Below are 56,949 nucleotides of genomic sequence, written 5' to 3' on the forward strand. Positions count from 1 at the left end.
GGGCTCGGTGGGGTCGTCATTAAGGCCAACGGCGTCGCCGAAGCGGGTGATGATGTCGCGGGCGGCGCGGTCGCTCAGGCGGCCGCCGCGGTGGTTGAGGAACACCGCGGCGTGGGCGCCGGCCGCCTTCCAATCGGCGCGGGCTTCCAGCCAGTCGGTCAGGGCCTGGCGCAGGTCCGCATGGACGGGCAGGAGGCGGATCTTGCCGCCGTCGCGGCCCTTGCCGCGGATGCGTAGTTCGCCCTTGCGGGCTGATAGGCGGACGTCGGCCAACTCGAGGCCGACGACTTCGGAGATGCGCAGGCCGGCGTAGTAGGGCAGCAGGGCGATGGCCTTGTCGCGCGGGGATGCGGTGAGTTGGACGTGGCGGATGTAGCGGCGGGTGCGCCGGGCCTCCAGGGCGCGGGGGGCGGTGCGGCGCGAGTCGCGTTCCCGCTGAACTGTGGGCTTGCCGAGGCCGCGGCGGGCGTAGAAGTCGTCGATGGCCGACAGGTAGGTGTCGATGGTGTTGGGGGCGCGGCGGCCGTTCTTCAGATGCCGGCGGAAGTCGCGCACGGCGCCGGTGGCGGCGATGGGGTCGGTGAGCGGGTCGCCGTCCAGGGCGCCGGCGTCGGCTTGGTCGGCCAGCCAGGCCAGGTAGCCGCGCAGCCGGGAGACGTACTTGGTCTTGGTGGAGCCGGCCAGCGGGGCGTGCGCGAGCGCGTCGGTGTAGTCGGCCAGGACAGTGGCATGGGGGGCGGGGAGCGGCACGGTCCGCGACCGGCTTGTGTTTCCGGAAGCTGATCCGGCCGGTTGCATGATCTCTGAGGGCGTGTTTCCGGAAGTCACCCGCTCAGTCTACTTCCGGAATTGGGCAATTCCGGAAGTCATGCCGTACACTGAAGGTACCGAGGCCTTTTCGAGCGTTGGCATTCAGGTCTGCGTCGCCCCCGGCGAACCACCACCGGCCTCTTCGGGGGCCTGGACAGGTCAGGCGACCATGACGCCGACGCTTCTTTCTCAACCCGCACCGCTCAGCTCCGCCTCGTCCGCGATCCCGCGGGTCGATTCCGGGCTACGGCTCAGCCTCCGCCCGGTGCCGAATCGGCGAGCGGTGGTGGACGGGGCCTGGTGGCCCTCCTCCCGTGACGCGGCCGTCGAACTGCCCGGCCTCATCGCCGCCGTGGACCGGCTGCTGGATCGGGTCACGCTCCGCATCGGCCTGCATGGCGATGCGTGGCAGAACATTCCGCGCCGCATCTCGGCACGCGGGCGTCAGGTCCGCGTCGGCTGGTTCCGCTACACCGACCCGCGTGTGATCACTCTCAGCTTCGCCGCCGGCGAGCCGGTCGTCCTGCTGATCATCCCTTCGGGTACCGCCGCCGGCGCCGCCGGGGCCACGCTCAAGCTCACCGCCCAGGACATCGCCGGCTTGAGCATCGAGGCCATCCTCACCCTCGCGCATCTGCCGGCCGGCCCCGCTCCGCGTGCCACGGCCGACGGCTCGGCCCGCTGGGAGGACGAGGGAGGGTCGGTCATCGGGCAGGTGGCGCAGCCGTCCATGTGACGGCCGACAACGCCCCGTGTGCCGCTTGCCGGCCGGATCGAGCGGTCCTGGCACCGCCCGTACTGGCGGCGGGCCGATCTTCGGCCGGCAGGCATCTCATCACCTTTCAGCTTCTCCCGTGAGGAGGACTTCCATGACCGTCATCGACGCCGCCCCGCTCGCCGGGGTGAGCGCCTCGGCGCCGACCCTGGTGCATCTGTCGGGGGACATCGACATCTTCACCACAGCTCGGCTGCGCCAGAGGTTGATCAACACCCTCGACCACAGCACCGATTTGCTCATCCTGGATCTGTCCCAGGTCACCTTCTGTGGGGCAGGCGGGTTGGGCGTGCTGATCGGCGTGCAAGGCCGTGCCCGGACACGCGGCATCACGCTGGCCCTGACCGGCGTTCCGCCGCGCGTGGCCCGGCTGCTGCGCATCACCGGCCTGGACCGCCGCTTCCCGGTCATGGCGTGAGCGGCATGCCGACCGCCACCCGCACCGCCGCCGGGGCGGGCTATGACGGCAATGCGCCGTTCCCCCGGCCCGCTGCGCCCGCGCGGGCCGGTATCGTCCCGCTGACGCTGACCGCGGCGATCGTCATCGCGCCGTTCCTCGCGCTGGGTGCCGGCATCTGGCTGGCGTGGGGAAGCGGGATCTCCCTCACCGACCTGCTGCTGGCCGCCGTCTTCTACGTGGTGACCGGGCTGGGGGTGACGGTCGGCTTCCACCGGCTGCTGACCCACCGCTCCGACCCGCACTCCCCCCACAAATAAGGCGAAAGAGCTATAAAGCCCGCCTTAGAACTCCCTGAGAAACGGTCCTGGTTGGACACCCGGCGTCTTGGATACTTGGCGCATGTCCATGATTTCCAAGGTCTTATTAGGGGTGACGGTCCTCGGCGGCCTGCTCACAGGCTGCAGTGCTGGCAGCCCTGCCGCCCCCTCAGGGTCCTCCACGCCGGCCACATCGAGCGCGCCGCCCACCTTGACCGCGACGACCGCACTGGCGCGGCCGTTCGCTCTGCCGAAGAGCTGCGACGATCCCCGGATGGTCGCGGCCATGGGCGCGTTGATCAAGGGGAAGAAGTTCAGCAAGCGGTACGACGCCAGCGGTGCGCTGACCTGCTCGTGGGGGAAGAAGATTCCCGCGGCCTCGGTGACGGTCGCCCTTCCGTCGGCGCCGCCCAAGTACAAGGACTTCCCTCAGGTCGAGGTCCCCGAACTGACCACGCTCGGCGTCGAAGCGCAGTCCGGCGGCACCGAGATCGCCCTTGGCAGCCGGTCCCTGTACAACCAGGTGTTCGTGGTCACGGCCCCGCAGTTCCGGCTCACCGTCGACCAGTTGAGCGAGAAGCGCCGCGACGACGACCTACGCGAGGCGGCCGTCGCCCTCACCACGTGGCTGATGTCGTAGCTACTGTTCGTTTGAGGCGTACCCTCCTGTCGGTCGCCCAGACGGCCAGCGCGCAGGCCGCGAACCCGGCCCCGAGGAGACTGGAGCCCGCCCAGCCATGGGCGGTGAAGATGGCGGTGGTCGCGGCCGCACCGAGGGCGGAGCCGAGCGAGTAGAAGACCATGTAGCCGCCGATGACGCTGCTGGTGCGCTCCGGATGCGCGGCGGCGAGCAGGTGCTGGTTGCTCACATGTACGGCCTGGACCGCGAAGTCGAGAACCACGATTCCGACGATGAGGAGCCACAACGACCACGGCAGCCGCGCGATCGCCGCCCACGAGAGGATGAGCAGGGTCAGCGCGAGACCAGTGACCGGGGCCGCCCGTCCTGCGTCCGCCCACCGTCCCGCGCGTGCCGCACCGAGTGCGCCGGCGAGTCCGGCGATGCCGAACAGTCCGATCTGGCTCTCACTCAGCTGCCATGGCGGGTCCGCCAGCGGCAGGGACAGTCCGCTCCACAGGGTTCCGAACGATGTGAACAAGAAGAACGCGATGAGCCCGCGCGTCAGGAAGACCCGCTGCCCGAACAGCCCGCCGAGTGAGACGACGGCCCGTCCGTACCCCGTAGGTCGGTTGGGGCGCTCCTCTGACGGCAGTACGGCGAGGACGACGGCCGCCAGCCCGAGTGACAGCACCGCGAGCAGGGCATAGACACTCCGCCAGCCCCACACCTCGGCGAGCGTGCCGGTGACGACCCGCGCGCCCAGGATGCCGACCACAACGCCCAAGGTCACGACGCCGATGTTCCGTCCGCGTTCGGCAGGCGGCGAGACCGAAGCGGCGTAGGCCACCGTGGTCTGCACCACGACCGCGAACACCCCAGCCATCGCCAGCCCCAGGAACGCCACCCATGCGGCTGACGCCGAGGCCGTCAGGATCATGCCCACTGCGGTGAGCGCCAGGTGCGCGGCGATGAGTCGGCGTCTGTCGACCACATCGCCAAGCGGCACCAGCAGCACCAGCCCTGCCAGATAACCGAACTGGCCGACCGCGACGATCCACCCAGTGAGCTCCGCCGACACACCGAGATCGCGTCCCATCGGCTCCAGAACCGGCTGCGCGGCATAGATGCTCGCCACCGCGACACCACACACCACCGCGAGCAGCAACCGCCGCCACATGTCCATCGCACCCCAAACCCAATCAGTAGCAGATTGCAACCAATTTGACCGTACGGCATAATGGTTTCAATTCGCAACCGATTGGGAGATGCCGTGCCGAACACGGACTGGACCGACCCCGAGTGCCCCGTCGCCCGCACGCTCGACCTCGTCGGCGACAGGTGGAGCCTGCTCGTCATCCGCGACGCGATGGACGGGGCACGATCGTTCACCGAGTTCCAGCGGCGGACCGGCATCGCCCGCAATATCCTCACCGACCGCCTCCGCAAGCTCATCGCTCACGGGCTCCTCGCCCAGCGCACCGCGCCATCGGGCCGCCGCCAGGAATACGTGCTCACCGACGTCGGCCGCGACCTCTTCCCGGTCATCCTCACCCTGCGGCAGTGGGGAGAACGCCACGCCTTCGCCCCCGGCGAGACCCGCTCCACCCTTGTCGACCAGCACGGCGTCCCTGTGCCGGAGATCGCGCCGACCAGCGCCGACGGCACCCTCCTCGGCACCGACACCACTTACGTTCATAAGCCCCGCTAAAAGCAACGGCTCAGGACGCGCCAAGCTCCCGGCTGCTCTCGACCCGGAAAGAGCTGCCGTCGGGGACCAGGTTGAGCCTGGACACGGTCCCGTCCGTGCCGAGGCGGAACACCCGTGCGCCTGCCGCGGTGAGCGCTTCCAGGGCGATGGCGCGCGTACCGTTGCCCGACGGGGCCGAAAGCAGCGTCGTCGTCCGGCCGGACGGCCACTCCCCCGTCGTCATCTCGGCCGAATCCGGCTGCGGACTCGGCGGCCAGACGTGGTCCAGTTTCCACACCGTTCCGACGCTGCGCATCTCCATGACCACGCCGCCGAGATGGTAGTCGGAGGTGGAACCCTTGGTCGTGTTGATCTGGCCCCAGACCAGTACGACAACCCGGTCAGCCCGCGCGGCGACGATTCCGCTCTCAGATGCCACCGCCCGCTGCACGATCTTCTCGTCGCGGATCTGTCGCGCCTGGTCCTGGAGGCGGCCGGTGTACTCCACGCCCGCACGTCCCGTGGTCGCGTCATCCACTGCCCGGAGGTCCTTGTCGAGCGTCTTGTAGTCGAAGCTGTTGATGATCGTGTAGGCGGTCCGGGCCGTTGCCCCGGCCTCCAGGGCGTAGAGCGGTGGCGGTGCAAGGACACCATCGCTCTTCCCCAGGCTCGCCGGTCTGCCAACGTCGGCGGGCAATCCTCTCCATATCGCCGCACCGAGTCCACCAGCGAGCAGTACGGCTGCCGCCACAGCGACGATCCATCCCCGCCTCCAGCCACGCGCCCGGACCGGCGCCGGTACCTGGGCAGGCTTCAGTGGGGTGCGGTCGACAAGGTGATAGAGGAGGTCCTGGGCTGACGGGCGGAGGGCTGGGTCCTTGGCCAGGCACGTCTGGAGGATCGCGCGCAGGAAGCCGTCCAGTTCCGTGTCCGGGCCCAGGTCGGGTTCCTGGTGGAGTACGCGGTAGACGACGGTCGGCACCGCGTCGTCACCGAAAGGAGGACGGCCTGTCGCGGCGTAGGCGAGCGTCGCGGCCCATGAGAAGACGTCGGCGCTGGAAGCCGGTGGATGTCCGGCCAGCTGCTCGGGCGCGATGAACGCGGGGGTGCCGGTGATGAGGGCGTTCGTGGTGGGGCCGCCGACGGCGCGGGCTAGGCCGAAGTCGACGACGCGGGGGCCGTCCGGGCCGATGATCACGTTGCGGGGGGACAAGTCGAGGTGGGCGACGCCCGCGCGATGGATCGCGGTCAGCGCGGTGGCGGTGGCGACGGCCAGTCGTTCCAGTGCTCCGCCGCGCAGGGGGCCCTCTTGCCGGACGAGTTCGGCCAGAGATGGGCCGGGGACGTACTCGGTGACGATGTGCGGCGGGTCGGCGGTCAGATCGGCGTCGAGCACCTGGGCCGTACAGAACCCGGAGACCCTGCGCAGCAGGTCCAGCTCGGCCGCCATGCAATGCCGGGCGGCCTCGTCGGAGATCCGGGGCAGCGCTTTCACGGCGACCTGCCGTCCGTCGGCCCCCGTGGCGAGGAGGACGACGCCCTGGCCGCCCGCGCCGAGTCGGCCGAGCACCCGGTAGCGTCCGATGCGTTCCGGGTCGCCTGGGCGGAGGGGCAGGCTCATTTGGTACGCCGCTCGAACATGGATCGATTGTCCTTCGGCGAAGTGACGTCCTCCAGCTTCCATCGCCCGTCGACCCGGCGCAGGTACAGCCGGTACGCCACCACCTCGTGGTCAGGGGCCTTGGCCGAGTCGCCGAGGTGGATCAAGGTCGCGACGTCGGGCCCGTCGAAGCGTTCGAAGGCCGTACCGATCTCCCGGTATTGCCAGGTCCACCAGGCGGGAACCTGAGCGTCGGGGACCGCGGCCAGCTCTCGCCACCACTGCTCGGCCCGTCCCGTGGTGCAACGATCGAAGAAGTCCGGACGCTCTTCCAGGCGGGGCCCATTGATGAACGCCTCGGTCTGGCAGTGGGCGGCGTCGGTGACCATCTGCCGTACCTGCGCGGTGGGCCAAGCGGCGTCGGCCGGAGCCGGGGAGCCGGACGGTGTGGTTCGCGCGTAGTCCATCTTCCAGCCCGCGCCTGAGGGGACCATCTCGGCGAACAGCAGCGGATCCTCCGACTTCGTCGGGGTTCCGTTGCGGGTGATGGCGCTGAGTCCGGTGACGATGACCGACACCCGCTGCGGCGACGCCCACACGATGCCCACGGCGGTCGCCCGCGCCGTCTGCTTCGCCTTCGCGGCCACCACCGCGTTCTTGGAGTTGGCGACCAGATGCTGGTAGTCCTGCGCCGCCGTCCCGGAGAGCAGTGCCAGCGTACGGCGCTCGCCGGCGTCGTAGTCGGTGTAGTCGAGGCTGTACCAGGCCTCGAAGGCCGTTCGTGCCGCCCCTGCCGCGGCTTGGGAGTATCCCGGAGGCTCGTTGGTCGTCGCGGACTTCGTGACCGTCGCGGGCTCCGTGACCGTCGTCGTTGTCTCGTTTGTTCTCGCCCACCAGAGCGCGCCGCCCGCCAGGATGAGGGCCGTGGCGATCGCGCTCGACGCTAATATCGTGCGCCGCGCCCGTCTCGTTGGTTTTCGTACGGCAGGACGCGGCTCGGCTGGGGAGCCAACGCCGAGATCCATGATGGACAGCGGGAGTTCGGCTGCCGTGGGACGGTCGGTGGGCTCCTTGGAGAGGCAGCGTCCTACCAGGGGGCGGAGATGACCTGGCAGGGAGCCGAGGTCGGGCGGCTCGTTGAGCACGCGATACAGGACGGCGGGCAGCGAGCCGGCCTCGAACGGGGAGCGGCCGGTGGCGGCGTACACCATGGTTGCGCCCCAGGCGAAGATGTCGGCGGCCGGGCCGAACTCCTCGCCCCGGATCTGCTCGGGGGCCATGTAGCGGGGAGTGCCCACTTGGGCGCTGGCGAGGGCGGCACCGTCCTGGAGTACGCGGGCGATGCCGAAGTCGATGACGCGTGGACCGTCGCGCCCCAGGAGGACGTTCTGCGGTTTGAAGTCGCGATGGACGATGCCCGCCCGGTGAATCGCGATGAGGGCCGTGGCCGTCGCCACCGCGAGCCGGTCGAGCTCGGCTCCGGCGAGAGGCCCGTGTTCGGCGACGAAGGCGTGCAGGGATTGACCGGCGACGTACTCGCTGACGATGTACGGCGGGTCGGCCGTCACATCGGCGTCGAGGACCTGCGCCGTACAGAAGCTGGAGACGCGCCGCAGAATGGCGAACTCGCGCTCGAACAGGCGGCGGGCATCGGAACCCACCTCGGCGTTGATCACCTTCAACGCCACCTGGGCGCCGTCCGGCGCGCTGGCCAGGTAGACGATGCCTTGGCCGCCGGCCCCGAGCCGTCCCGTCAACGCGTAGCGTCCGACGTGCTTCGGGTCGCCTGCGAGCAGCCCTTCAACGCTCATCACCGCACAGGCTAATGGTCGTTCAACCTACCGGCCAGAGTGGCGCCGTCATGCGGACAAAGGCCCAGCTCACCCCCTGGCGCTCATGGCGCCCGCAGGCTCCAGAACCGCGAGCGCGTTTGTCAGCGGGGGCCGACGAGCGCCGAGCCGAAGACCCATGAGGACGTCTGGTCGATGAAGTCCCCCGGGAATCCCAGCGCGAAGCCGGTGGCCTGTTCCAGACTGCCGATGCTTTCGGGCGGCAGGGTGAGGTCGGCGGCGGCGAGGTTGTCGCGGAGTTGGTCGGTGCTGCGCGCCCCGACGATGGGGTGGACGGCGTGGGAGCGGCTCGCCGTCCAGGCGATGGCCACCTGCGAGGGCGTGGCACCGAGGTCGTCGGCGACGTCCTGCACCACGCGGGCGACGGCGTGGTCACGAGCCGAGAGCGATTCGGCGCTGAGCCGGCCACCGGTCGCGGGTCCATCGGGGCGGGTGTACTTGCCGGACAGCACGCCGCCGCCCAGCGGGCTCCACGCGGTGACGCCCAGTCCGAGCGACTCGGCCATGGGCAGCAGCTCGCGTTCGATGTCACGCTGGAGCAGGTTGTACGGCACCTGGAGACCGATGAACGGACTCCAGCCGTGCCACTGCGCCAGAGTGTTCGCCCGGGACACGATCCAGGCGGGGGCGTCGGAGATCCCCACGTACAGCACTTTGCCCGCCCGGACCGCGTCGTCCAGCGCACGCATGGTCTCCTCGATCGGCGTGGCGCGGTCCCACATGTGCACCCAGAAGACGTCCACATAGTCCGTGCGCAGCCGGCGCAGGCTGGTCTCCAGCGATGCCCGCAGGTTCTTGCGATGGTTCCCGGCCGCGTTGGGGTCGGCGCGGTCGCGTGAGACGGTGTACTTCGTGCCGAGCACGAACGACTCGCGCCGGCCCTCCAGCAGCTCGCCGAGTATCTGCTCGCTCGCCCCGTCGCGGTAGTTGACGGCGGTGTCGATCATGTTGCCGCCGGCTTCGGCGTACAGGTCGAGCATTCGCCGGCACTCCGACAAAGGCGCGCCGACGCCTCCCTGCTCGCCGAAGGTCATGGCGCCCAGGATCAGCTCGGAGACCCGCAGACCGCTCGCGCCCAGCGTGCGGTACCTCACGCCGTCGCCGATCCGCTGAACAGCTCCGCGGCACGGGAGGTGATCTCGTCGTGCGGCACGTCCCGGATGTGCTGGTCCAGCGCCCAGCGATGCCCGAACGGGTCGAGCACCTGGCCGGTGCGCTCACCCCAGAAGGCGTCGTGCACCGGCTCGAAGACCGTGGCTCCCGCCTTCAGCGCTCGTGCCCAGGCCGCGTCGACATCCGAGACAGGAAGGTGAAAGGCGGCGGAGGTGCCACCGAGGGCGGCCGGGGAACGCATGCCCAGCGCGGGCATCTCCGCGGCTACCGCGAGGACGGTGTCGCCGATCAGGAGGTCGACGGTCAGCGTGCGGCCGCCGGGAAGAGTGATGCGATTGGTCTCGCGCGCGCCCAGAGCCTCGGCGTACCAGGCTGCGGCGTGGTCGGGGTCGGTGACGACCAGGTGGATTGCTATGTGTGCCATAACCGGGACCATACACAGTGTCTGGACATGCCGTCTAGACGCATCGTCCGTACAAGGCGGTCATAAGCTGGGTCGCATGTCCGCCAAGCGCACCGCACACTCCGCCCGCCGATCTGGAGCCGCGCCGGCCGCCGCGGAGCTTCGGGAGCGCATCATGTCGGCGACGCGCGAGCTGCTGAGCGAGCGGCGCTTCGACGCCCTGAGCGTGGCCGACATCCTGACCGCCGCCGAGGTCTCCCGGGCCAGCTTCTACTTCTACTTCCCGAGCAAGCAGGCCGTACTCGGCGAGCTGGTGCGCGCAGCCGTGACGCAGGGGCAGCAGGCGGCGCAGCCCTGGATCGACGGGCAGCAGGACCCGGCGGCCGCGCTCCGGGCCGGGGTGAGCGACGGCGCCCGGCTGTGGCGCGCCAACGCGGGCGTCCTCATGGCGATCGTGGAGAGCTGGGGCTCCGACGAGGGCCTGCGGGCCCTGTGGCTTGAACAGATGGACCTGTTCACCGAGGCCGCCGCAGCCCGCATCCGATCCGACCCGGAGGCGCTCCGGCAGCTCGGCGACGCCGATGTACGCGCCGTGGCCGCCTCACTGACCTGGCTGGGAGAACGCCTCTACTACCTCGCCGCGGCCGGGGTGCCGCCCTTCGACAACGAGGAGGTTCTCATCGACGTCCTCACCAATGCCTGGACCGCGATGCTCTACGGCCGGTCGGCCCCGGAGCGGTGAGCGCCCAGGGAACCGACGTCGGCTGCTGAGCGGCTTGACGTCACACTGACCACGATCTGGAGATCGTCATCGGCCGCCAGTGAAAACCGGGTGACATTTCGCATCACTCACCGGAATGCTGGGGCGGGGGCGATGAGTTTTGTCGGTGGTGCCGGTCAGTCTTTGCGTGACCACAACATCGTGTGAGCCCGATGACCACATCATGTCCGACAACCCAGATAGAGGTGCCGTGTTCAGCCCAGAGCTCGACTCACCCGCCAAAACCGCGACCGCCGTTTCGGGTCGCACCCCGGCCGTGATCCGGCTGCTGGTGCTCGCCACCTTCGTGGTGATTCTCAACGAGACGATCATGATCAATGCGATCCCTCGGTTGATCGACGCGCTGCACATCACCGAGCAGACCGCGCAGTGGCTCTCGACCGCCTTCATGCTGACCATGGCCGCGGTGATCCCGATCACCGGATGGTTCCTGCAGCGGGTGTCCACACGCAGTGCGTACACCACCGCTATGGGCCTGTTTCTGGCCGGCACGGCGTTGGCCGCCGTCGCGCCGTCGTTCGAGGTGCTGCTCGGCGCCCGCATCATCCAGGCGTCCGGGACCGCGGTGATGATGCCGCTGCTGATGACCACGTTGATGCAGGTGGTGCCCGAGGAGGAGCGGGGCCGGGTCATGGGGAACGTCACCCTGGCCATCTCCGTCGCGCCGGCGATGGGTCCGGCGGTCTCTGGGGTGATCCTGCAATTCGGGTCCTGGCGGCTGCTGTTCGCCGTGGTGCTGCCCATCGCCGCCTTGATCACTTGGGGTGGCCTGAAGCAGCTCAAGAACGTCGGAGAGACCGAGTTCAGCACCATCGACTGGTTGAGCGTCGTGACCGCGGCGGCCGGCTTCGGCGGGCTTGTCTTCGGGCTCAGTCGGTTCGAGGGTGGTGACGTCGGCGTCGCCGCCGCGATCGTGGCGGCCGGCCTGCTCGCCATCGCCGTCTTCGTCGTGCGCCAGCTGTCGTTGCAGAAGCGCGGCACGCCGCTGCTGGACCTGCGTACCCTGCGCCACCGCACCTACACGGTCGCGCTGATCATGATGTCCGTGGCCTTCATGGCGATGCTCGGCTCGATGATCCTGCTGCCGCTGTACCTGCAGAACATCCGCTTGCTCACCCCCCTGCAGACCGGGCTCCTCGTGATGCCGGGCGGCCTCGCGATGGGGCTGCTCGGTCCGATCGTCGGCCGGCTGTTCGACAAGTACGGCGGCCGGGTTCTGGTCGTCCCCGGCGCGATCGGCATCACGCTCGCGCTCGCCGGCTTCACCCAGATCACGATGACCATGCCGTTCTGGCAGCTCCTCGGCCTGCACGCGCTGCTGATGGTGGGTCTGGCCGCGACCTTCACCCCGGTGTTCACCATCGGGCTCGGCGCGGTTCCCCCGCCGCTCTACTCCCACGCCAGCTCCATCCTGAGCACGCTGCAGCAGGTCTCCGCGGCCATCGGCACCGCGCTCGTGGTCACCGTGATGAGCGCGCGAGCCGAAAGCCTGAGATCCGAGGGAGTCACGCAGGTGCTCGCCACCCTCGACGGCATGCGGCTGGCCTTCATCATCGGCGCGGTGCTGTCCGTGGCCGTGATTGTCACCGCTGTGCTTCTCCCGGCCCGCGCGGACGGCGCCGGTGAGCACGGGGAGCGGCCGATGCACGCGTGACGGCGGTAGCGAACTCAAGGACGGGGGTCAGAGCAGGCGCCTGATCTCGCCGTACGCTCGGTAAAAGCCGCCCTGCCCGGCCGAGCGTACGCCGTCGACCAGGTAACGGGCCCCCGACGAATGCGGCCAGGTGGCGAGCTCCTCGCTGGACGGTCACGCGTCACTCGCCTTCGACGCCGTCAGGCTCTACGTCAACGCCGTCAAACAGCTGCGGGAGGAGGCTCCTGGCATGCCCCTGACCTCGGCGGCTGTCTGGCACGCCATCAGCGACGTGCACGGCGACAAGGCGCTCGACGGGGAGAGCGGCATGATCGACTTTGGCGGCGACGTCGATCGTCAGGTTCCGCTGGACAAGCTCATCTCCGTCCAGCACGTGGATGGGCTCGGCCAGCCGTCGCAGGTGGGGTTCTGCGGCCGGGTCGGCGCCCGGGAACAGGCGCTGTGGTGCCCCGCCCTGGAGGTCGGCCGCGGTTAGGAGTGGCAGCATCGTCTGAGCGAATCGGCGGGGGTTGTGGGTAATTTTGCGCAGACACCCGCGGCGTGTAAGGGTGAGGCTGTTGGCTACATGCGAACGCCCAAGGCGGGGAAGCGGGCCGGGCAACGCGATCGGACGACGAGCAGGCCCGCCGCCTGATCATGAACAGATCCATCGCACGGCGACTTACGACCAGCCGACCACGTCTCACAGTGAGATGGCCGGCGGCGTCAGGAAATCTCTCGCCTGTCGGTGATCGGCCGTCGCGGATGGGTAGATCGACGACTTCGCGAGACCGGCGGGCCGCCGAAAGGCGTTGACCGTTCCGACGCGCTCGCCGAGCGGTCCCGAACCGCTTCGCAGGAGATCACAGGGTACGGGCGTGATCATTTCCGGTATCGGCACATTGATCGCCATCGCCCGCCGCATGGAGGCGCGCGACCCGAAGACGGCGTGGACCACCAGGCTCCACCGTGCCCACGGCCGCCCTTGGCCGCACACCCGCTGATCTACATCAAGAGCGTCCTCGAACTCGCCAGGTCGCTCGATGCTCCATGGAATCGACGAAAGGACCATCTCCATGCGCCGCACCATCGGCGTGACCGCAGCCGTGACCATCACCGCGGGCCTCATCGCGACGCCATCCGCCGCCGCCTCGGCCTCGGACTCGGCTATTACCGCCCCACCCACGAACGCGTCCGCGCTGGGCATTCACCGGAAGTCCCGCAAGTGCGCCAAGCCGACGGGAAACACGTTCAACATCTCCTGGCGTGACGGGCCCTCGTCCACCACCTTCTACTTCAACAACCACTGCAAGGAAAAGAACCGCATCAGGGTGTGGTACGCCTCGCTCGGCATGAAATGTAAGGCCATCACCGTCAATCCTGGAACCAAGGGGAGGAAGAAGCTGCACAGAATCTACTACCAGAACCTCATGAAGGTGGACTTCGGCAAGTGCCCGTACTGGCCGTGAGTCTCTCAACGCCCCACGAATGACTGAGAATACGAAAGGAATATCGCCTATGCGCCGCGTCACCGGTGTGACAGCCGCCGTGACAGTCGCCGCGGGCCTCATCACGACGAGCCCCGCCAGCGCCTCCTCCTCGGCTCCGAGCGAGACGACCACCGCCACGAACGCGTCTCAGGTGGCCGCTCGCGAGAAGTCCCACAAGTGCGACAAGCCCAAGGGGAAGAGGTTCAACATCTCCTGGTCTCCTGGAATGGAGTCCACCACGTTCTACTTCAACAATCATTGCAGGGAAAAGAACCGCATCAAGGTGTGGACGACGGACTCCGTCACACACGTCACTTCGTGCACGAATATCGGAGTCAAGCCCGGGGTGAAAGGCAAGAAGAAGGTCTGGGGCGCCATAAAGGGCAACATCGACATGGTCACCTTCGGCACCTGTCCCTGGTAGCAGCGGTATGAACACCGCGCTGTCGTGGGCCATGCCGACGGATCTGCCATCGCGATCGTCTGGCTTCACGGATTGCCGGTGCGGCCCGCGCCCAGGTCATCCTGTGCTGCCCACACCGTCATAGTTCGGGCGGGTCCGCCGATGCGGCGCCAGGCGCCGGTGTCGCGGGACCAGCGGAGGATCTCCGAGCGGTCTTGGGTCAGGACGTACACCTCCTGCCGGCCGACCCGCACCTCCGCGCCCGCTGGGCCGATGTCCTGCCAGTTCTGGTTCTTGGCGTCGGTCCCCGGCTCAGTGAGGACCCGCAGCCGCTCGCGCGACGGATCGGTGGAGAAGAGGCCGGCGGCGCCTCCGTACAGGTCGTCGGCCGGGCCCGCCGCGTAGGCCCAGAGTGGTCGCGCTCCCGCGAGCCGGCGGTTGACCGTGGTCCGTTCCGGGGTGAGGCCGTACAGGTGCCGGTCGGTGAGTGCGAACGCCGCGCCCGCCGTCCCGACGAAATCCCATTGGCCGGGGCGGCCCAGGTAGGTGAAGATCCGGCCGTCGTTCGGGTCGGTCGCGAACAGGCCCGGCTCACCGCCGTACAACCGCGCCGCCGGGCCGCCTATCTGGGTCCATGACGTGCCGTGTCCGTCCCAGATGTGTACGGCCTGACGGTCCGCGGCCAGCCGGTAGACATGTGTGCCGCTGACCGCGAGGTCGCCGCCTGGTTCGCCGATGGGGAACCAGAAACCGGGACGCCCGCCGTACGCGTAGAGCAGGTTGTCCATCCCGGTCGCGAACAGGCCCGCGGGCCCGGACCAGAGCTGCTTCGCGGCGGCGCCGATCCTGGTCCACCGGGTCGCGTCCCATTGGAAGATGCCACGGCCACCTGGTCCGATGGCGAACACGCCGGTGCCTGTGAGCGGAGCGGCCGTTGGGGCATCGCCGACTTCGGCGGTGCCCGGCGCGCTCGCGGCGGTGTCCATGCTGCTCGCCGGGGCTAATCCGAGCAGCAGCATGAGCACCGCGAGGACCACGATTCCGGCTCCACCGCTGTTGAGCATGTTGCGTGTCAGGGGGCGTGAGCGCTCTGGGGCCTTTATGGGCTCCGGGGCGTTTGCGGGCTCTGGCGCCGCCGAGGGTCCGGTGATCGACGGCGAGGCCGCTGGAGCGGGCGTCTGGAGTGGTCCCTCAAGGGCCGCCTGGTGCAGCCGCGCGGCCGTCTCCATGCGTGCCTGGCGGGTGCGTTCGTCCGGTGTGCGGTCCTCTACCAGCCGGCGCAGCAGTTCCAGCGGGATGATCTTCTGGCCAGAGCGGTACTCGCCCCAGAGCGTCTTGCCCACGTGGTAGCGCCCGGCGAGCTCGCGGACGGTCATCCCGCTGGTCAGCGTCAGCAGGAACTGCGCCAGCGCGTTCGCCTGCTCCGTGCTCCCTCTCGGCCTGCCCTGGGGCCTGCCCACCCGGCCGCTCATCGCGGTCGCCTCCCTCCCGCTTCCCTCCCTCTCTGATGATCAGTTGAACAGAACGATTGTCCGCGGACAACTCATTGTCCGGACTTCACCAGCGATTTCACGCCGAACCGGTTCCGGACAACTGCCGCGTCCGCCAGCCTCCGAAATACCGCACCTTTTGCCAAGGATTCCGGCCGACCGTACCCAAGGAGATACTGAGCATGAGCTTCATCGACAACGAGCAGATGAGCAGGCTCACGGCACGATTCGCCGCAGCGGCCCTGCTCGCGACCGCCCTCAGCGCGTTGCCGGCCTCTGCCTCCACCGCGGAGAGCGGGTACACGCCTGAGCGGGTGTGCGGCAGCGGCTTCGGGAAGGTGGTGGGCGGCACCCAGACGGTGACCGACCAGGGGCGCATCGTCCGGGGCTATGTCTACCTGCTCTACAACGCGCGTACCGGGGAGAACTGCGTCGTCACCATCAAGTCGAGTTTCGTGGGGCAGCCCACCCTGACCAGGGCGACCCTGTTCGTCAAGGTCCCCGGCAGCAGCGCCGCAGACAAGTTCGAGGAAGAGGACGCCTACAAGTACTACGCGGGTCCGGTGAAAGCGCAGGCCAAGGATGTCTGCGTCGCCTTCAATGGGTATGTCAGCAACCTACGCGTCAACGAAAAGTCGTCAGCTTCCAGTGTCCAGGCCACCGGCGGTTCGACGAGCTTCGGCAACTGCGGCACACAACGTATGCGTCAAAGGGGGATCCGCTAGGTCAAGCCGCTGTCGGCCCGAACAGGCGGTCCAAGTGGTAGCCGATGATCTCGATGGCGGCCTCGCGGCTGCGCTGCCCGCTGAGGACGCTGGAGGTCAAGCCGTTGACGAGGGCCAGCAGGCCGGCGACTTCGGTACGCGGGTCACGATCGGGGGTGATCTCCCCTGCCTGCTGCGCGGCGGTCAACCGTACGGTGAGGAAGTTCTCCAGTGCGTTGGGCAGGGTGACCCCGACCGCGGCGAGCGCCGGGTCAGTGAGGGCGGCCGTGTAATACGCGGTCCAGGCCATGGAGTCCAGGCGGCTCTGCTCGTCGGAGGGCAGAGCCGCGCCGAGGACCGCGTCGAAAACGCCTCGCGGTGTCAGCTCGCCCGCGGCAGCGGTGGCCCGCTGCTTGACCCGGCGGTCCATGCGGGCACCCAACTCGGTGAGGCCGGACTCGAGCAGGGCCTGCTTGTTGGTGAAGTAGTACTGGACGACGCGCAGCGAAACCCCGGCTTCGGCGGCGATCTCACGCATCGACACTGCCTGCAAGCCACGGGTGCCGGCGATGCGCAGCAGCGCCTCGGTCAACTGGCGCCGTCGCGCATCATGGTCTACCTGTTTGGGCATGTCGATTTCCTAGCTGTGCTTCGATGTCGCGATGCCGAGCCGTACCTGGCCGGGAAAAGCAAGAATCCGCTCGACGACCAGGTCCGGAGCTTCGACGGGCAGCGCGTGTCCGGTGCCGGGCACGATCTCCACCCGCCACGACGGCGCGACCTCGGCCAGCCGCGCGGCCATCGCCTGCGCGTCGTGCATCGCGCTGCGGGCGCCCAGCAGCACCTGTATGGGCACGGACAGCTCGCGCACCTGCTCATCGGTGTAGACGGGCGGGATGGGCAGGCGCCGGCGGAAAGACCGGCCGGCCGCCACCAGCTTCATCAGCGCGTCCTCGCGTAGCGTGCCGTTGCCCACCGCGTCAGCGACACGATGTCGCGGCGCACGAGGAAGCAGGGCGGCCATACCGCCGACGATGAGCCACCGGAGAAACCGCCCGGTCATCGGCGCGAAGCCGGCCGGGTCCACCAGGGTCAGCGCCGCGACCCGGCCGCCCCCGCCGAGCTGCTGTTCCACCGCGATCCAGCCACCGTAAGAGGCACCCACCACATGTGCGCGCTCAGCACCGGTCGCGACCAGAACGTCGGTGAGCCAGCCGCCGACCTCGGCACCGGTCGCGAGCGGGTGCCTCTGGACCGAGCGGCCGGGCTCGCCGAGCGGGTCGACGGCAAAGACCGGACGCATGCGTGCCAGCGGTTCTATGTAGCGGTACCAGGCCAGTGCGTTCCCGCCGGAGCCGGCCACGAGGACGATGGGGTTTCCCGTGGCGGGCCCGGCCCGGTGGATCCGCACGCTGCCGGCACGGGTCTCCACATCGATGGCGTCTACCGGCACCGGCCACAGCTCGCCGAGCATCCGGTCGTAAGCGGCGTAGTACTTGTCACGGGCAGAGTCGCTGGCAAAGGCGGATGGCCGGTCTGGAATGCGCATGGTGACCTCATCTCCCGAATGGATACAGTCGTATCCTAAACGGCCCCCGCGAGGCGGCGCCGCGTCGTTAGAAGTCGTCGTTCAGCAGTTTGAAGAACGTGTCGCCGCGGACGATCTCAAAGGGGTCGGTGAGCAGGGTGCCGAGCTCGGCGACGTCGGCCGGCGCCCAGTTCCAGGCGTTGATCGCGCCCGCGATGAACAGCGGTGATTTCCCGTCCCAGCCCTCGATGTGCTTCAGCAGCGTGTCGCGATATTCCTGGGCCTTTCCCTGGGGGGAGAAATTGCCGATCAGCGGGATGCCGGCCGGGCGGATCCGCAGGTCGCCGCTTTCCCAGGATTGGATGATGCCGCGCACCGGGGTGTTCTTTCGGTACGAGCCGGCGATGCGCTCGTCGAACGCCACCCAGCCGGTGTTCTCCGGGTTGCGATAGTTGTAGGCGTAGACCAGGTCCATGCCGGTGTCGCGCAGGAAGCGGCCGCTGAGTTCGGTGTAGGCGTCCAGGTCCTTGGCCGGCCAGGATCCCGGGTATGTGTAGCCGGCACCTGAGGGGCCCGAGATCAGCAGGTCGTTGGCGGTGGCCGTGCGCTGGTAGTACGCCAGGAGCGCGGGGCCGATGTCGGCCAGCAGGGGGCTGACGGTCCAGTTCACCGGCACGGCGCCGCGTTTCGGGTCGTCCCAGAGTTCGCGCATTCTGCGCTGGCAGTACTGGATGTTGTCGCCCTCGCCGAATGTGAGGGTGAGGTAGACGCGGTTGCGTAACGTGGCCGCCGGTCTCGGTCGTACGCGATCGGAGACCTTCGCGGCGACGCCCGCGTGCACGGTGGCGTTCATGTAGTAGTCGGCGGGGACCACTTCGACGGCGTGCTGCGAGGTGCGGTCCACGCCGCCCCATTCGCCCGCCACGTCATTGGAGAACCAGCCCGCGTAAGGGGTGGTGGGCTTCACCTTGCTGAGAATCTCGTCGAGTAACTTGCCCGTCTCCCCCGAGGGCGGCAGCCAGAACACCATCGCGCGCATCGCCGCCGCGTAGTCGCGGAAATACGGGAAGGGCTCCACCCGGGTGGGCGCGGTGGTGGCGGCCGTGACCAGGTATTGGTTCCACAGGTCGACCTCGACCAGGAGTTGCTGGGTCCCGGCCGGTGCGACGAATCGGTAGATGAAGTAGCCGCCGCCGTCGGAGAAACGGTTGGCGTCGCCGCCGATGGAAGAATTGAGGCCGTCGAACAGGTACGGGGCCTCGGCCTCCGTACCCGGGATGAAGGACACGATCTCCTTGCCGTCGGCCTTCACTTTCACCGAGCCGACCGAGGCGCCCCAGCCGTCGTCGCCGAGGGAATCCTGGAAACGCAGATACACGCCGTCCTGGCCGGAAAGCTCCTGGCTCAGGTCGAAGGTGCGGACCGCCCTGTTGGAGGAGTCACGGACGCGCTCGCTCTCGCGGGCGATCTCGCGCCACTGAACGCCGTCCACGCGTACCGTCCTGGTCGGCGGAAGTCCGGTGAGCAGCGCGTGCGTGCAGCGGGGGAAAAGGTGGTCGAGCTGCCATCGGTACGTCCCCAGAATGTCGTCGGCTTTGAAACGGCCGCGCAGGTCGGTGATGATTCTGAGGCCGTACTGGCTCGCCTGCTCGGCGGTGGCAGCGACGGCGTTCTCCAGCCCGGCCAGCGTGGTGGCGACATTCACGGAATCGGGCACCGCGGGGTCGTGCACGATCGCTCCGCGTACCTCGTTCTTGTAGCGGGCGACGAGGTCGAGCGGCTGGTCATGGCGCGTTACGGCGGCGCCGGTGCTGGACAGCCAGCGCAGGTCGTAATTGGCGCTGTCGTAGTTGAAGTAGAGACGCGGCTGCCGCCGGTTGACGATTCCCTGGAGGGTGGTCAGCAGCAGCTGGTCGTTTCCGTGAAGTGTGCTGACGTCGGCGACATCGAGCCGGGTGGGACGGCCGAAGTTCGGCAGAAGGGGGACTCGAGTTGTGGCGGCGGCCGGGCTGGGGAGGGTGATTCCGAGGCCGCCGGCCGCGAGGACCACGCCATTGGCCCACAGGAAAGTACGTCGTGACACCATCAGCGATCGCTGCTCCTTACTGGAGGGACCGGGACTGACATCGTTGTCATCTCGCAGCGAACTTAACCGGCTGACGAAATGTTGTCCATGGTGTAAATACGGCAGGCAACGAGCAAACGCTTGGTAGAGTCGACCCGTGCTGCTGGAGGGCAAGATCGCGGTCGTCACCGGGGCGGGTCCAGGGCTGGGCCGGACGCTGGCGGGGCTGTTGAGCGAGGAGGGCGCCAGGGTCGTCGTGGCCGCCCGTACCGCCGCGACCGTGGCGAAGACGGCCGACGAAGTGCCGGGCGCGCTGGCCGTACCCGCCGACGTGACCCGGATCGACGACGTACGGCGGCTGGCCGACACGGTGATCGAGCGGTTCGGCCGAGTGGACGTGCTGGTCAACGCCGCCTTCCCCGGCTCGCACCGCAGGAACGTACTGGACATGTCCGTCGACGACCTGGAGACCTGGCGCGGGGCCGTCGAGACCGGCGGTTACGGCACGCTGCTGGCCTGCCGGTTCATCGCGCCGCACATGGTGGCCCAGGGCTCCGGCTCGATCGTGAACATCACCTCTATGTCGTCCCGTACGGGCTACGCGGGGCGCAGCGACTACGCCGCGGGCAAGGCCGCCGCGCACCTGCTGTCACACTGCCTGGCCGACGAGCTCGGGCCGCATGGCGTACGCGTGAACTGCGTCGCGCCCGGTTGGATCGCCAGCGAGCTGCTTGACGACTGGATGCGCACCCGGGCGGCGGCGGAAGGTGTCACGTTCGAGGAGATCCTCGCGCGGGACGTCTCGGCGATGGCGCTGCGCCGCATCGCCACGGAGGAGGACGTGGCCCGCGCCGTCCTCTACCTTGCCTCCGACCACGCCAAGGCCATCACGGGCGCGACCATCGATGTCAACGGCGGCCAGCTGTTCACGTGACAGCCTCCGACGATATATGGCGCTTTATCGTACTGAGATCCACTCTTTTCGCTACTGTCACATCCGCCCCTTATGAGAGGAACACCACGGATGCGACGCTTACCCGCCGTTCTCACCGCCGCGCTCGCCGCGACCTCGCTCCTTTCCGCCCCGGCCCCCGCCCTCGCGCAACCAGCGCAGGCGGCCAAGGGGCAGGCGACCTTGTATGAGCTCCAATCGGGGGGCGGCAACTGCTCGTATCCGTCACGTCCCGCCGGCGACCTCTATGTCGCGCTCTCCCCCAGTGAGTACGCCGCCGCCGCTGCCTGCGGCGGCTACCTGGACGTCACCGGTCCGAAGGGGACCGTCCGGGTCAAGGTTGTCGACCAGTGCCCGGAGTGCCAGGCGGGGCACATCGACCTGAGCCGTACGGCCTTCGCCCGCGTCGCGGACCCCGCCAAGGGCCTGGTGGGCGTCACCTACCGCCCGGTCGCCAACCCGAAGGTCGGCCGACCGCTCTCCTTCCGCGTCAAGGAGGGGTCGTCGCAGTGGTGGCTGGCGCTGCTGGTCATCGACCACGGCAACCCGCTCACCTCGGTCGAGGTGAAGTCCACCGGCGGCACCTGGCGCAAGCTGGCCCGCGCCAACTTCAACTACTGGATCGCCGAGTCCGGCGCGGGCCAGGGCCCCTTCTCCGTACGGGTCACCGACACCCGCGGCCACCGGGTCACGGCCAACGGCGTTCGCCTGTCCCCCGCCGCCGTCCAGCGCAGCACCACAAAAATGTACTGACAATTCTTTCTGGCATACAGTGAATGGTCATGCGGACCTCGGCCATGGCAGTCGCGGGATTAGTGATCGTCGCGGTCGCGGTCGCGATTTCCGCTGTCGTGCTCGTCCTGTCAGCGCCAGCCGGCAGGGCCGTCCCCTCGGCACCCACAACCTCCCAGCAGGTCGCCGAAGAGGACGAGGAAGACGGGGAACGAGTAGCTCCCGGGACCGCTTGGTCACTGCAGCTCGACGGGGAGACCCGCCAGAGTCTCGTCGACGTCACACAAAACGCGGGTGCGCGGGCAGCGCTGAGTGGATCCGTATATTACGGCGCCGTATACGGGCAGAGCGAAGCCGAGGACGATTACTACGCGATCGCCATGACCGACAGGATCCACTTCTGGAGCAAACATGGCGGCGATGCCTGGCGTTATAGGGGCGATTTCGAAAAGGCCGGCTGCATAGCCCCGGTGCCGTTCAGGCTGTACACCGCATGGGGCCTGAGCCTTTCGACGGCTCGGCCGGACGGCCAACCTCCTTGCCCTCAATAGGCAGTCATCAGAGCGTCTTGAATTCCCTGTGGTTCCCTGAAGGAATCAGGCAACTCGGACGGGCGTGGCCTGGCCCGGGCTGTTCCCGTGCTCGATGTGTATGAGCACGGGGGTGGCTTTGGCGTGGTGGAAGCCGGTCCGATGGTGAGAATTCCTGACATGCCCTGTCCGGTACGGCTGGTGCCGTCCCGGCTTGGGTGCATGGCCCGCCGGACGCTGTCACCGCCGGTGGGCGGTGGGGCGGGCACCGTGCGCCGGTCGGGCACACGGCTGGACGTCATCGAGTTGTTTCGTGAGTTGGCCGGGGTACGGGTGGGCCGTTTCGGGGTGGGGCGCCTCTTGGCTCTGTCGCGTGCTGCCGGGCGGGGGTGCAGATCGGTTCGGGTACGGCGGGCGCGGCGGGCCGCCCGGGTGAGCCTGCGCGTTCGGCGGGCGCGGGCGACATTCCTCTCCACGACGGCGTGGATGGTGCGCACCCCGGTGGAACGGTGGGTGCGGGTAGCGTGCTGGCCGAGCAGGCCACGGGAGACGATCCGCTCGGCCGCTGCCCAGTCCCGATCACACGACAGGCCGCAGGCCGGGCAGTAAGCCCACCTCCAGCCCTTGTCGGCGAGCCGGTCGGGGGCCGGGCAATGCTTGAGCACCGACGTGCCGTCCCCGCACCGGGGACAGTATCGGGAGGTGCCGCGGGCCGAGACGGTGACCACGGCGATGGCGCTCTTGGCGGCCAGATGCCGGATCGCCTCGACGATCTGCCCGCGTACCTGCCCCGTCAGGCGCGTGTTCGCGCTGCCTTGGCGTCCGCGTGCTTCCAGGGTGGCCAGGTCTTCCAGGTAGATGACCGTCGTCCCGGCGGCCACGGCCTGGTCGACTGCCCAGCGGGCGGCTGACCAGGCCAGCGCCTTGTTCAGGTTGCGGATGCGCGCGCACAGCCGCTCATGTTCGACACCGATGACCTGGCAGGCCGCGCTCAACGCGGCGTAGCGGGGATCGGCGCCAGTCATGCCGGCCAGGAGTCGTTGCTGGTGCTTTATCTTGGCGGCCAGGTGCTCACGCTCGGCCCGCAGCCGGTGCAGCTTGGCCGACACACCGCTCGCATCGTAGAGCAGCGGCCGCCCATCGCCGATCACCCGGCTGCCGGAGATCACCCGCCCATCGGCCACAAGACGGCCCACCACACCGGTCAGCAGCCCGTTGAGGCCCCAGTCGAAGCCGCACCCGATCACATGACCGGTAGCGGGTACGAAGCCGATCGGGATCTGGAACGGCAGATCGACGCGCACCCGACCCTTGGTCACCCGCAAGGTGGGGGCGCACAACCTCGCCTCCGGCGGCACGGTCGGCGGCAAGACGACAGGCAGCCCATCCAGATCGGCTGGATTCCACCGGAGCGCGACCAAGCAGCCGGTCAGATCCCGCGCCAGAGCGGTCAGCCAAGCCACCCGCCGTGCCAGCAGCGCCTGAGGGACGACCTCGCCCGTTTTCTCCACCATGGCGGCGTGGGCGGTGCACGGAGCGGTCGCGGTGAGCTTACTCACGCACCGCCCCCGTCAGGTGATGGGCTCCCAGGCGGCATCGACGCATCTGCAGTCCACCCTGCGGCCCAACCTGCACCCTGCCCACCCCATCTCTACGATGTGTGACTTTAACGCTACCAAGAGTTGGCATCTTTGGATAGAACATGTGAGCGATATGCATCCGCCGGATACCAACACCGGCCCCCTCGCTCACCGCGCCAATGTCGGCACGCGCGATCAGGCCATACGCCAAAGAAGCACCTACGGGCACCGCGCCACCATCCGCACCGAGATCCGCCGCCCCCGCCTCCGCACCCAAGGCTTGGCCGGAAACCCCACACTCGCCACCGCCTCCGAAGACGAGACCGAACCCGTGCCCCAGACCACGTCCCACCGGCACAATACGGACTACGAGCCCATAGCAGAACCTGAGGTTCTCATAGCGAATATGAGGAACGGTTCATACCCTTGAGCGTGGCCGTGCCGCCGGGGTCGCGGTCCGTGCTCACCGGCACCAGGGCGACCTCCTCCACCCCGGCCTCCGCATAGGCCGACAACCGCGCACCGACCGCGTCCACGTCGCCGAGCAGCGAAACCGAGGCGACCAGCTCGTCAGGCACCGCGGCGAACAGCTCCCGGGGATGCGGCCGGGTACGGGCGAAGGCGACAACGTCGGCGAAGCCCGCCTCGGCGAACATCTCGCCGTACCCGGGAGCGGGTAAGTACCCGACCACAGCCCGCCGGATGCGATCGATGGCCTCGCGGTCGGGGTCCACGGCGGCGGTGACCCAGGCGACCACGGACGTGGCCGGATTGACGGCACGCAACTGGGCGGCCAGCCGTCCGGCCGAGGCCGGCGTGATCAGGTTGAGCACCATGCGGTCGGCCAGGGCGGCGGTCCGGACGGCCGAGGGCCCGAAGGCCGCGACCGACAGTCGCGAGTGCGGGGCGGGCAACCGGAGGCGATAGCCGCTGCTCGACACGCACGTTCCGGTGAAGTCGGAGCGCTCGCCGGCCAGCAGCGGCCGGAGGGCCTCGACGGCTTCTCGCAGCGCGGTCGCGGATCGGGCGCGCGAACGCCCGTGCCAGCCCTCCACGACGAGCGGGCTGGAGGTGCCCACAGCGACGTCTACCTGCCGCCCGGTCATCGCGGCGACCGAGGCGGCCCCCATGGCGATCATCATCGGATCGCGTACGGCCACCGCCAGCGGGCCGATGGTGAGACCGATCCGCGTGGTGGCCAACCCGACGGCGGTGGCCAGGGCGAAGGCGTCATACGTGGCCATCTCGCCGATCCAGAGCGACGGATAGCCGAGCTCGTCAGCGGCGCGGGCCGTCAGCAGGGCCTCCTCCGCGGGCCGATCCTGCCACAACCCGAGGGAGACCGTCAGCGAAGGATTCACGGCAGCTGCTCTGCCCGTACCCAGGTGGCGTGGAAGCCGAGCGGGACCCGCCGCGGCAGCAGCACGCGGGCGATCGGGCCCTCGGAGATCTGGGCGGCGTGCAGGATCTGCACCTCGGAGCGGCCCTCCCGCTCGTCGGTGACGAAGCTGACCAGGTAACCGTCGTCCTCGCCGGTCGAGCCGTCGCGGGGGGCGAAGGGCGCCTCGCTGCCGTACCGGCCGGGGCCGTAGGAGTAGGTCTCCTTGGCGCCGGTGACGTTGTCATAGCGGACCAAGCCGTCGAAGAGGTTGGTCTCGGCGTCGGCCACGGTGACGTTGTAGGCGTAGCGCGTGGGGTGGCCGGTGGAGCGCGTGTCGATCGAGGGGAACTCGGTGTTGTGGTCGGCGTCCACGTACTCCTCCGAGGTGCGGCCGGTCCGCAGGTCGAAGCGGTAGCGGTACATCCGCGCGTCGAGCTTCAGATAGGAGATCATCCGCGCCAGCGGCGAGCCGTTCGTGGAAGGCGTCGGGCGTGAGACCCGGCAGACGTCCAGGACGATCTCGTCGCCCTCTTCCCAGGCGTTGACGACGTGGTAGATGTAGCACGGCTTGGCCTCGAACCAGCGGATCTCGTCCGCCTGACCCCGTCGCGGGAGCACGCCGAAGCGGGCGGGCAGCTCCCGGTCGAAGGTCAGCTTGTGGCGGCCCTGCCGAGCGGCGTCGAGGTCCTGGTAGAGCGGCAGATCCATGAGGATCGCGTGGTTGCGTGTGATCGCCATGTCGTGCGGCAGCCGCGCCCCAGGCAGGTCCAGCTCCACGCAATGCTCGACGCCGCCGCCGGGTCCGACCACGCCATGGCGCAGGTACGGCGGGCGCGGCCCGTAGTCGAACCAGAACAGCTCTCCGGTGCGCTCGTCCACCTTGGGATGCGCCATGAAGTCACCGTTGAGCGTGTCGAGGAAGGTGTCGACGCCGAGGGTCTCCAGCGAGAGCGGGTCCAGACTGTACGGCGCGCCGCACAGATACCACGAGGCCAGCACCCTGCCCCGATGGAAGATCACATCGGTGTTGGCCGTGTCCTTGAAGGGCAGGCCGCGCGCGTTGCCGAAGGGATTGCCCTTCGGATTCTCCATCACGCCGGTCCAGAGCGAGCGGCCGGCGGCCGACTCCGCCTCGAAGGCCCTGGTACGCACCCAGCGGTTGCGGTAGCGGGCCCGGCCGTTCTCGAAGTGCACGGCGTGCACCATGCCGTCGCCGTCGAACCAGTGGTATCGGCCCGCCACCGGAAAGCGGGCGTTGGGGCCGTTGCGGAGGTAGACGCCGTTGAGGTCAGCGGGGATCCGCCCGATCACCGTGAGCTCGTGCGCGGTGATCTCGTCCTGGACCGGGGCGTAGACGCCCAGCAGGTACGGGTTTGGCTCGCCCGATTCATCCGTCATCACGACAATGTCGGCCATGCCCTGGAAGCTATGAAAAGCGAATTCAGGCGTCAATATCCGGGCGTTGACGGCCTCATTTCCGCTTCCTAGTGTTGCGGCCACCACCCCACGGACGGGAGTCGTGATGACGCATTCCGCCGACCGGATCGCCCGCTACACCGCCAAGGGCTGGTGGACCGGTGACACGATCGACCAGCTCCTCAGGACGCGGGTGGCGGCCCGGCCCGACGACATGGCGATCGTGGACCCGCTCAACAAAATGCTTGAGGGTCCGGTGAAACGGCTGACCTGGGGACAGCTCGGCGCGGAGGTCGACCGGGTGGCCGGCATACTGCGCGCGCAGGGGGTCGGTCCCGGCCACGTGGTGGCCGTTCAGCTGCCCAACAGCGTCGAGCTGGCGGTGAGCTTCCTCGCGACGGTCCGGCTCGGCGCGACCGTCACGCCGTTCCCGGTGCAGTACCGCGCGTACGAGCTGGCTCAGCTGCTGCCCTTGTCCGGTGCCGGGCTGCTGATCACCGGCTGGGAGTCCAGAGCGCCGGAGGGCACCCCGACACTGTCGTGGCCAGGCGACCTGGAGGACGCGACCGGCACCGAGGTGCCGCGGCGGACGGCCGACCCCGCCGAGCGGGTGACGATCTGCTGGACCTCCGGCACCGAGGCCACCCCCAAGGGCGTGCCGAGGTGCCACTACGACTGGCTCGCGGTCGAGGCGATCTGTACGGCCGCGCCCGCGCTCACCGGCCAGGACGTGATCCTCAACCCCTTCCCGATGGTGAACATGGCCGGCATCGGCGGCGTCTTCCTGCCATGGCTGCGGGTCGGCGCGCTGCTCGTCCAGCACCACCCCTTCGATCTGCCTACCTTCCTGGCCCAGATCGCGGCCGAGCGGGTCACCTACACCCTGGCTCCACCCGCGCTGCTCACCCTGCTACTGCGCGAGAAAGCGATCCTGGCCAAGGCCGACATCTCCTCGCTCACCCGGATCGGCTCGGGCGCGGCCCCGTTGCCGCCGCCGATGGTGCGCGGCTGGCAGGACGAGCACGGCATCGCGATCATCAACTTCTTCGGCTCGAACGAGGGCATCGCCCTGCTGTCGGACCCCGCCCACATGCCTGACCCGGAGGTCCGCGCCCGTTTCTTCCCGCGCCCCGGAGCGCCGGGGGCACCCGAGCTGCTCGATCGCGTGCGTACCAAGCTGGTCGCGCCCGACGGGAAGGAGATCACCGAACCGGGAGTCCCCGGCGAGCTGTACCTCAGCGGTCCCACGGTCTTCGCGGGCTACCTGCCGGGCACGGCCTCGGTGGACCCGTTCGACGAGGACGGCTACCTCAAGACGGGAGACCTCTTCGAGATCGCCGGCGACCGGGGGCAATACCTGCGCTACATCGACCGCGCTAAGGACATCATCATCCGGGGAGGCATGAACATCGCCCCCGCCGAGCTCGAAGCCCTGCTCGCCGGACACCCTTCGGTAGCCGAGGCAGCGGTCGTCGGCTACCCCGACGACGTGCTCGGCGAGAAGGTCTGCGCGGTCGTGGTGCCCAAGGGCGAGATCGACCTCGAGTCGGTCGTCAACTTCCTCAGGGACCAGGGCATCGCCTCCTACAAGCTCCCCGAACGGCTGGAGATCGTCGAGGCGCTGCCGCGCAATCCCGTCGGCAAGATCCTCAAGAGGGAGCTGAAACTGTGATCCGTGTCCTGGGCGACGGAAACCGTCCCTCGGGGACGGCGAAATGCACCTCGGTACGGCTGAGCTCCCCACCGCACGACCGGCACCGCGGGCACGGGCGGAACGGCTGACCGCACGCGCGATGGGTGACGCGCACGTCGGTGTCCGGCGGGCCGGTGTACCACCGCTGCGCCCAGTCGACGACGTAGGCGAAGATGCCGAAGAAGTCCAAGCCCTTGTCGGTCAGCTGATACCCGGGCTCTTCCACCGCGAGCACGCCCAGCTCCCTGAACTGACGCAGCCGGTTGGACAGCACCGACGGGGCCACGTCGAGCTCCGACCGGAAGTCGGCGAAGCGCCGGGTGCCGAGGAAGGCGGCCGCGATTATCACCGTGCTCCAGCGGTCGCCCAGCAGGTCGAAGGTCTCGGGGAAGTACGACAGCGGGTCGGCGGCGGCCTTGCCGCGCAGGGTCCTGCGGTGATGGCGCGGCACCGCCACCTGGGCGAAGGTGGCCGCGCCCCGCACGATCTCGGTGTCATGGGCGGCGACCGGCGCCCGGCCGCAGCCCGCGCAGCCCAGCTCCACGTCGATACGGTTGCCGCAGACATCGTGCACCAGCTCCGACAGCCCCTGGCGGTCCGGCACCCACCTGCGCTCCCATGACCAGATCTCCACCAGCGTCGGCCACAGCTCGATCGCGCGCTCGGTCAGCCGGTATTCGGTGCGGGTACGCCCTTGCTCCCGGTAAGGGGCCGGACGCAGCAACTCCCCCGCGACCAGCTCCTTCAGCCGGTTCGCCAGCACCGACTCGGACATCCCCAGTTCGTCCCGCCAGTCGGCGAAGCGCCGGATGCGCAGGAGGAAGGCCCGCTGAAGGATCAGCAAGTTCCACTGATCGCTGATCGCCAGCAGCGCCTGCCCGATCGCGCTGGGCCGCTCCGCTTCCGTCACCCGCTCCGCCCCCGTTCCGTGCCGACCTGCCACTTCGGTGACGGCCGCTCTCTCTGAAAAAGCCATCCGAGCGTCTCGGCACGGCGCTCCCTGACCGGCGCCCCCGCCGGACGGTCCAGGGCCTGCGCCGAGACGCTCAACCGCAATGCACGTTGTTCAGTCGGAGGACCATATGAGGCCGCTCTTCCGCTTTTCTTCCGTTCTGATTCCGAAGCTGACGGACTGTGGAGATCGCTAGGCGTAACATGGGGTGCACAGGGGGCAGGAGTGCAGCACTATCGGATACTGGGGCCGGTCTCGGTAGACGGGCCCGGCGGTCCGATCGAGTTGGGCTCGCCGAAGCAGCGCACCGTGCTGGCCGCGCTGTTGTTGAACGCGAACCGCACGGTGTCGGACGACCGGCTGATGTTCCTGGTGTGGGGCGAACAGGCCCCGCGCACCGCCATCGGCCGATTACAGGTCTATGTCCATGAGTTGCGGGCGCTGCTGGGCAGAGGGCTGATCAGCCGCGTCGGCACCGGTTACCGCATCCACACCGGTGGCGGCGAGGTCGACCTCGAGGTGTTCGAGCAGCTCAGGGCTGCCGCCTGGGAGGATCTGGCCGGCGGTCGCCCCGAGGCCGCGGCGCGGCGGTTGCGTGCGGCGGTTGCGCTGTGGCGCGGGTCCGCGCTCGGCGGCGCCGGCGAGCTGCTGGTCGAGCAGGAACGCCCCGGACTGGAAGATCGCCGGGTCGGCGCGCTGGAGGAGCTGTTCGAGGCCGAGCTGGTGCTGGGCCGCCACAGCGAGATCGTGGCCGAACTCCGTACGGCGGCGGCCGAGCACCCCCTGCGCGAACGCCTGCAGGGGCAGCTCATGCTGGCGCTGCACCGGTGCGAACGCCGATCCGAGGCGCTGGCGGTCTTCAGGGACACCCGGAATCGGCTGGTCGACGAGCTGGGCATCGAGCCGGGTCAGACGCTGCGGGAGCTGCACCAGCAGCTCCTGACCGACCAGGCAGGACAGGACGAAGCAGGGCAGACGATCCAGACTGTACGTCCCGCGCGTCCCGCCGAGCTGCCCCGCGACATCCGTGGCTTCGCCGGGCGCGAGCGCGAGCTGGCGTGGCTGGACGACGCGTTGGACGCCAGCGGCGCAGTGTGCGTGCTCACGGGAACAGCCGGCACGGGCAAGACCGCGCTCGCCCTGCACTGGGCCCACCGCGCGAAGAGCCGTTTCCCCTCCGGCCAGCTCTATGTCGACCTGCGCGGCTACGACGCCGAACACGAACCCCTGACCACGGCCGCGGCCCTGGCCCGGCTCCTGCTCTCCCTCGGTGTCGAGCCCTCGCAGGCGCCCGGCGGCTTCGACGCCCAGCTCGGCCTCTACCGTTCGCTGCTCGCCGAGCGTACGGTCCTGCTGGTCCTGGACAATGCCCGCTCGGCGGAGCAGATCGACCCGCTGCTGCCGCCGTCGGGAGCCGCGCTGGTGACCAGCCGTCAGCACCTGGGCGAGCTGGTGGCGCAGGCGGGGGCCGAGCAGCGCTCACTCGGCGCTCTACCGGAACGGGACGCTCTCACCCTGGTCGGCGGCATGCTCGGCCCCGCGGACAGCCCGTCGGAAGCGGCGGCCCGCGCCGACCTCGTCCGGCTCTGCGGCGGCCTGCCGCTCGCGCTGCGCATCGCCGCGGCCAACGCCGCCACCCCATGGAGCGGGACCGCGGCCGTGGTGAACGAGCTGACCGCCGGAGACCCGCTGACCGGCCTCACCGTCGACGGAACCGACCACAACCCCGTCACCCTCGCCTTCTCCGTGTCCTACCGCGCGCTCTCGGCGACCGACCAGCGGGTCTTCCGCGTGCTGGGGCTCGTACCGGGGCCGGACTTCACCGTCGAGGCGGTGGCGTCGGCCGCCGGCGTGCCGCCCGCCGAGGCGCGTACGGCGGTCAAGGTCCTGGCCGCGGCCCACCTCGTCGAGCACCATCGCGCCGACCGGTTCAGGCTCCATGACCTGGTACGGCTCTACGCAGGCGTAGAAGTCGGCGGCGACCCGGATCGCGACGCCGCCTGGAGCCGGTTGTTCGATCACTATCTGCGCCTTGGCGACGCCATCGCCGCCTGGTGCGCCCCTGACGAGATCCGGCTGCCGGGGCACGCCTCACCGGTGGCCGGTTCGCCGGTACCGCCCAGCGCCGAAGAGATCTCCAACCTGGTGGCCGCGCTCGCGCAGGCGGCCCGCCGCGATCCCGATCCCGGGACCTGGCGGCTGGCGGAGCAGGTGTCGATCATCTGCAACAGCACCGGCCGCCACGGCGAATGGCTGGAGATCGCACCGACCCTGCTCGCCGCCGCCGAGCGGGGCGCGCAGCCAGATATGCCCGCTATGCGAGCCATGTTGCATTACGCGATAGGCAAGAGCCTGTTCCGTGCGGTTCGCAGCGAGGAGGCCGTCCACCATCTCGAACAAGCCGCCAATATCGCCACCGCGTGCGGCTGGCGGGAGGGTATGGCCGAGTCCTGGGCGAGCCTGAGCTGGGCCCTGGAATGGACGGGCCACCTTGAGCAGGCGATCGTCTACAACCGCCGTGCGGCTGACCTCTTCACGGAGCTCGGCTCGGTCGTCGGACGCAACCGCACCCTCAACAGGCTCGGCATGCAGTACCACCACCTGGGTCAGCTGAAGAGCGCGGAGCGCTGCCGACAAGAGGCGCTCAGCCTGAGCCGCAGGCACGGACTGGCCTACGCGGAGGCGAATGACCTGCGCGATCTAGGCTCCACCCTGGTAGACCAGGGCCGCTACGACGAAGCCGAATCCGCCCTGACGGAGGCAGCGACCCTGTCCGGCGCCTTGGGCGCGGGCAGCGTGGCCTACATACAGACCTGGCTCAGCCGGCTGTACTGGGAAACCGGGCGATGGTCGGCCGGCCGCACGGCGGCGCTTCGCGCCCTCGGCCTCGCCCGCGACCAGGGAGACCGGCTCATCGAGGCGGCGGCCCTGATCGCGCTGGCCGATACCGAGATCCCCCTCGGACTGCTCGACGAGGCGGGCGACCACCTCGACCTGGCCGACAAGTTCAGCGGCGCCGCGAATCTGCGGTGGCACCAGAGCTACGCCGCGGTCGCCCGCGCTCGTCTCCTCGCCGCCCGCGGCGACTTGGCGGGCGCCATCCGGGTCGCCCTGCTCGCTCGCGACACCGCGCACCGCAACTCCTACCGCCTGCCCGAACTCGCGGCCCTGACCGAACTCGCCACTCTCTACAGCGACCAGGGCGACCGCGCCGAGGCCGGGCAGGCGGCCGAGCAGGCTCTCCGGCTGTGCCGCACGATCGGCCACACACCCTGCGCCGACCGGCTGGAACCGTTGCTCAAGTGAGCTCCGGGAACCGGCTGCGGGGGTTGGTTCGCCGCGCGACTTCGCGATGAAGTGAGGGCGAGCTCAGCGCAGGGTGGCGGTGAAGGAGCGGCCGTGGGCGTGGCGGGTCGACGCCTGGATCAGGGTGCCGCCCGGCACCCGCCGTACCGTCACCCCTTCGTCGGCCGTGTCCATCCTGAGGGGCGCGCCGGCCAGGACGACCGTGACGCGGTCGCGTTTCATCGTCGGGTCGGACAGAGCGACGACCGTGCGCTTGCCGGACCGGACGATGACCGAGGCGGGGCCGTCGATGAGCAGGCGCTCGGCGTGGCGCGGCCCGTCGGTGAAGACGTTGGCGGCGACGAGGCCGAGGGTCTTGTGCTTGATCGCCTGCACGTGCCGGTCGTTGGCCAGGACGGTCAGCGGGCCGTTCGCGTAGCCGCGCAGGCGGGCCTCCGTCGCGTTCGGGACCAGGGCGTAGGCGAGGGCGGTGACGCCGCCGGTGGCGGGGTGGGTGACCGAGGCGGTGAAGACGTTCTTGGTCACGTTGGTGTCGGGGTTGGACGTCCGCACGACCCGGCGGCTGCGGGTCACCGTCTCCAACCCGGCCGCGACAGGCTGCCGGGTGAGGAAGGCGTAGCCGATCGCCGTACGACGGGTGCCGTTGGCGTAGCGCAGCCAGCGCGGCGGCGTGGTGTCGCCCGTCTGCCAGGGCGTGCCGTTCCAGCCCTGGCCGGTGAGCGCGACCGCGTCGCCGGGAGCGGCGATGCGGCTGTCCACGGTGGTCACCGCCGCGCGGCCACCCTGGCCGGAGATGCCCGCGGCCAGCACCACGATCTCGTCGTCGAGCAGGAACCAGGACTTGGTCGCGCGGGCGTTCTGGTAGGCGACGAAGTCGTCCGGCAGGATGCCCGCCTGCTTGGCGGTGTACGCGGCGTCGTCGGACTGGACCATGCCGGACACGCCGTACGCGCCGAGTGTCGCGCCGCCGGAGAAGGCGTTCTCGGCGCGCGGGAAGTACACGTAGGTGTTCTGGGACTCCGAGGAGGAGGTGAAGTTCAGCGGGTGGCCCGGGTTCTCGTACCAGAGCCGGCCGTACAACTCGGGCACCGTCCGCCGGTCCTCCACCGGCGCGGTGACCCCGGCCAGCCGGTACGGCGAGACGGCCGTGTAGTAGTCGACGCCGAAGGCCTCGCGCTGGTCCTCGCCCGCGAGGTAGAGGTAGTGCGCGCCGTCGCCCTGGAACCACGGCATGAGGTTCTCGCCGCTCATGTACTCGTATTTGCTGATCCGGTCGGAGCTGCGGGCCAGGGCGAAGGCGTAGCCGGGGCGCCGGTGGACGGTCCTGTCCATGGCGTTGAAGGCCACGCAGCGCTCGGGCGCGTTCAGGTCGGCGGCCGGGATGGCGGCGTCGGCGCGGATGGCCGCGTAGCGGGCGATGCTGACCGGGGAGGCGAAGGCGGCCGTGTCGGCGGCCGGCAGGAACTTGACGTACTTCTTCAGCGCGAGCGCGTCGGCGGCGGTGACGTGGTCGGCCAGGTCGGCGATGGCCTCCACGATCACCCCGACGTCGGCGTAGCCGGTGCCGGTGCGCGAGACCGCCCGCCCCTTGACGATCTCCATCAGCCACCCCTCGAAGATCAGCGGGGCGAAGCCGTCGTTGACCCAGCGGTACACCACGCCGGGCAGGTCGAGGACGCCGGCGCTCGCCGCGCCTTCGAGCGTCTTGAGGGTCTGTACGACCCTGGTCAGCAGACTGCGCCCGTAGGAGCCGGTGTAGGCGACCGAGTCGTGCTGGATGAAGGAGCCGTCGGCGTAGTAGCCGTCGGTGACCCCGTGCTGGAGGTTGTAGGGGTCGACCGTGGCGAAGACGGTGGCCAGGTCGGTGATGGCCTTGCCGACACGGGCGTCGTCGCTGATGAGCGCGCCCTGCAGGATGCGGTTGGCGGTGATGTCGGCCAGGTTCGCCCCGGTGTGGAAGCGGGAATCGAGGTCGACGTCGCCGTTCTTGCCGTTGCGCAGGTAGGCGTCCATCGAGGCGATGTAGGTCGCCGTCAGGTCGGGCCGTTCCTCCCGCACCCGGTCGGCCAGCAGGGCCAGCGTCCGGCTCACCTGGATGGAGATCCCGATCTCCCAGTTGAACCAGTTGCCGTAGTAGCCCTTCGACTGATCGCCGTAGTAGCGCTCATGCAGCCACCGCAGACCGTCGATGACCCGCCGCTGGGCGGCGGCGTCCTCGTTGAGCCCGCCGCCGGGGGTGCGGGTCGCCAGCGCGATCTCGTACAGGTACTGGAAGGCCAGCCGCAGGTTGGCGTCGTCGGTGCCGAGGCTCAGCCCGGCGAACAACTCGCCGTCGGCCGCCTTGTCCATGGCCGTCAGCCGCTGCCTGGCGGTGTTGAGGATCGACGCGAGCTTGGCGGCCACCTCGGGCCGGGCGTTGACCTCCGGGGTCCCCGCGAACATCGCCACCGTGTTGGCGAGCAGCCGCGCGTGATCGACTCCCGCTGCGGCGTACGAAGGGGAGACTGCGGCAAGCAGACCGGCGGCGGGGAGCAGGGAGAGAACCTGGCGACGAGACATGTGCGGCACAGCGGGCTCCAGGCCGTCGGAGGATACGCCGGGCTCACCCTACATGATCTACGTTTGTCGGCCCAGGCCCGTGATGAGCGGCCCGGCAACCGTGGGCTGCCGGGCCGGACACCGGTACGTCAGGGCTGGGCCACACCGAGGTTGGCGGGCAGGAACAGCGGGCCGATCGTGAAGAACGACGGGGAGTAGGGGATGTCGTCGGGGTCGATCGCGAGGCTGAGGTCCGGGAACCGCCGGTACAGCGTCTCCAGCGCCACCCGGCTCTCCAGGCGGGCCAGCCCCGCCCCGATGCAGTAGCGCGGGCCGTGGCCGAAGCCGAGGTTCCCGGTCGACTCGCGGGTGATGTCGAACTGGTTCGCGCTCGGGCCGTGCTCCGACGGGTCGACGCCGGTGGCCTGGAAGACCACGCCCACCGCGTTGCCCTTGGGGATGGGCACCCCCGCGATGATCACATCCTCCGCCGTGAAGCGGAAGCTGGTCATCATCACCGAGTGGCGGTAGCGCACGGTCTCCTCGACCACGTCGGCCCACCGGTCCTCAGCCTTGGCCAAGGCGAGCTGGTCGGGGTTCTGGGCCAGCGCCACGATGGCGTACCCGAGCAGGTGCACGGTGGTCTCGTGGCCGGCCACGAGCATGATCCACAGCACGCCGACCAGTTCGTCGGTGGTGAGCTTGTCATCCTCGTCGTGGGTCTGGACCAGGCCGGAGGTGAGGTCGTCACCCGGCTCGCGCCGCTTGCGCTCCACCAGGGCGTGCAGGAACGCCATGAGGTCGTTCTGGGTCGCGAACGCCACCTCCGGCGGAGTGGTGTGCGCCAGCAGCGTGGAGGTCCAGTTCCGCAGCCGCAGCCGATCCTCGGGCGCCACGCCGAACAGCTCGCAGATCACCCACATAGGCAGCGCCTCGGTGAAGGCGGGGACCAGGTCCACACCGTCGCCGGCGGCCACCACCTCATCGAGTAACTCATCGACCATCTGCTGGATCCGCCCCTCCATGGCCTGCACCCGGGCCGGCGTGAAGGCGCTCATGATCAGCCCGCGCAGCCGCCGGTGGTCGCCGCCGTCCATGGTGGACAGGTGACCGCCCTGGATGATGGCGCGCAGCGGCCAGTCCTCGGGGATCGATCCGTCGTGGAGAGCGGGCCAGTGCTTGGGGTCTCTGAGGAAGGTCTTGTTGTCTCCGGCGAGGATCTCCCGTACGGCCTTGTGGGTCAGGGCCAGGTAGGCGGGCACGCCTCCTGGGAATTCCACCTCCACCACGGGAGCGATCTCCCGGAACCGGATGCAGGTGTCGAGCGGGTTCTCGTCCACGACAGGGAAGGAGGGGAGGTTCGTTGCCATTTGACCCCTTGGGTGAGGAGATCGTTAAGTGCGCAGTGATCCCATCACATATGCCGGGCGATCTCCAAACAACCGAAGTCAGCAAGCAGTAACGTGAAGGCTACCTTCCGTTCCGCTCGCTCACGGCTGCCGGACAGGGCGGCCGAGGAGGACCCAGACGGCGTTGCCCAGGGCGAGCAGGACCGAGGACTCGTGCCGCCAGTTGCCGCATGAGCGCGCTGCCACGCGAGGGCGATCTTCAGGGCACAGTAGATGATCGTCTCGCCCGGGTCCGTTCCATTGAATATTTCACTAGAAAAGGCCAACTGGCGACGTTGATTTCCCGTCAGGCTTCGTATCTAGTGAAGAAGGCGCTCTAGCGACAGGGGCAGGGCTGCAGTCGAGGTTTCCGAATACCCGCCCGCGTAAGAAGCTCGTCTATGGAATCGCTTAGTGGGAGGCGATGACCGTGCGCGTGGCGTTCATCATGGCCAGGGCCTCATCCGCGCCTATCGGTGCGCTCAAGACGGTCTACTCCTATGCCTCCCGCCTCGGGGAAATGGGTCATGACATTCTGCTCGTCCACCCGCGGCGGCCCGTACGCCACCCTCTCGGGCCGCCGACCAGGGCCGTCGCGCCGATAATGCCGGCGGACGCCCATCCGCACCCGTGGTTCTCCGCCGGGCCACGGACCCGCAGCGTTTTGGTATCCGACCCGGCCGACTTTCTCCATACGCTTTCCGGACGGCATGATCCCTTCGACGTCGTACTGGCGACGACCTGGCAGGTCGTGCCGCTTGTGGCCGCCCTTCCCGCGTATCTGGGCCTTAAGGCATTGTTCTTGCAGGACTACGAAAGCTATTTGCGGCCCGACGGAGCGGCGCGGGAGGCGATGGAAGCGGCCATGCGTACCGGCTGGCCCATCGCCGTGGGCGCACGGCGGCTGCGGTCCATCGTCGAGAGCGTTTCCGGCGCGCCGTGCGCTCTGGTGGAATGCGCCGTCGACAGCTCGACCTTCTTCCTGCGGACCCCGATCGACTCGGCGGAGCGGGTCCTGGTCGGGTTTCCGGCGCGCCGCGAATGGTCGAAACGGACCGGCGACGCGATCACCGCGTTGGAGCTGGCGCGGGAGGCGCGCCCCGGGGTGGTGCGGGCGTGGTGCTTCGGCGCGTACGACGCCGACCGGCTGCCCTTCTGGATCGAGCACCATCCGGGGCCGAGCGACGCCCGGTTGCGCGGCCTGTACAACCGGTCGGCCGTGTTCGCGGTGCCGTCGGAGTACGAGGGATTCGGCTTTCCCGGCGCCGAGGCCATGGCCTGTGGGGCCGCGCTGGTCACGACGCGGAACCACGGCATGGAGAGCTACGCGGAGCATGACCGCACGGCGCTGCTGTGCCCGCCGCGAGATCCGGAGGCTCTGGCCGAGGGCATCGTCCGGCTGCTCGACGACGCCGCGCTACGGCACAGGCTGGCCAGGACCGCGGTCAAAGAGGTGGTTCAGCGGACGATGGACGACGCGGTCTCGGACTTCGAGACCTGGCTCCTGACGATCCGGGAAGCCTCGCCACGCTGAAGGTTTTGTCGGTGGCGCGGCCTAGTGTGGCCAGCTTGGCATGTCCGGCCGACAGAGGAGATCAACGTGAGGAGATCGTGGTGACCACGCTGTCAGATCGACCCAACACCGCCTTGCTGGTGATCGACGTCCAGGTAGGCATCGTGGCGGACACGCACCAGCGTGACGTGGTCGTCGCCAACATCGGCACGCTCGTCGACCGGGCTCGCGAAGAGGGTGTCCCGATCGTCTGGGTCCAGCACTCGAGCGAGCAGTTGGCGAAGGGGAGTGACGCCTGGCAGTACGTCCCGGAGCTGGTCCGCCGGGAGGCGGAGCCGCTGGTGCACAAGACGTTCGCCGACTCCTTCGAGGACACCGACCTGGAGGAGGTGCTGGCCGGGGCCGGAATCGGACGTCTGATCGTGGCCGGGGCGCAGACGGACGAATGCATCCGGTCCACGATCCACGGCGCCTTCGTGCGTGGCTACGACGTGACGCTCGTCGGTGACGCGCACACGACGGAGGACCAGAGCGCGTGGGGCGCCCCGCCGCCGGACAAGGTCATCGCGCACACCAACCTCTATTGGCGCTACCACACGGCGCCCGGCCGCACGGCCGCGGTGGTGGAGACGAAGGATGTGACGTTCGGCGACTGAGCCGACGGCATCCTCCGTCTCCACCGGTTTCAGGCGTCGGCGTTCTGGGCGTTCCGTTCGGCGTCCCGCTTGACCCGCTGGATCTGGTCGTCGGTGACGACCAGGTCGCCCAGCTGCCGGACCGCCTGGTAATACGTCCAGGCGAGGCCGTCACAGGTGGCCTTGGAGACTCCCGAGTATCCGGCGCACACCTGCTTCAGATCGAAATAGAAGGCGCTGTCGATACGGTCCTTGTTGGCCGGGAATTGGCTTACGGCCTTGTAGTTTCGGTAGCCGAAATCGTGTCGCCGGCACGGCATCCGGAAATCGAAACCGAGGGGCTGGTCGGGGCTGCTGGAGCACAGGTCGGTGGACCAGTCGAAGGCGTAGTCGGCCCACGCCGCCTGGTTCTGCCAGGCGGCCCGCCAGGAGGCGGCGCTGGCGGCGGTGGGCTGGCTGAATCCAGAGAGGGCGGCGAGTTTCTGCTCCAGAGTCACAGCGTGGGCTGGTAGGGCGAACGCGAGGACGGCGATCAGGGAGGTGACGACGGCGGCTAACGTGGCGAGGGATCGTCTGACCATGAGGACCTGCTTCTCTTGCCCGGGGGGTGAATGGTCATGGCAAGGTTCACCTGACGGTCTAACGATGAAGCGAAATCCCGGGCAATGCAGAAGCAGATCTTGCTTAATTTCCGCCGAGAAGTTCGAGCAAAACGGACATTTACCTCTAGTCGGTGGGCTGAGTCAGATTCACCGCCGAAGGGCGTTCGCAGGTGCTCGTGATGGTCACCGCCGCGCCGGAGTGCGCCGAGGCCAGCAGCGACTCCATGACGTCGAGCACGTGGAAGGCCAGCGAGCCGCTCGTACGAGGCTCCTCGCCCGCCGGGGTCGCGGCGAAGTCGGCCAGGCCCACCCCGCGCCCGCCCTCGACGTAGCCGGCCCCCACGGGGAGAGTCCGCCATTCGCCCTCACCGACCCCTGAGACCAGGACGGATCCGTCGAAGTAGTTCGGGTCGGGCACGACGAGCGAGCCCGTCTCGCCGTGCACTTCGATGTTGGGCGCCTTGGTCGCCGCCCCGTCGAAGCTCATCACCAGCGTGGACAGCGCTCCCGAGGTGTGGACGAGCACTCCGGTGACGTGTGTGTCCACCGTCACCGGGATCTCCTCGCCCTGGCGGGGCCCGGAGCCGATCGTGCGCTTGGCCCGCGTACGGCTGGCCGCGCCGACTACCGACGCCACCGGGCCGAGCAGCGTCACCAGGCTGGTCACGTAGTAGGGCCCCATGTCCAGGAGCGGGCCGCCGCCGGGGACGTAGTAGAAGTCGGGGTTAGGGTGCCAGCGTTCGTGACCGGGCGTCATCATCGTCGCGGTCGCCGCGATGGGCCTGCCGATCAGGCCGTCGTCGATCGCCTTGCGCGCCGTCTGCGTACCCGTGCCCAACACGGTGTCCGGCGCGCACCCCACCCGCACTTGAGCAGCGCCGGCCGCCCGCAGCATCCCGGCGGCCTGCTCGGCGGTCGCGGCAAGGGGCTTCTCGCAATAGACGTCCTTGCCGGCCGCTATGGCCTGGAGCGCGATCTCGGCGTGGGCGGCCGGAATGGTGAGGTTGAGCACGATGTCGATGCGCGAGTCGGCCAGCAGCTCCGCCACGCTCAGCACGTCGACACCCGCATAGGGCCGCACCGCCTCCCGCGCCCGGTCAAGGTCCAGATCGGCCACCGCGACGAGCCGCAGCTGCGGCAGCCGGTCGATGGTCTGGAAATACTGCGCCGAGATGGCGCCGCACCCCACGACGCCCACGTTCACCGGCTGGCCCACAGCATGCCCCTCTCAATGATGGTGCGTACGTTCTCGTCCTCCAGGACGTCGAGGCTGTGCCCCGGGGTCGCGACGAAGATCCGCCCGCTCCCCCACCGCCGGGTCCAGATCGCCGGCGAGGTGACCTCCCGATGCCAGGGGTCCCACGGACGGACCTGCTGCGTCGTCGTGGCGAGCACGTCGATGTAGTCGTCCGTCAGCACCCAGTACTGCTCGGTCACGAGGCCGAAGTCCGTGATGCCCTCCGTGATGGGGTGATCGGCCGCTTCGGGCAGCATGTTCACGGTGTACGGGACGAAGTTGTCCGCCGCCGTGCCCTGCCGCTCGGCCGGCTCCTTGCCCGGATGGCAGGCGAACTGCCCGCCGATCAGGTGCAGATAGTCGGAGGAGTTGCGGTAGGAGTCGGCGATGCCACCGTGCCAGCCCGCCATCCCCGTGCCCGACTCGATGGCGGCCCGCAGGCCGTTGAGCTCGGCCTGTTCGATAGTGCCCATCGTGTAGCACTGCACGATGAGATCGATCCCGGCCATGAACGCGGAGTCCGCGTACGGCGCCGGGGAGTCCGCCCGGCTCACCTCGAACCCCTGCTTCTCCAGATAGGGGATAAAGAGCTCGGTGGCCGCGACCGGGGCGTGCCCTTCCCAGCCGCCCCGTACCACCAGTGCCTTCCGACGATGATCACCCGACATGCTTTCACCCATCCCGCTCGGCAGTCGACGCCTCCGATCATCGCATTGACCACCAAAGCGGGCAAAAGGTTAGATGCCGTTCGATTTGGCCGGTGAGCTGGCGATCCGGCGATCCGAGCGAGTTCACGACGCCGATTCGGCGATTCGGCGAGCCAGGGCCCGGCCTGCCGGCAGATCGGCGACGAACGCTCGGAGGAAATCGGTGATCTGATCGAGGTCACGCCCCTCGGCTGCGGCGTCGATGGATCGGTAGAGATCATCTTCGATCGTGGTGATCTGCCGGGCGAGGCGCCTGCCCTCTTCGGTGAGGGACAGCTCGATGTGGCGGCGGTCGTGCGCGGACACCTGACGGTCGATGAGACCCATCGTGGTAAGCCGATCGACCAGGCGGCTGGGGCTGTTGCCGCTCTCGCAGACCAGCAGCTCGCCGAGCCCGTTGAGCGTAAGGGGCCGGCGATCGGCGAGGATGCGGAGCACCTCGGCCTGGGAGGGCGTGACTCCGAGCGGCTTGAGCGCCTGGCCGAGCAGCCGGTTGCCTTCGCGCTGCGCGGCCAGGATCAGGTAGCGGAGTTCTTCAGCGGGTCGCATGTGAGCCAGCTTGTCGTGTCTTGGCGAGAGCTGCCGCCACGGGTCTTGGCGATAGCCGCTGTCATCGGCGTCCGCCGGACTTGGCGAGAGCCGCCATCACGGGCGTCCGCCGGTCTTGGCGAGAGCCCCCGTCACGGATGCCAGCCGGGCCGCCGCTCTCGGATCGTGGGCCGGCAGGATCACCAGGCCCGGGTTGTTCTCCCGCAGCGTGTTGATCGCCTTGGTGGTGTCGTCCAGTTGCCGCCTGTCCCCTACTCCCGGCACATGGCCCTCGTGCAGGAGATGGGCGTCGTAGGTCAGGTCGCCGACCATGAGCAGCGGCGCGTGCCCGGCGCCACGGACCAGCAGTGACAGTGATCCGGGAGTGTGACCGGGAGTGGGCAGCAGCACGAGGCTCCCGTCGCCGAACAGGTCGTGGCCGGCCGCGAAGGGCGCGAGCCCCGGATCCTGGATCTCGCCGAACTCGATGTGCCGCCAGCGCAGCCCGGGGATGTCGATGTGGGACCGCAGGAGCCCCCGCAGCTCGGGCAGGGCTCCATCGAGCGTCCGCCATTCCGAGCCGCTGACCACGATCTCGGCGCCGGTCAGCTCCCGCAGTCCCCCGATGTGGTCCTGGTGCAGGTGGGAGATCACCACCGTGTGTACGTCCGCGATGTCGTAGCCGGCGGCGGCCAACTGGGCGGTGAGGGTGTCGCCGGGGCCGATGTCGAAACGGGCCAGCCGGTCGTACATCACTCCTGTGATGCCGCCGGGGAAGTAGCCGGCGTCGGTCACCGACGCCCGATCCTGGCCCGCGTCGAACAGCACCAGCCCACGCTCGTGCTCGATCACATAGACGTTGATCGGCAGCGGAGGCGTCCACCGGCGCGAGGTGAACAGCCACCAGTACATCGGTTTGCGGGTGGCGGCCACGTGCTCCGGGTGGATCGACACCGTCCCGGTGCTGACCACGGATACCTGCTTGATCGGGTTGATCATCTCGTGTCTCATAGGAATTAGATTACACGACATATATGTCGTGTCAACTATCTCTGAGGCGCCCCGGCTGAGAGCGCGTATCACGGCGCTGTCAGGCCCGTATCAGCGACGGCGGCCATCGTCCTACCTGCACGCCAGAACGTACGAGATCTCGCCGGGAACGGTCGGGAGAAGAGGAGAGACACGATGTCGCAGGAGAAGCTGTCCGAGTTCGTCGCGGCGACGGCCAAGGAGTTCGGCATTCCCGGTGTTGCCGTAGGAGTGCTGGGCGGCGGTCAGGAGCTCGTCGCCTCTCACGGGGTGACGAGCCTCGAGAACCCGCTGCCGGTCGATGACAAGACGCTGTTCCCCTTGGCCTCGGTGACCAAGTCCTTCACGGCGACCGCGCTGATGCGGCTGGTCGCCGAAGGCAAGGTGGAGTTGGACGCGCCGGTACGGCGTTACGTACCCGAGCTCAGGCTCGCCGACGAGGCCGCCGCCGCGCAGATCACCGTGCTGAACCTGCTCAACCACACCGCCGGGCTGGACTGGAACCTGATCGACACCGATGAGGGGGCCGGTTCCCTGGCCGCGTTCGTGGCGAAGCTGGACGAGCTGACGTTGATCGCGCCGCCCGGCGCCCGGGCCTCCTACAGCCAGGCCGGCTACAACCTGGCCGGGCGGGTCATCGAGAAGGTCACCGGCCTGCCCTTCGAGAAGGCCGTGGCCGCGCTGGTCCTGGAGCCGGTGGGGCTGTCGAACACCTTCTTCGATCACGACGACGTCATGATCCGGCGGTTCGCCGTGGGCTACAACCGGGGCGAGGACGGCACGATGCGCGCCGCGCGGCCGTGGACGTCGTGGCGGGCCGGCTCACAGGCCAACTACCCCGGCGGGGGCAGCGTGTCCTCCGTGAGCGACCTGCTGCGCTGGGCCCGGTTCCACCTCGGCACCGGTGACGGTGTGCTGCCCGCCGAGGCGCTGCGCCGCATGCAGGAGCCGACGGTTGAGCTGCGGGCCAGCACGCTCGGCGACGCCTTCGGCATCTGCTGGTTCCTGCGTGAGGTGGACGGAGTCCGCACCTTCGGGCACGGCGGATCGGGCAACGGTCAGTTCGCCGAGCTGATCATCGTGCCCGAACACGACTTCGCCGTCGTATCCCTGGCCAACGGCGGCCCTGATGGCTACCCCTTCAACCAGGCCGTCGTCCGCTGGGCGCTGGAGAACTACCTCGGCGTGGTCGACCGGGACCCCGAGCCGATCCCCTACGACGAAGCTCGGGCGCGACAGGTCGTCGGCCGCTACGAGATCGACGCCATGAACCTCGACATCGCCACCGATGGGCTTCAGCTCACCCTCGAGGTCGGGATCAAGCCGGAGATCCGCCAGGCATCGGATGCCGACATGCCCCCGGACTACGCGCCGGCCGCCTTCGGGTTCCTGCCCGGCGACGGTGACGAGTACATCATCACCGAGGGCGGGCTGAAGGGGCAGCGCGGTTACTTCAGCCGCGACGACAACGGCACGGTCGTGGGCGTCGACCTCGCCGGCCGGCTGTTCGGCCGGGCCACGGCCTCATCGTGATCGACCGGACGAGCAGGGGCGGTCCCTGGATGTGCTGCGAGCGGCGCGCGGCGCGCCGCTCGCAGTGGAGACCGGACCTGCTGCGAGCGGCGGGCGTTACACCGCTCGCAGTGGAGACCGCGTCGTCAGGACGCCGTCTTGGCGAGCATGCCGTGCGGGTCGAGCACGTACTTGCGCGCGGCCCCCTCGTCGAACTCGTGGTAGCCCCGCGGCGCGTCGTCCAGCGAGATGGGCGTCGCGTTGACATTCTTCGCGATCTGCACCCGGTCGTTGAGGATCGCCATCATGAGCTGGCGGTTGTACCTCATGACCGGGCACTGGCCGGTGACGAAGGAGTGCGACTTGGCCCAGCCGAGGCCGATCCGGATGGACAGCGAACCGTGCTTGGCCGCCTCGTCCTGCGCACCGGGGTCACCGGTGACGTACAGGCCGGGAATGCCGAGCGCGCCACCCGCCCGGGTGATGTCCATCAGCGTGTTGAGCACGGTGGCGGGACGCTCCACGTCCGACTCCCCGCCGTGGCCGCGGGCCTCGAAGCCGACGGCGTCGACGGCGCAGTCCACGACCGGCTCGCCCAGGATGTGCTCGATCTGGTCCTTCGGCTCGCCCAGGGCCACGTTGATCGTCTCGCAGCCGAAGGTGTGGGCCTGGTCCAGCCGTTCCTTGTTCAGGTCGGCGACGATGACCACGGCGGCTCCGAGCAGGAACGCCGAGGTCGCCGCGGCCAGGCCGACCGGGCCGGCACCGGCGACGTAGACGGTCGATCCTGGCTTCACCCCCGCGCTCACGCAGCCGTGGAACCCGGTCGGGAAGATGTCCGAGAGCATGGCCAGGTCGAGGATCTTCTCCATGGCCCGTTCCTTGTCGGGGAACTTGAGCAGGTTCCAGTCCGCGTACGGCACCAGGACGTACTCGGCCTGCCCGCCTACCCAGCCGCCCATGTCGACGTAGCCGTACGCCGAGCCGGGCCGGTCGGGGTTGACGTTCTCGCAGACGCCTGTCTTGCCCTCCTTGCAGTTGCGGCAGCGGCCGCAAGCGATGTTGAACGGTACGGACACGAGGTCGCCGACCTTGATGTACTCCACGTCGGAACCGGTTTCTATCACCTCACCGGTGATCTCGTGGCCGAGGATGAGGCCCGGCGGGGCCGTGGTGCGGCCGCGGACCATGTGCTGGTCGCTGCCGCAGATGTTCGTCGCCACCGCTTTGAGAATGGCGGCGTGCGGTAGTTTGCGCCCTACGTTGGCCGGGTTCACTCCCGGGCCGTCCTTGAGCTCGAATTCGGGATAGTCGGTCTCGCGTACCTGGACGTTGCCTGGCCCCTCGTACGAAACTCCCCTATTGCCGGGCATGACTCCCCCTTGCCCGATAGGTGGCGGATGTTCGTTCGCTCACGTGGTCACGGATCACCCCCCATGGCCGGGGCGCCAACGGCGGCGGCCGATGTGCCCCACTCGGTCACGGATCCGGTCGTCGTGCGGGCGCCGGGCCGTCGGGATGTCACCCGCGGTGCCCTGAGCCGCCTCGGGCAGATCCTGTCCCCGCGCGCCGATGATCTCTCCGGCGGTGCCCTGCTCGGCCGACACGGGCAGCTCGCGCATCGGGCGCGCCACCAGGTCGTACACCACGACGGCCAGCACCGCGCCGATGATCGGGCCGGCGATGTAGACGCCGTACTGCCACCATGGCGCGCTACCGCCGAACACCGTGGTCGTCAGGTACGGCCCGAACGTACGGGCCGGGTTGACGGAGCCACCCGTCAGCGGGCCGAGCACGAAGATCTCGCACGCCACGGCCAATCCGATCATCCACCCGGCCCAGCCGCTCGGCGCCCGCCGATCGACCGCCAGCGCCATGATCGTGAGCAGCAGCAGGAACGTCCCCAGTGCCTCCAGCAGGATGCCCTGCCCATAATTCACGCCCTGGCCCAGCGCGGTGAGCCCGACGCCGTTGTCCACCGCCCGCCGACCGAACCCGCCCACGATCAACAGCCCGCCGGCGAACGCGCCGACGAGCTGGGCAACGATGTAGAACGGCACCTCCGACCACGGAAACCTGCGCCCCGCGGCCAGGGCGATGGTGACCGCCGGGTTGATGTGCGCGCCGGACGTACTGCCGAAGGCGTAGATGACGAGCGCGACCACCACGGCGAACGAGAACGAGATGATGCCCAGTGCGGCGTAGTCGAGTCGGCCGTTCTGCATGACCAGCGCGGACACCACGGACCCGGCACCGAAGAGAACCAGCAACATCGTTCCGATGGCTTCCGCGACAAGACGTCGCGGCAGATCTCCAACCATCGCAACCCCCCGATGACGATGGTTTATCCCCAAACTCGAATATATACCCGCCCTCCAGCAGAAACCCAGGTCAGGGTGGCTGCCACGGTGGTTGGCGGGGTGGCTGTTGGGGTGGCGCTGGGGTGGTTGGCAGGGTGACTGTTGGAGTGGTTGCCGGGGTGGCTGGCGGGGTGATCAGAGACAGCGGCGATGAACCTCGTCCACGCGCTGCGTCAGCCCGCTCCGGTCGAGGTGTTCGAGCAGCGGCACCGCGACCCGCCGGCTGGTGTCGAGGGCCCGCCTGGCCTGGCTGACCGTGAAGGGCTGCGGCAGTCGGCGCAGCAGCTCCGCCGCCCGTACCTCCGCGCCGGGCAGCAACACGATCCCCTCGGCCACGCGCAACAGACGCCCGGCCCGTACGGCCGCTGCCAGCTCCCGCGACCCCAGCCCCAGCTCGGCCAATCGCCCGGCCTCCGGCGCCTGGAAGGGGTGTGCCACCAGCTCCCCCCTGAGCCGCTCGACCGCCCGCGCCACCGGCTCGGGCAGCCCGGCAGGCCGGGTCACGATCCGCCCCTCGGCAAGCGTGAACGGCGCCCGCACCAGCGCGGCGACCAACTGCCGGTCGGGCAGCCCGAGCGCGTGGCGGGCCGCCTCGATCGGCATGCCGGGCTCCAGAGGGTGCTCGACGGCGTAGCGCCGCGCCGTGTCAGCCAGCCGCTCGCCCAGCTCGGCCCAGTACTCGGGGTCGGCGTACCAGTCCCCGCAAACCGGGCCCCCGCCCAGACCACCGGCCTCGACCGTCGGGTCCGCGTGGAGCACGCCAGCTGTGGCGCCCGTGGTGGAGCGGGCCGCGCCGGAATCGCTCGTGGTGGGGTCGGCCGAGCCCAGGCCGAACGTGCCAAGCATGGCGGTCAGCTCAGCCACGCGCAGCAGCCGGTGGATGCGCAGGGCCGAGGCGGCGTCCGGGGCGGCCGACTCCAGCCGGGCGGCGTGCGCACGCGCCGCGCCCCGGCGGCCGAGCGCGGGCGGGCGCACGTCGAGCACGCTCGCCCCCGCCACCACCCGCACCTCGGCCCGGTCGCGGCCGGGGTCGCGCAGCAGCAGCACGTCTCCGAGGTGGAGCGGGAGCGGGCGGGCCAGGCGCAGCCGTACGACGCGCCCGCCAAGCGTCCGCACCTCGCACGTCACCGCCGCCGACCCGATGTGCGCGGTCAGTCGCCGAGGCAGCCGCCACTCATCCTCCCTTCCCCGACCGCGCACCCGAACGCCACCGCGGCTTCCTTCCGGAACGCCGGCGCCGCTTCCTCTCGAAACGTCAGCCGCTTCGGGACCGGGACCGGAGCCGTAGCCGGTGTCACGGAGGGTCCCGAGGGTCCCGACGGGGGTGATCCGGACGTCGACCAGGTCCGTAAACGTCCACCGGCCGGGCGTGACCAGCGCCCGGCCCCGCTCGGGCAGACCATGGCCGCGCTCCGGCAGGCCGTGACCGCGCAGATTGACCGCCACCCTGGCGACGCCGGTCACCGAGGACAGCGGCTCCTTCAGGGACTCCAGCGCCCGCACCCGTACGGGCTCGCCCTCCAGCGCCAGCTCGTCACCCACCGAGATGACGCCCTCGGGCAGGGTCCCGGTCACGACCGTCCCGCTGCCCGTCACGCTGAACGCCCGGTCGATCCACAGCCGGACCGGCGCCTCCGGATCGGGCGCGGGCAGCGCGGCGACCAGCCGGTCCAGCGCCTCCCGCAGCTCATCGAGCCCCTGCCCGGTCCGCCCACTCACCACCACCGCCTCAACCGCACCACAGCCACCACCACTGCCCAACCGGGCCACATCCGGGCGCTCTCCGCCCAACCGGGCCGCTTCCAGGCGCGCGCCCTCCAACCCGGCCGCATCCGTCCGCATGCCTCCCAGAACAGCCGTATCCGGACGCACACCACCCAACCCGGCCGAGGTCAGGCGAGTGCGTGCCTGGTCGAGGGCCGGAGCCGGGTCGGCGAGGTCGGCTCGGGTCACCGCGAGCAGGCAGTGCCGTACGCCGAGCGCCTCCAGCGCCACCGCATGCTCCTCGGACTGCGGCATCCAGCCCTCGTCCGCCGCCACCACGAAGAGCACCGCCGGCACCGGACCGACCCCCGCCAGCATTGTGCTGAGAAACCGCTCATGCCCCGGTACGTCGACAAAGGCGAGGCGCCGTCCCGAAGGCAGCGTGGTCCACGCGTACCCCAGCTCGATCGTCAGCCCCCGCCGCCGCTCCTCCTCCAGCCGATCGGGCTCCATCCCGGTGAGAGCCCGCACCAGCGTGGACTTACCGTGATCGACGTGACCCGCCGTGGCCACGACGTACATCAGCCACCCGCCCCGAAGCCACTCACCCCGAAGTCGCTTGGCCCGAGACCACTCACCCCGAAGCCACTCCCCTCGCAGCGTGCCATGAGGCCGCTCGCCCCCAGGATCGCGCGGGCCACGTCGCCGTCGCGATCACCGGGAACGGTGCGCAGGTCCAGCAGCAGCCGCCCACCCTCGATCCGGCCGACCACCGGGGGATCACCAACGCGCAACGGTGCGGCGAGCCGTTCGGGCAGGCTGACGGCGGCGCTCGGCAGCGTCACCCCGGGCGCCCCGCCGCCCCCGACAGCGGCCTGGCTCGGCACCGCCCGCGCGTCGACCCCCGCCTCGGCGAGCCGCCCGGCGAGGGCCGCGGCACGGTCGCCCAGCACCGCTGGGTCGGCATGCAGCGCCAGCCGGACGGGCACAACAGGACCCCGGAGCGTGGCCTCCAGCGCGGCCAGCGTCAGCTTGTCGACCCGCAGGGCGCGGGCGAGCGGATGCCGCCTGCAGCGTTCGACCAGGTCACGGCGTCCGAGAAGGAGACCCGCCTGTGGTCCGCCGAGCAGCTTGTCGCCGCTGGCCGTCACCAGGTCCGCCCCGGCCGCCAGTACGGTCGCCGCGTCCGGCTCCTCGGGCAGCAGCGGCTCGCGCGCCAGCAGCCCCGAGCCGATGTCGGCTACGACGGGCACGCCGAGCCCGGTCAGCTCGCGTACCTCGACGGAGCCGGTGAAGCCCTCGATCCGGAAGTTCGACGGGTGCACCTTGAGCACGCATCCGGTCTCCGGCCCCACGGCCGCCGCGTAGTCGCGGTAGGAGGTGCGGTTGGTCGTACCGATCTCGCGCAGCCGCGCCCCGGTGGAGACGAGCAGGTCGGGGATGCGGAACCCGTCGCCGATCTCCACGAGCTCGCCCCGGCTGATCACGATCTCCCGACCGGCGGCGAGCACGGTCGCCACCAGGACGAGCGCGGCGGCGTTGTTGTTGACGACATGCACGTCCTCGGCGGCCGGCACGGCACGGGCGAGCGCGTCCAGCGCCCCCCGCCCGCGCCGGGCCCGGGCGCCGGTCTCCAGATCGAACTCCACGTCGGCGGCACCCGCCGCGGCGGCCATCGCCTCGATCGCGGCGGGCGACAGGGGCGCCCGGCCCAGGTTGGTGTGGACCAGTACGCCGGTCGCGTTGATCACCGCACGCAGGCTCGCGGCCCGCGGCGGGAGCGCCGCCACCGCCGCGTCGGCGACCTCCTCGGGACCGATCTCACCGCTCCGCGCCCGCTGCTGCGCCCGCGCCACCGCGTCCTTGACGACCGACCGACCCAGCCGCCCACCCGCCGCGACCAGCCGCGGATCGGCGAGTACGGCATCCGTACGGGGTACGTGCCTGCGTGGGTCCACTCTTCGAAAATAGAACGGAGGCGGACGGGAATCGAACCCGCCAGGCCGAGGACCTCGGCCTCGTCGGTTTTGAAGACCGCGGGGGCCACCAGGCGCCCAGACGCCTCCAACGCAAAACCTACCCGTCACAGCGGGTATGACCTCAAACGCCACACCCGTCGCGAGCCACCCGAGGGCGCCATGACACGCACCACCGAGACGGTCCGGCTGACGCAGTACGCGCACGGAGGCGGCTGCGCCTGCAAGATCCCGCCGGGCGAGCTGGAGGCCGTGGTGGCGGAGCTGCGCATACGGGACGGCGGCGCCGCCGAAGAGCGTCACGCCGCAGGTGGGCGCGACACCGCAGACGGGGATGGCGCTGACGGGGAGCTGATCGTCGGGCTGGACGACGGGGACGACGCCGCCGTGGTCCGCATCGACGGCGACCGGGCGATCGTGGCCACCGCCGACTTCTTCACCCCGGTGGTCGACGACCCCTACGACTGGGGCCGCATCGCGGCGGCCAACGCCCTGTCGGACGTCTACGCGGTCGGCGGGGAGCCCTTGGTGGCGGTCAATCTGCTCGGCTGGCCAAGGGAGAAGCTACCCATGGAGCTGGCGAAGGAGGTCCTGCGCGGCGGCCTGGACGTGGCCCGGGCGGCGGCTTGCCACGTCGCGGGCGGCCACAGCGTCGACGACCCGGAGCCGAAGTACGGGATGGCCGTCACCGGCCTGGCAGACCCCGCCCGGCTGCTGCGCATCGACGGCGGCCGGCCCAGGCTGCCGATCTCCCTCACCAAGCCGCTCGGCATCGGCGTGCTCAACACCCGGCACAAGGCGACCGGCGAGGTGTTCCCGCAGGCGGTAGCGGCGATGACCGCCCTGAACCGCGACGCCTCCCGGACCGCGCTGGCCGCCGGAGCCAGGTGCGCGACGGACGTGACCGGGTTCGGCCTGCTGGGCCACCTCTACAAGCTGGCTCGAGCGAGCGGCGTCACGGCCGTGGTGGACGTGGCGGCCGTACCGTACCTGGAAGGGGCCCGGGAGGCGGTACGCGACGGCTACGTCAGCGGCGGCACCCGCCGCAACCTCGACTGGGTCCGCCCCTGGCTCGATCCCGGCGGCTACGGCGAGAACGACCTGCTGCTACTAGCCGACGCCCAGACCTCCGGCGGCCTGCTGGTGGCCGGCGAGATCCCGGGCGCGCCGATCATCGGCGAACTGGTCCCTCTGGACGGCCCTCAGCTGCGGCTCCGCTGACCGTATCCCGTGTGGACCCCGCCTCGGCAGTGTGGACCTTGGTCGGCTCCGGATAACGAGCCGTGGTCCGCGTGGCAGCCGAACCTCGACCATGGAGTACTCACCGGACCCTGCCCCCTGCCGGTTAGGTGGAGGCGACGACATCGGCCGGTCGAAGTGTCGGTGCTGATCAAGGGCGGGCACCTCTACGAGTTGTCGTATCACCAGACCGCAGACTGACGCCCCCTAGAGAGCATCTTCCGGCGGTGTTGGGCCGGCGTGCAGCACTTCCCGCTGCCATCGGTGTCGTGGCTGTGTGTGCAACTGCCAATAGTGCTCGGCGATGCCGTCCGGGTCGAAGTCGGTGCCAGGGGCGACCCGGCCGGCCACGGTGACGCTCGCCACGTGTACGCCCGAGGGTCCGTACTCCTCGTCGAGCAGCGTGACCAGGGCTCGGACGCCTGCCTTGCCCAGGGAGAGGCTCACGTACTGAGGCTTGGGCTCGGGCATGCCGCCCGTGATGAGGAACGTACCGCTGCCGCGTGCCGCCATGGCGGGCGCGACGTGGGCCGCGGCGTTGATCGCGCCGACCACGTTCACCGCCCATGCCTCCATGTGGCCGCGTACGGACAGCTCGCCCGGCGCGTCCGCCTGGATGATCGCGGCGTTGTACACGACGACGTCCGGCACGCCATGCTCACTGACAGCCTGATCGAGTGCGGCGTTCAGCCCGGCCTGGTCGGTGCTGTCGGCTGCCAGCGTGACAACCGGGACACCGCTGGGAGTGAGCGCCTCGGCCGCGGTGCGCAGCGTCTGCTCGCTGCGGGCGATCAGCGTGAGCGGCAGTCCCTCCCTGGCGAACCGGCGGGCCACCGCCTGCCCAATCCCCGGACCCGCGCCAATGATCACTGCGCCTGACATCGGCATCTCCTCGTTTTTCGTGATCAGTAATATTTGCGACGGTAAGGGTTCACATCCATGTGAAGGTCAAGGGGAGCAGGCGGATGCGGATCGGTGGCCTGGCTCACGCGACCGGGTGAACACGCGACATCAACGCGGCTGCCCTTGCCGCTGCCGCTGGGGAACGATCGTGTACTTCGGGTCGGCGGCCGACGCCCTGCCCGCCTCCAGGACGCCGAACCGGGTGCACAAAGCACCCGCCGTAAGGGCGAGACCGGACAGGGCGGTGAGGGTACGGCTGCGCCCGGCGATCGAGGCGAGCAGCCCGCCGCCGACCGCCAGTACGCGGGCCGCGCGCATCCGGCCCCCCGCCTTTCCCAGCCGGTACGGCTCGCCCACCAGGCCGAGCCGCCGTTCCATCACCACGCCCGCGACGCTCTCCACGACGGCACCCATCACCGCCATCACGCGAGCCGGCCCCGCCTGCGCCCTCGGGGTGGCCAGCATGCCCACCGCCCCGGCGCTGGCCAGCGCGCTCCCGGCGAACAGGAACGGCAGTTCCCGGTAGGCCTCGTGCCAGGCCGGTACGGCGGTGTCGGCGACCACGACGGCTGTGTAGGTGGCGGTCAGCGGGCCGGTCAGGCCCGTGGCGAGGGCCGCCGCGTCTCCCACGGCGGGCAGGATCCTGGTCAGCTCGGTCGTGGCAGCGACCGCCGACAGCCCGCCCTGTGCGGCCAGGAGCCAGGAGCCCATGCTCATCGGCGATGTGGGCTTGAACACGCGGAACATGTTGAGGAAGCGTTCGGGCCTGCCCAGTTCGGCGATGAGGAACCCGGTTCCGATGGCGGCGCCGATCGCCGCCGCGACCCGGGCGGTGCGCTCCAGCCGGTCGTTCCCGGTGAACCCGGCCATGATCGCCATAGCCGACGAAACCCCCGACAGACCTCCAGCGTAGAGATATGCCGGCATATGGGGTTCGTGCCAGACAGGGGCCTTGATCACTGGCCGCCCGTAGTAGGACCGGAACTCCGCCTCCGGCACCATCGACCGCTCCCCCTTCGGCGCCGTCGACCGCTCCCGCGTCACCGCCGTCTTCCCTTCCGTGGACCAGTGAAGGCGCCCGAGCCCGCGAATGCCGCCACCACCGCCCCGGCCACGGACAGCGCCGCCGCCCCCGCCCAGCGCCACATCGACGGCAGGTCGCGAGTGGTCACCACGGGATCCGGCGGCAGCCCGTACACCTCCGGCTCGTCCAGCAGCAGGAAGAACGCCCCCGCCCCGCCCACCCCGTCGTCCGGGCTCTCGCCGTACAGGCGGGCCTCGGCCTGACCGTCGGCGTGCAGCCGCTCCACCCGCTCCTCAGCCCGCTCCCGGAGCTCGTCCAGCGGGCCGAACTGGATCGAGTCGGTCGGGCACGCCTTGGCGCACGCCGGTTCGAGGCCGCCGCGTTGCCGGTCGTAGCACATCGTGCACTTCCACGCCCGCCCGTCATCCTCGCGCCGCTCGATCACGCCGTAAGGACAAGCCGACACGCAGTAGCCGCAGCCGTTGCAGATGTCCTCCTGGATCACCACCGTGCCGAACTCGGTACGGAACAGCGCGCCAGTCGGGCAGACGTCCAGGCAGGCGGCGTGCGTGCAGTGCTTGCACACGTCCGACGACATCAGCCACCGCTCGACGCCATCGTCAGGAGAGCCGTCGTCAGGAGAGCCGTCGTCAGCGGAGCCGTCGTCAGCGGAAACGGGCATCGGCACCGGGCGGGACTGTTCGATGAAGGCCACGTGCCGCCAGGTGTTCGCCCCGAGCGCCCCGGTGTTGTCGTAGGAGTTCGCCTCGAACACGAAGCCGTCGTCGGGCAGCTGGTTCCACTCCTTGCACGCCACCTGGCACGCCTTGCAGCCGATGCAGACGCTCGTGTCGGTGAAGAAGCCCATCCGCTCAGCCATCGCGGTACACCTCCAGCAGGTCGAGCATCGCCTGCCCCCTCGGCCGTCTACCGGGCCGTAGGTCGCAGGTCACGGCCTTGCTCTCCTGAATGTAGACATTCGGGTCGAGCACCAGCGGAAGCAGGTCGTTGGCGACGTCGCCGGTCACCAGGCCGCCGCCGCCCCACCCCCAGTGGTACGGCAGGCCGATCTGATGGATCACCCTGCCCTGGATCCGCAGCGGCCGGACCCGGCCGGTGACCAGCACCCGGGCCTCGATCACGGTGCGACTGGTCACGATCGTGGCCCAGCCGCCGTTGACCAGCCCCACCTCGGCGGCCAGCTGCGGCGAGACTTCGCAGAACAGCTCCGGCTGCAGCTCGGCGAGGTAGGCCAACGGCCTGCTCATGCCACCCGCCGTGTGGTGCTCGGTGAGCCGGTACGTGGTCAGCACGTACGGATAGCGTGGCGACTCCGGCGGGTTGTAGGGGCTCTCCGGTCGCGGGTACATCTTGCGCGCGGGGTTGGCCTGCTGGGCGTACAACGGGTTGCCGACCGGCGACTCATGCGGCTCGTAGTGCGCGGGCAACGGCCCGTCGGCCAGTCCGGCGGGCACGTACAGCCAGCCCTTCCCGTCGGACTGCATGATGAACGCGTCGGTCCCGGAGAGCGCGTCCTCGGCCCGGGCGCCTTCGGGCGGCAGGTAGTCCGGCGGCTTGTTCGGCTCGAAGTCGGGCACGTCCCGCCCGGTCCACTTCCCCTGCTCCGCGTCCCACCAGACGTACGCCTTGCGCTCGCTCCACGGGCGGCCCTCAGGGTCGGCGGAGGCCCGGTTGTAGAGGATGCGCCTGTTGGCCGGCCAGGCCCAGCCCCATTCGGGCGCCACGGGCGACTGCTCCTGCCCCGGCCTGCGCCGGGCCGCCTGGTTGACCTCGTCGGCGTAGACGCCGCAGTAGATCCAGCAGCCACAACTGGTGGATCCGTCCGGCTTGAGCTGGGTGTAGGCCGACAGCGCCCGCCCGTCCGGGCCGACCCCGTTGATCTCGCGGAGCACGGCCGACGCCGACGGGTCCCGATGCTCGCCCAGCTCGGGGTAGTCCCAGGTCAGCTCGCGCAGCGGCCGGTCGATCTCGTCGTCGCTCAGCCGTCGCCTGACCAGTTTGCCCAGGTGGTAGTAGAACCACAGGTCGCTGCGGCAGTCGCCGGGCGGGTCGAGCGCCTTCTCCCGCCACTGGAGCAGCCGCTGGGTGTTGGTGAACGTGCCTTCCTTCTCCACGTGACTCGCGGCGGGCAGGAAGAACACCTCGGTGGCGATGTCCTCGGTACGCATCTCCCCGGTCTCAAGCTCCGGGCCGTCCTTCCAGAACGTGGCCGTCTCCACCAGCGTCAGGTCGCGTACCACCAGCCAGTCGAGGTTGGCCAGGCCGAGGCGCTGCGCCCGGCCGCCGGAGGAGCCGACCGCGGGGTTCTCGCCCGCCACGAAGTAGCCCTTCACCGTCCCGTCGATCTGGCCCATCACGGTGGTGTAGTGGCCGTGGTCGCCGGTCAGGCGGGGCAGGTGGTCGAAGCAGAAGTCGTTCCGCTCGGTGGCCGCGTTCCCCCACCACGCCTTGAGCAGGCTGACCAGGTAGGCGCGCCGGTGGCCCCAGAAGCCGACGTCGCCGCCCTCCCGGGCGAGGTAGTCCTCCAGCCCCTCGTGCCGGTGGGCGTGGGGCATGGTCAGATAACCGGGCAGGAGGCTGAACAGCGTCGGGATGTCGGTGGAGCCCTGGATGCTGGCGTGCCCGCGCAACGCCAGGATGCCGCCTCCGGGGCGGCCCATGTTGCCCAGCAGCAGCTGGAGGATCGAGGCAGTGCGGATGTACTGCGCGCCGACGGTGTGCTGGGTCCAGCCGACGGAGTACACCCAGGCAGTGGTGCGCTCCCGGCCGGAGTTGGCGGTGATCGCGTCGGCGAGCTCGGCGAAGTGCGCCCGCGAGATGCCGCACAGCTGCTCGACCAGCTCCGGGGTGTAGCGGGCGAAGTGCCGCCGGAGGATCTGGTAGACGCAGCGCGGGTGGCGCAGCGTCGGATCCGTCGCCGGGGTGGGATGCGCGACGGCGCCCCCGGAGCCGTAGGTGTCCGCCCCCGCGGCCTCGGCGTGGACCCGTCCGCCCTCCAGCCGCTCGCCCGGCGCCTGCTCGCCCTCCAAGTCCTCGCCCGGCGGCTGCGCGCCAGGCGCCCGCGCGCTCGGCGTCTCCTTGTCCGTCCCCTCGCCCGTCGCCTCGTACGCCCAACTGCCCGGATCGTACGAGCCCGTCTCCGCATCGAACCCGGAGAACAGCCCGTCAAGATCCTCGGTGTCCCGGAAGTCCTCGGACACGATCACGGCGGCGTTGGTGTAGGCCAGCACGTACTCACGGAAGTCCAGCTCGTTGGCCAGCACATGGTTGATCAGCGCCCCGAGCAGCACGATGTCGCTGCCCGCGCGGATCGGCAGGTGCCGGTCGGCCAGCGCGCTGGTCCGGGTGAAGCGCGGATCCACGTGGAACACCTTCGCGCCCCGCGCCTTGGCCTCGACCACCCACTGGAAGCCCACCGGGTGGCATTCGGCCATGTTGGAGCCCTGGATGACGATGCAGTCCGCACCCGCCAGGTCCTGCTGGAAGGTGGTCGCGCCACCGCGTCCGAAGCTGGTCCCCAGACCGGGGACGGTGGAGGAGTGTCAAATACGGGCCTGGTTCTCCACCTGGATCGCGCCGAGGGCGGTGTACAGCTTCTTCATCAGGTAGTTCTCTTCGTCGTCGAGCGTCGCCCCGCCCAGTCCGGCGATGCCCATGGTGCGGCGCACGACCTTGCCCTCATAGGTCTGCTGCCAGGTCTCCCGCCGGGTCCGTATGACCCGCTCTGCGATCATCTCCATCGCGGTGTCGAGGTCGAGCCGCTCCCATTCGGTGCCGTGCGGTCTCCGGTACAGCACCTTGGTCTGGCGGCCGGGGTGGG

At 69.7% G+C, this 56,949-nt stretch carries 50 protein-coding genes and 1 tRNA gene (2 of these 51 running past the window's edge); 21 read left to right on the forward strand and 30 right to left on the reverse strand.

Annotation, left to right across the window (positions count from 1 at the left end; genetic code table 11):
- Positions 1-750: the 5' portion of a tyrosine-type recombinase/integrase gene (locus ACIBO2_RS24480; RefSeq protein ID WP_358545347.1), read on the reverse strand. 177 nt of this gene lie to the left of the window's left edge; the window shows 750 of its 927 coding nt (coding positions 1-750); the start codon lies at positions 748-750; the stop codon falls past the left edge of the window.
- Between the two features lie 229 nt (positions 751-979).
- Between ACIBO2_RS24480 and ACIBO2_RS24485 the strand changes: the two genes are divergently transcribed.
- The 4 genes from ACIBO2_RS24485 to ACIBO2_RS24500 all read left to right on the forward strand — a co-directional run bounded on the left by ACIBO2_RS24485 (position 980) and on the right by ACIBO2_RS24500 (position 2,942).
- The gene (locus ACIBO2_RS24485; RefSeq protein WP_358545349.1) at positions 980-1,546 is read left to right on the forward strand and encodes a DUF5994 family protein; all 567 of its coding nucleotides are present in this window, start codon (positions 980-982) and stop codon (positions 1,544-1,546) included.
- A gap of 133 nt (positions 1,547-1,679) precedes the next feature.
- The gene (locus ACIBO2_RS24490) at positions 1,680-2,003 is read left to right on the forward strand and encodes an STAS domain-containing protein (RefSeq protein WP_358545351.1); all 324 of its coding nucleotides are present in this window, start codon (positions 1,680-1,682) and stop codon (positions 2,001-2,003) included.
- Positions 2,004-2,008: 5 nt separating this feature from the next.
- Positions 2,009-2,302, forward strand: coding sequence for a hypothetical protein (locus ACIBO2_RS24495; protein WP_358545353.1), 294 nt, complete (start codon positions 2,009-2,011; stop codon positions 2,300-2,302).
- Positions 2,303-2,384: 82 nt separating this feature from the next.
- Complete coding sequence (locus tag ACIBO2_RS24500; protein WP_397299455.1) at positions 2,385-2,942, forward strand: hypothetical protein; 558 nt, start codon at positions 2,385-2,387, stop codon at positions 2,940-2,942.
- Here the strand turns inward: ACIBO2_RS24500 and ACIBO2_RS24505 are convergent.
- Positions 2,920-4,101: an MFS transporter gene (locus tag ACIBO2_RS24505; RefSeq protein WP_397299458.1), complete on the reverse strand. Its 1,182-nt coding sequence runs from the start codon at positions 4,099-4,101 to the stop codon at positions 2,920-2,922. The genes ACIBO2_RS24500 and ACIBO2_RS24505 overlap by 23 nt on opposite strands.
- Before the next feature lie 93 nt (positions 4,102-4,194).
- Between ACIBO2_RS24505 and ACIBO2_RS24510 the strand changes: the two genes are divergently transcribed.
- Positions 4,195-4,632 (forward strand): helix-turn-helix domain-containing protein, encoded by a 438-nt coding sequence (locus ACIBO2_RS24510; RefSeq protein WP_358545359.1) that lies wholly within the window; start codon positions 4,195-4,197, stop codon positions 4,630-4,632.
- 10 nt (positions 4,633-4,642) lie between these two features.
- On the opposite strand, the gene ACIBO2_RS24515 is transcribed toward ACIBO2_RS24510, so the two are convergent.
- From ACIBO2_RS24515 to ACIBO2_RS24530, 4 genes are all read right to left on the reverse strand, one after another.
- Positions 4,643-6,232 carry a serine/threonine-protein kinase gene (locus ACIBO2_RS24515; RefSeq protein WP_397299462.1) on the reverse strand — a complete coding sequence of 530 codons (1,590 nt, stop codon included), beginning with the start codon at positions 6,230-6,232 and terminating at the stop codon, positions 4,643-4,645.
- Positions 6,229-8,022 carry a serine/threonine-protein kinase gene (locus ACIBO2_RS24520; protein ID WP_358545363.1) on the reverse strand — a complete coding sequence of 598 codons (1,794 nt, stop codon included), beginning with the start codon at positions 8,020-8,022 and terminating at the stop codon, positions 6,229-6,231. Before ACIBO2_RS24520 ends, ACIBO2_RS24515 begins: the two co-directional genes overlap by 4 nt.
- A 122-nt stretch (positions 8,023-8,144) precedes the next feature.
- Positions 8,145-9,155: an aldo/keto reductase gene (locus ACIBO2_RS24525; RefSeq protein WP_397299465.1), complete on the reverse strand. Its 1,011-nt coding sequence runs from the start codon at positions 9,153-9,155 to the stop codon at positions 8,145-8,147.
- Positions 9,152-9,598 (reverse strand): VOC family protein, encoded by a 447-nt coding sequence (locus tag ACIBO2_RS24530; protein WP_358545366.1) that lies wholly within the window; start codon positions 9,596-9,598, stop codon positions 9,152-9,154. The genes ACIBO2_RS24525 and ACIBO2_RS24530 overlap by 4 nt, the downstream gene beginning before the upstream one ends.
- 76 nt (positions 9,599-9,674) lie before the next feature.
- On the opposite strand from ACIBO2_RS24530, the gene ACIBO2_RS24535 reads away from it, so the two are divergent.
- The 6 genes from ACIBO2_RS24535 to ACIBO2_RS24560 all read left to right on the forward strand — a co-directional run bounded on the left by ACIBO2_RS24535 (position 9,675) and on the right by ACIBO2_RS24560 (position 13,905).
- On the forward strand, positions 9,675-10,319 hold the full coding sequence (locus ACIBO2_RS24535) for a helix-turn-helix domain-containing protein (protein ID WP_358545368.1): 645 nt from the start codon (positions 9,675-9,677) through the stop codon (positions 10,317-10,319).
- 229 nt (positions 10,320-10,548) lie between these two features.
- Complete coding sequence (locus ACIBO2_RS24540; RefSeq protein ID WP_358545369.1) at positions 10,549-12,012, forward strand: MDR family MFS transporter; 1,464 nt, start codon at positions 10,549-10,551, stop codon at positions 12,010-12,012.
- A gap of 130 nt (positions 12,013-12,142) precedes the next feature.
- Positions 12,143-12,487 carry a hypothetical protein gene (locus ACIBO2_RS24545; protein ID WP_397299470.1) on the forward strand — a complete coding sequence of 115 codons (345 nt, stop codon included), beginning with the start codon at positions 12,143-12,145 and terminating at the stop codon, positions 12,485-12,487.
- Positions 12,488-12,869: 382 nt separating this feature from the next.
- Entirely contained in the window at positions 12,870-12,995 is a 126-nt protein-coding gene (locus ACIBO2_RS24550; protein WP_358545373.1) for a hypothetical protein, read from the forward strand.
- Positions 12,996-13,067: 72 nt separating this feature from the next.
- Positions 13,068-13,460, forward strand: a complete 393-nt coding sequence (locus tag ACIBO2_RS24555) for a hypothetical protein (protein ID WP_358545374.1) — start codon at positions 13,068-13,070, stop codon at positions 13,458-13,460.
- Between the two features lie 49 nt (positions 13,461-13,509).
- Positions 13,510-13,905, forward strand: a complete 396-nt coding sequence (locus tag ACIBO2_RS24560; RefSeq protein WP_397299475.1) for a hypothetical protein — start codon at positions 13,510-13,512, stop codon at positions 13,903-13,905.
- Between the two features lie 65 nt (positions 13,906-13,970).
- On the opposite strand, the gene ACIBO2_RS24565 is transcribed toward ACIBO2_RS24560, so the two are convergent.
- The gene (locus ACIBO2_RS24565) at positions 13,971-15,356 is read right to left on the reverse strand and encodes a hypothetical protein (protein ID WP_397299477.1); all 1,386 of its coding nucleotides are present in this window, start codon (positions 15,354-15,356) and stop codon (positions 13,971-13,973) included.
- Between the two features lie 200 nt (positions 15,357-15,556).
- On the opposite strand from ACIBO2_RS24565, the gene ACIBO2_RS24570 reads away from it, so the two are divergent.
- The gene (locus ACIBO2_RS24570) at positions 15,557-16,099 is read left to right on the forward strand and encodes a hypothetical protein (protein WP_358545377.1); all 543 of its coding nucleotides are present in this window, start codon (positions 15,557-15,559) and stop codon (positions 16,097-16,099) included.
- Between the two features lies 1 nt (position 16,100).
- On the opposite strand, the gene ACIBO2_RS24575 is transcribed toward ACIBO2_RS24570, so the two are convergent.
- From ACIBO2_RS24575 to ACIBO2_RS24585, 3 genes are all read right to left on the reverse strand, one after another.
- A complete protein-coding gene (locus ACIBO2_RS24575) occupies positions 16,101-16,709 on the reverse strand; it encodes a TetR/AcrR family transcriptional regulator (protein ID WP_358545379.1) in 609 nt (202 codons plus the stop codon).
- 9 nt (positions 16,710-16,718) lie between these two features.
- Positions 16,719-17,627: an alpha/beta fold hydrolase gene (locus ACIBO2_RS24580; RefSeq protein ID WP_358545380.1), complete on the reverse strand. Its 909-nt coding sequence runs from the start codon at positions 17,625-17,627 to the stop codon at positions 16,719-16,721.
- A 67-nt stretch (positions 17,628-17,694) separates the two neighbouring features.
- The gene (locus ACIBO2_RS24585) at positions 17,695-19,692 is read right to left on the reverse strand and encodes a GxGYxYP domain-containing protein (protein WP_397299481.1); all 1,998 of its coding nucleotides are present in this window, start codon (positions 19,690-19,692) and stop codon (positions 17,695-17,697) included.
- A 136-nt stretch (positions 19,693-19,828) separates the two neighbouring features.
- On the opposite strand from ACIBO2_RS24585, the gene ACIBO2_RS24590 reads away from it, so the two are divergent.
- From ACIBO2_RS24590 to ACIBO2_RS24600, 3 genes are all read left to right on the forward strand, one after another.
- Positions 19,829-20,605 (forward strand): SDR family oxidoreductase, encoded by a 777-nt coding sequence (locus ACIBO2_RS24590; RefSeq protein WP_358545383.1) that lies wholly within the window; start codon positions 19,829-19,831, stop codon positions 20,603-20,605.
- A gap of 90 nt (positions 20,606-20,695) precedes the next feature.
- Entirely contained in the window at positions 20,696-21,376 is a 681-nt protein-coding gene (locus tag ACIBO2_RS24595) for an expansin EXLX1 family cellulose-binding protein (RefSeq protein ID WP_358545385.1), read from the forward strand.
- A gap of 29 nt (positions 21,377-21,405) precedes the next feature.
- Positions 21,406-21,906: a hypothetical protein gene (locus tag ACIBO2_RS24600; protein ID WP_358545386.1), complete on the forward strand. Its 501-nt coding sequence runs from the start codon at positions 21,406-21,408 to the stop codon at positions 21,904-21,906.
- Here ACIBO2_RS24600 and ACIBO2_RS24605 read toward each other — a convergent pair.
- The 3 genes from ACIBO2_RS24605 to ACIBO2_RS24615 form a co-directional block, all read right to left on the reverse strand.
- Positions 21,900-23,444: a zinc ribbon domain-containing protein gene (locus tag ACIBO2_RS24605; protein ID WP_397299486.1), complete on the reverse strand. Its 1,545-nt coding sequence runs from the start codon at positions 23,442-23,444 to the stop codon at positions 21,900-21,902. The genes ACIBO2_RS24600 and ACIBO2_RS24605 overlap by 7 nt on opposite strands.
- Before the next feature lie 416 nt (positions 23,445-23,860).
- Positions 23,861-24,826: an LLM class F420-dependent oxidoreductase gene (locus ACIBO2_RS24610; protein ID WP_397299489.1), complete on the reverse strand. Its 966-nt coding sequence runs from the start codon at positions 24,824-24,826 to the stop codon at positions 23,861-23,863.
- Complete coding sequence (locus ACIBO2_RS24615; protein ID WP_397299492.1) at positions 24,823-26,262, reverse strand: carotenoid oxygenase family protein; 1,440 nt, start codon at positions 26,260-26,262, stop codon at positions 24,823-24,825. The genes ACIBO2_RS24610 and ACIBO2_RS24615 overlap by 4 nt, the downstream gene beginning before the upstream one ends.
- Positions 26,263-26,368: 106 nt before the next feature.
- Here ACIBO2_RS24615 and ACIBO2_RS24620 point away from each other — a divergent pair, with 106 nt between their 5' ends.
- On the forward strand, positions 26,369-27,934 hold the full coding sequence (locus ACIBO2_RS24620) for a class I adenylate-forming enzyme family protein (protein WP_397299495.1): 1,566 nt from the start codon (positions 26,369-26,371) through the stop codon (positions 27,932-27,934).
- On the opposite strand, the gene ACIBO2_RS24625 is transcribed toward ACIBO2_RS24620, so the two are convergent.
- Positions 27,912-28,865: a helix-turn-helix domain-containing protein gene (locus ACIBO2_RS24625; protein WP_358545393.1), complete on the reverse strand. Its 954-nt coding sequence runs from the start codon at positions 28,863-28,865 to the stop codon at positions 27,912-27,914. The two genes, ACIBO2_RS24620 and ACIBO2_RS24625, sit on opposite strands and share 23 nt — an antisense overlap.
- A gap of 267 nt (positions 28,866-29,132) precedes the next feature.
- On the opposite strand from ACIBO2_RS24625, the gene ACIBO2_RS24630 reads away from it, so the two are divergent.
- Positions 29,133-32,213, forward strand: coding sequence for a BTAD domain-containing putative transcriptional regulator (locus ACIBO2_RS24630; RefSeq protein ID WP_397299498.1), 3,081 nt, complete (start codon positions 29,133-29,135; stop codon positions 32,211-32,213).
- A gap of 63 nt (positions 32,214-32,276) precedes the next feature.
- Here ACIBO2_RS24630 and ACIBO2_RS24635 read toward each other — a convergent pair whose 3' ends face one another.
- The gene (locus ACIBO2_RS24635; RefSeq protein WP_358545396.1) at positions 32,277-34,772 is read right to left on the reverse strand and encodes a polysaccharide lyase family 8 super-sandwich domain-containing protein; all 2,496 of its coding nucleotides are present in this window, start codon (positions 34,770-34,772) and stop codon (positions 32,277-32,279) included.
- A 128-nt stretch (positions 34,773-34,900) separates the two neighbouring features.
- Entirely contained in the window at positions 34,901-36,121 is a 1,221-nt protein-coding gene (locus ACIBO2_RS24640; RefSeq protein WP_358545398.1) for a cytochrome P450, read from the reverse strand.
- 442 nt (positions 36,122-36,563) lie between these two features.
- Here ACIBO2_RS24640 and ACIBO2_RS24645 point away from each other — a divergent pair, with 442 nt between their 5' ends.
- Both ACIBO2_RS24645 and ACIBO2_RS24650 read left to right on the forward strand, forming a co-directional pair.
- Positions 36,564-37,673, forward strand: a complete 1,110-nt coding sequence (locus ACIBO2_RS24645; RefSeq protein ID WP_358545399.1) for a glycosyltransferase family 4 protein — start codon at positions 36,564-36,566, stop codon at positions 37,671-37,673.
- Positions 37,674-37,753: 80 nt separating this feature from the next.
- On the forward strand, positions 37,754-38,308 hold the full coding sequence (locus tag ACIBO2_RS24650) for a cysteine hydrolase family protein (protein ID WP_358545401.1): 555 nt from the start codon (positions 37,754-37,756) through the stop codon (positions 38,306-38,308).
- Between the two features lie 29 nt (positions 38,309-38,337).
- Here the strand turns inward: ACIBO2_RS24650 and ACIBO2_RS24655 are convergent, their stop codons facing one another.
- The 5 genes from ACIBO2_RS24655 to ACIBO2_RS24675 form a co-directional block, all read right to left on the reverse strand.
- Positions 38,338-38,868 carry a phospholipase gene (locus tag ACIBO2_RS24655; protein WP_358545402.1) on the reverse strand — a complete coding sequence of 177 codons (531 nt, stop codon included), beginning with the start codon at positions 38,866-38,868 and terminating at the stop codon, positions 38,338-38,340.
- A gap of 145 nt (positions 38,869-39,013) precedes the next feature.
- Entirely contained in the window at positions 39,014-40,105 is a 1,092-nt protein-coding gene (locus ACIBO2_RS24660) for a Gfo/Idh/MocA family protein (protein ID WP_397299504.1), read from the reverse strand.
- On the reverse strand, positions 40,090-40,794 hold the full coding sequence (locus ACIBO2_RS24665; protein ID WP_358545405.1) for a ThuA domain-containing protein: 705 nt from the start codon (positions 40,792-40,794) through the stop codon (positions 40,090-40,092). The genes ACIBO2_RS24660 and ACIBO2_RS24665 overlap by 16 nt, the downstream gene beginning before the upstream one ends.
- A 123-nt stretch (positions 40,795-40,917) precedes the next feature.
- Positions 40,918-41,382, reverse strand: a complete 465-nt coding sequence (locus ACIBO2_RS24670; RefSeq protein ID WP_397299508.1) for a MarR family winged helix-turn-helix transcriptional regulator — start codon at positions 41,380-41,382, stop codon at positions 40,918-40,920.
- A 96-nt stretch (positions 41,383-41,478) separates the two neighbouring features.
- Complete coding sequence (locus tag ACIBO2_RS24675) at positions 41,479-42,372, reverse strand: N-acyl homoserine lactonase family protein (RefSeq protein WP_358545408.1); 894 nt, start codon at positions 42,370-42,372, stop codon at positions 41,479-41,481.
- Positions 42,373-42,546: 174 nt separating this feature from the next.
- Between ACIBO2_RS24675 and ACIBO2_RS24680 the strand changes: the two genes are divergently transcribed.
- Positions 42,547-43,923: a serine hydrolase domain-containing protein gene (locus tag ACIBO2_RS24680; RefSeq protein WP_397299512.1), complete on the forward strand. Its 1,377-nt coding sequence runs from the start codon at positions 42,547-42,549 to the stop codon at positions 43,921-43,923.
- Positions 43,924-44,048: 125 nt separating this feature from the next.
- Here ACIBO2_RS24680 and fdhA read toward each other — a convergent pair whose 3' ends face one another.
- The 5 genes from fdhA to ACIBO2_RS24705 form a co-directional block, all read right to left on the reverse strand.
- Positions 44,049-45,275: a formaldehyde dehydrogenase, glutathione-independent gene (gene fdhA / locus ACIBO2_RS24685; RefSeq protein WP_358545410.1), complete on the reverse strand. Its 1,227-nt coding sequence runs from the start codon at positions 45,273-45,275 to the stop codon at positions 44,049-44,051.
- Between the two features lie 54 nt (positions 45,276-45,329).
- Positions 45,330-46,223 carry an MIP/aquaporin family protein gene (locus ACIBO2_RS24690; protein WP_358545411.1) on the reverse strand — a complete coding sequence of 298 codons (894 nt, stop codon included), beginning with the start codon at positions 46,221-46,223 and terminating at the stop codon, positions 45,330-45,332.
- 174 nt (positions 46,224-46,397) lie between these two features.
- Positions 46,398-48,548, reverse strand: a complete 2,151-nt coding sequence (locus ACIBO2_RS24695) for a SelB C-terminal domain-containing protein (protein WP_397299516.1) — start codon at positions 48,546-48,548, stop codon at positions 46,398-46,400.
- Entirely contained in the window at positions 48,548-49,924 is a 1,377-nt protein-coding gene (gene selA / locus ACIBO2_RS24700; protein WP_358545414.1) for an L-seryl-tRNA(Sec) selenium transferase, read from the reverse strand. Before selA ends, ACIBO2_RS24695 begins: the two co-directional genes overlap by 1 nt.
- Positions 49,925-49,939: 15 nt before the next feature.
- Positions 49,940-50,032 (reverse strand) — tRNA-Sec (locus ACIBO2_RS24705).
- A 72-nt stretch (positions 50,033-50,104) separates the two neighbouring features.
- Between ACIBO2_RS24705 and selD the strand changes: the two genes are divergently transcribed.
- Positions 50,105-51,163, forward strand: a complete 1,059-nt coding sequence (selD, locus tag ACIBO2_RS24710; protein WP_397299519.1) for a selenide, water dikinase SelD — start codon at positions 50,105-50,107, stop codon at positions 51,161-51,163.
- A 225-nt stretch (positions 51,164-51,388) separates the two neighbouring features.
- Here selD and ACIBO2_RS24715 read toward each other — a convergent pair whose 3' ends face one another.
- The 4 genes from ACIBO2_RS24715 to fdh form a co-directional block, all read right to left on the reverse strand.
- The gene (locus ACIBO2_RS24715) at positions 51,389-52,063 is read right to left on the reverse strand and encodes an SDR family NAD(P)-dependent oxidoreductase (RefSeq protein ID WP_397299521.1); all 675 of its coding nucleotides are present in this window, start codon (positions 52,061-52,063) and stop codon (positions 51,389-51,391) included.
- A 129-nt stretch (positions 52,064-52,192) separates the two neighbouring features.
- On the reverse strand, positions 52,193-53,128 hold the full coding sequence (gene nrfD, locus ACIBO2_RS24720; protein WP_397299524.1) for an NrfD/PsrC family molybdoenzyme membrane anchor subunit: 936 nt from the start codon (positions 53,126-53,128) through the stop codon (positions 52,193-52,195).
- Complete coding sequence (locus tag ACIBO2_RS24725; RefSeq protein ID WP_397299527.1) at positions 53,125-53,988, reverse strand: 4Fe-4S dicluster domain-containing protein; 864 nt, start codon at positions 53,986-53,988, stop codon at positions 53,125-53,127. The genes nrfD and ACIBO2_RS24725 overlap by 4 nt, the downstream gene beginning before the upstream one ends.
- Positions 53,981-56,949, reverse strand: partial view of a formate dehydrogenase gene (gene fdh, locus ACIBO2_RS24730; protein WP_397299530.1) — the 3' portion only. The gene runs 283 nt beyond the window's last position; only the last 2,969 of its 3,252 coding nucleotides appear in the window; its start codon lies off the right edge, out of view; the stop codon is at positions 53,981-53,983. The genes ACIBO2_RS24725 and fdh overlap by 8 nt, the downstream gene beginning before the upstream one ends.

The organism is Nonomuraea sp. NPDC050022 (genome assembly GCF_044460705.1).
Taxonomy (GTDB): domain Bacteria; phylum Actinomycetota; class Actinomycetes; order Streptosporangiales; family Streptosporangiaceae; genus Nonomuraea.

Bases quoted from the DNA above. Each gene is read 5' to 3' on its own strand.
- ACIBO2_RS24485 (WP_358545349.1), top strand. From the start codon at position 980: ATGACGCCGACGCTTCTTTCTCAACCCGCACCGCTCAGCTCCGCCTCG.
- ACIBO2_RS24490 (WP_358545351.1), top strand. From the start codon at position 1,680: ATGACCGTCATCGACGCCGCCCCGCTCGCCGGGGTGAGCGCCTCGGCG.
- ACIBO2_RS24495 (WP_358545353.1), top strand. From the start codon at position 2,009: ATGCCGACCGCCACCCGCACCGCCGCCGGGGCGGGCTATGACGGCAAT.
- ACIBO2_RS24500 (WP_397299455.1), top strand. From the start codon at position 2,385: ATGTCCATGATTTCCAAGGTCTTATTAGGGGTGACGGTCCTCGGCGGC.
- ACIBO2_RS24505 (WP_397299458.1), bottom strand. From the start codon at position 4,101: ATGTGGCGGCGGTTGCTGCTCGCGGTGGTGTGTGGTGTCGCGGTGGCG.
- ACIBO2_RS24515 (WP_397299462.1), bottom strand. From the start codon at position 6,232: ATGAGCCTGCCCCTCCGCCCAGGCGACCCGGAACGCATCGGACGCTAC.
- ACIBO2_RS24520 (WP_358545363.1), bottom strand. From the start codon at position 8,022: ATGAGCGTTGAAGGGCTGCTCGCAGGCGACCCGAAGCACGTCGGACGC.
- ACIBO2_RS24530 (WP_358545366.1), bottom strand. From the start codon at position 9,598: ATGGCACACATAGCAATCCACCTGGTCGTCACCGACCCCGACCACGCC.
- ACIBO2_RS24535 (WP_358545368.1), top strand. From the start codon at position 9,675: ATGTCCGCCAAGCGCACCGCACACTCCGCCCGCCGATCTGGAGCCGCG.
- ACIBO2_RS24555 (WP_358545374.1), top strand. From the start codon at position 13,068: ATGCGCCGCACCATCGGCGTGACCGCAGCCGTGACCATCACCGCGGGC.
- ACIBO2_RS24560 (WP_397299475.1), top strand. From the start codon at position 13,510: ATGCGCCGCGTCACCGGTGTGACAGCCGCCGTGACAGTCGCCGCGGGC.
- ACIBO2_RS24565 (WP_397299477.1), bottom strand. From the start codon at position 15,356: ATGAGCGGCCGGGTGGGCAGGCCCCAGGGCAGGCCGAGAGGGAGCACG.
- ACIBO2_RS24570 (WP_358545377.1), top strand. From the start codon at position 15,557: ATGAGCTTCATCGACAACGAGCAGATGAGCAGGCTCACGGCACGATTC.
- ACIBO2_RS24575 (WP_358545379.1), bottom strand. From the start codon at position 16,709: ATGCCCAAACAGGTAGACCATGATGCGCGACGGCGCCAGTTGACCGAG.
- ACIBO2_RS24580 (WP_358545380.1), bottom strand. From the start codon at position 17,627: ATGCGCATTCCAGACCGGCCATCCGCCTTTGCCAGCGACTCTGCCCGT.
- ACIBO2_RS24585 (WP_397299481.1), bottom strand. From the start codon at position 19,692: ATGGTGTCACGACGTACTTTCCTGTGGGCCAATGGCGTGGTCCTCGCG.
- ACIBO2_RS24595 (WP_358545385.1), top strand. From the start codon at position 20,696: ATGCGACGCTTACCCGCCGTTCTCACCGCCGCGCTCGCCGCGACCTCG.
- ACIBO2_RS24600 (WP_358545386.1), top strand. From the start codon at position 21,406: ATGCGGACCTCGGCCATGGCAGTCGCGGGATTAGTGATCGTCGCGGTC.
- ACIBO2_RS24615 (WP_397299492.1), bottom strand. From the start codon at position 26,262: ATGGCCGACATTGTCGTGATGACGGATGAATCGGGCGAGCCAAACCCG.
- ACIBO2_RS24620 (WP_397299495.1), top strand. From the start codon at position 26,369: ATGACGCATTCCGCCGACCGGATCGCCCGCTACACCGCCAAGGGCTGG.
- ACIBO2_RS24635 (WP_358545396.1), bottom strand. From the start codon at position 34,772: ATGTCTCGTCGCCAGGTTCTCTCCCTGCTCCCCGCCGCCGGTCTGCTT.
- ACIBO2_RS24640 (WP_358545398.1), bottom strand. From the start codon at position 36,121: ATGGCAACGAACCTCCCCTCCTTCCCTGTCGTGGACGAGAACCCGCTC.
- ACIBO2_RS24645 (WP_358545399.1), top strand. From the start codon at position 36,564: ATGACCGTGCGCGTGGCGTTCATCATGGCCAGGGCCTCATCCGCGCCT.
- ACIBO2_RS24655 (WP_358545402.1), bottom strand. From the start codon at position 38,868: ATGGTCAGACGATCCCTCGCCACGTTAGCCGCCGTCGTCACCTCCCTG.
- ACIBO2_RS24665 (WP_358545405.1), bottom strand. From the start codon at position 40,794: ATGTCGGGTGATCATCGTCGGAAGGCACTGGTGGTACGGGGCGGCTGG.
- ACIBO2_RS24670 (WP_397299508.1), bottom strand. From the start codon at position 41,382: ATGCGACCCGCTGAAGAACTCCGCTACCTGATCCTGGCCGCGCAGCGC.
- ACIBO2_RS24675 (WP_358545408.1), bottom strand. From the start codon at position 42,372: ATGAGACACGAGATGATCAACCCGATCAAGCAGGTATCCGTGGTCAGC.
- ACIBO2_RS24680 (WP_397299512.1), top strand. From the start codon at position 42,547: ATGTCGCAGGAGAAGCTGTCCGAGTTCGTCGCGGCGACGGCCAAGGAG.
- fdhA (WP_358545410.1), bottom strand. From the start codon at position 45,275: ATGCCCGGCAATAGGGGAGTTTCGTACGAGGGGCCAGGCAACGTCCAG.
- ACIBO2_RS24690 (WP_358545411.1), bottom strand. From the start codon at position 46,223: ATGGTTGGAGATCTGCCGCGACGTCTTGTCGCGGAAGCCATCGGAACG.
- ACIBO2_RS24695 (WP_397299516.1), bottom strand. From the start codon at position 48,548: ATGTACGTCGTGGCCACGGCGGGTCACGTCGATCACGGTAAGTCCACG.
- selD (WP_397299519.1), top strand. From the start codon at position 50,105: ATGACACGCACCACCGAGACGGTCCGGCTGACGCAGTACGCGCACGGA.
- ACIBO2_RS24715 (WP_397299521.1), bottom strand. From the start codon at position 52,063: ATGTCAGGCGCAGTGATCATTGGCGCGGGTCCGGGGATTGGGCAGGCG.
- ACIBO2_RS24725 (WP_397299527.1), bottom strand. From the start codon at position 53,988: ATGGCTGAGCGGATGGGCTTCTTCACCGACACGAGCGTCTGCATCGGC.